Source organism: Nocardia crassostreae, assembly GCF_001613405.1.
GTDB classification, from domain to species: Bacteria; Actinomycetota; Actinomycetes; order Mycobacteriales; family Mycobacteriaceae; genus Nocardia; species Nocardia crassostreae.
Map to the genome: position 1 here is coordinate 115,344 of NZ_BDCH01000025.1, position 57,671 is coordinate 173,014.

General features: G+C 66.5%; 49 protein-coding genes, 4 tRNA genes and 7 pseudogenes (2 of these 60 cut by a window edge). 21 read left to right on the top strand and 39 right to left on the bottom strand.

Annotated features, from left to right (window positions below; all coding sequences use genetic code 11):
- From NC4_RS25285 to NC4_RS25295, 3 genes are all read left to right on the top strand, one after another.
- A protein-coding gene (locus NC4_RS25285; RefSeq protein WP_084529792.1) for an MFS transporter crosses the window boundary here: on the top strand, positions 1-1,116 show its 3' portion. The gene continues 105 nt to the left of window position 1, outside the view; the window shows 1,116 of its 1,221 coding nt (coding positions 106-1,221); the start codon falls outside the window, past its left edge; its stop codon occupies positions 1,114-1,116.
- 80 nt (positions 1,117-1,196) lie between these two features.
- A complete protein-coding gene (locus NC4_RS25290; RefSeq protein WP_084529763.1) occupies positions 1,197-1,646 on the top strand; it encodes a MerR family transcriptional regulator in 450 nt (149 codons plus the stop codon).
- Entirely contained in the window at positions 1,643-2,659 is a 1,017-nt protein-coding gene (locus tag NC4_RS25295) for an aldo/keto reductase (protein WP_067542951.1), read from the top strand. The genes NC4_RS25290 and NC4_RS25295 overlap by 4 nt, the downstream gene beginning before the upstream one ends.
- Before the next feature lie 18 nt (positions 2,660-2,677).
- Here the strand turns inward: NC4_RS25295 and NC4_RS25300 are convergent, their stop codons facing one another.
- A complete protein-coding gene (locus NC4_RS25300) occupies positions 2,678-3,295 on the bottom strand; it encodes a GTP cyclohydrolase II (RefSeq protein WP_067542954.1) in 618 nt (205 codons plus the stop codon).
- Between the two features lie 75 nt (positions 3,296-3,370).
- Entirely contained in the window at positions 3,371-4,342 is a 972-nt protein-coding gene (locus NC4_RS25305; RefSeq protein WP_067542957.1) for a GlxA family transcriptional regulator, read from the bottom strand.
- A 115-nt stretch (positions 4,343-4,457) separates the two neighbouring features.
- On the opposite strand from NC4_RS25305, the gene NC4_RS25310 reads away from it, so the two are divergent.
- The 4 genes from NC4_RS25310 to NC4_RS25325 all read left to right on the top strand — a co-directional run bounded on the left by NC4_RS25310 (position 4,458) and on the right by NC4_RS25325 (position 7,371).
- The gene (locus NC4_RS25310; RefSeq protein WP_245721906.1) at positions 4,458-5,411 is read left to right on the top strand and encodes an NADP-dependent oxidoreductase; all 954 of its coding nucleotides are present in this window, start codon (positions 4,458-4,460) and stop codon (positions 5,409-5,411) included.
- 95 nt (positions 5,412-5,506) lie between these two features.
- A complete protein-coding gene (locus tag NC4_RS25315; RefSeq protein ID WP_218021288.1) occupies positions 5,507-5,974 on the top strand; it encodes a carboxymuconolactone decarboxylase family protein in 468 nt (155 codons plus the stop codon).
- A gap of 3 nt (positions 5,975-5,977) precedes the next feature.
- Entirely contained in the window at positions 5,978-6,292 is a 315-nt protein-coding gene (locus NC4_RS25320; protein ID WP_067542966.1) for a GNAT family N-acetyltransferase, read from the top strand.
- The gene (locus NC4_RS25325) at positions 6,289-7,371 is read left to right on the top strand and encodes a pirin family protein (protein ID WP_169814872.1); all 1,083 of its coding nucleotides are present in this window, start codon (positions 6,289-6,291) and stop codon (positions 7,369-7,371) included. Before NC4_RS25320 ends, NC4_RS25325 begins: the two co-directional genes overlap by 4 nt.
- Here NC4_RS25325 and NC4_RS25330 read toward each other — a convergent pair.
- A complete protein-coding gene (locus NC4_RS25330) occupies positions 7,279-8,115 on the bottom strand; it encodes a helix-turn-helix transcriptional regulator (protein WP_067542969.1) in 837 nt (278 codons plus the stop codon). The genes NC4_RS25325 and NC4_RS25330 overlap by 93 nt on opposite strands.
- Positions 8,116-8,216: 101 nt before the next feature.
- Between NC4_RS25330 and NC4_RS25335 the strand changes: the two genes are divergently transcribed.
- Positions 8,217-9,224: an aldo/keto reductase gene (locus tag NC4_RS25335; RefSeq protein WP_067542972.1), complete on the top strand. Its 1,008-nt coding sequence runs from the start codon at positions 8,217-8,219 to the stop codon at positions 9,222-9,224.
- 62 nt (positions 9,225-9,286) lie between these two features.
- Here the strand turns inward: NC4_RS25335 and NC4_RS25340 are convergent, their stop codons facing one another.
- The 4 genes and pseudogenes from NC4_RS25340 to NC4_RS25355 form a co-directional block, all read right to left on the bottom strand.
- Positions 9,287-9,757, bottom strand: a complete 471-nt coding sequence (locus NC4_RS25340) for a PaaI family thioesterase (protein WP_067542975.1) — start codon at positions 9,755-9,757, stop codon at positions 9,287-9,289.
- 74 nt (positions 9,758-9,831) lie between these two features.
- Positions 9,832-11,346: pseudogene (gene mqo / locus NC4_RS25345) on the bottom strand (malate dehydrogenase (quinone)).
- A gap of 132 nt (positions 11,347-11,478) precedes the next feature.
- Positions 11,479-12,021 carry a hypothetical protein gene (locus NC4_RS25350; RefSeq protein WP_067542978.1) on the bottom strand — a complete coding sequence of 181 codons (543 nt, stop codon included), beginning with the start codon at positions 12,019-12,021 and terminating at the stop codon, positions 11,479-11,481.
- A 41-nt stretch (positions 12,022-12,062) separates the two neighbouring features.
- Positions 12,063-12,581, bottom strand: a complete 519-nt coding sequence (locus tag NC4_RS25355) for a hypothetical protein (protein ID WP_067542981.1) — start codon at positions 12,579-12,581, stop codon at positions 12,063-12,065.
- Positions 12,582-12,694: 113 nt separating this feature from the next.
- Here NC4_RS25355 and NC4_RS25360 point away from each other — a divergent pair, with 113 nt between their 5' ends.
- Positions 12,695-13,381 (top strand): TetR/AcrR family transcriptional regulator, encoded by a 687-nt coding sequence (locus NC4_RS25360; RefSeq protein WP_067543460.1) that lies wholly within the window; start codon positions 12,695-12,697, stop codon positions 13,379-13,381.
- On the opposite strand, the gene NC4_RS25365 is transcribed toward NC4_RS25360, so the two are convergent.
- Positions 13,368-13,925 (bottom strand): CGNR zinc finger domain-containing protein, encoded by a 558-nt coding sequence (locus NC4_RS25365; RefSeq protein ID WP_067542984.1) that lies wholly within the window; start codon positions 13,923-13,925, stop codon positions 13,368-13,370. The two genes, NC4_RS25360 and NC4_RS25365, sit on opposite strands and share 14 nt — an antisense overlap.
- Before the next feature lie 38 nt (positions 13,926-13,963).
- Here NC4_RS25365 and NC4_RS25370 point away from each other — a divergent pair, with 38 nt between their 5' ends.
- Both NC4_RS25370 and NC4_RS25375 read left to right on the top strand, forming a co-directional pair.
- Positions 13,964-14,929, top strand: coding sequence for an EamA family transporter (locus NC4_RS25370; protein WP_067542986.1), 966 nt, complete (start codon positions 13,964-13,966; stop codon positions 14,927-14,929).
- Positions 14,930-15,022: 93 nt separating this feature from the next.
- Positions 15,023-15,709, top strand: a complete 687-nt coding sequence (locus NC4_RS25375) for a DUF8020 domain-containing protein (RefSeq protein WP_067542990.1) — start codon at positions 15,023-15,025, stop codon at positions 15,707-15,709.
- Between the two features lies 1 nt (position 15,710).
- On the opposite strand, the gene NC4_RS25380 is transcribed toward NC4_RS25375, so the two are convergent.
- Positions 15,711-16,178 (bottom strand): hypothetical protein, encoded by a 468-nt coding sequence (locus NC4_RS25380; RefSeq protein ID WP_157555205.1) that lies wholly within the window; start codon positions 16,176-16,178, stop codon positions 15,711-15,713.
- Positions 16,179-16,288: 110 nt separating this feature from the next.
- On the opposite strand from NC4_RS25380, the gene NC4_RS25385 reads away from it, so the two are divergent.
- Positions 16,289-17,227: an aldo/keto reductase gene (locus NC4_RS25385; protein WP_218021296.1), complete on the top strand. Its 939-nt coding sequence runs from the start codon at positions 16,289-16,291 to the stop codon at positions 17,225-17,227.
- Between the two features lie 179 nt (positions 17,228-17,406).
- Here the strand turns inward: NC4_RS25385 and NC4_RS25390 are convergent, their stop codons facing one another.
- The 25 genes and pseudogenes from NC4_RS25390 to NC4_RS25510 form a co-directional block, all read right to left on the bottom strand.
- Positions 17,407-21,360 (bottom strand): DNA-directed RNA polymerase subunit beta', encoded by a 3,954-nt coding sequence (locus tag NC4_RS25390; protein WP_067543001.1) that lies wholly within the window; start codon positions 21,358-21,360, stop codon positions 17,407-17,409.
- Between the two features lie 95 nt (positions 21,361-21,455).
- Positions 21,456-24,938, bottom strand: a complete 3,483-nt coding sequence (gene rpoB / locus NC4_RS25395) for a DNA-directed RNA polymerase subunit beta (RefSeq protein ID WP_067543003.1) — start codon at positions 24,936-24,938, stop codon at positions 21,456-21,458.
- Between the two features lie 523 nt (positions 24,939-25,461).
- A complete protein-coding gene (locus NC4_RS25400) occupies positions 25,462-26,163 on the bottom strand; it encodes a hypothetical protein (RefSeq protein WP_067543006.1) in 702 nt (233 codons plus the stop codon).
- Between the two features lie 13 nt (positions 26,164-26,176).
- Entirely contained in the window at positions 26,177-26,803 is a 627-nt protein-coding gene (locus NC4_RS25405) for an Rv1363c family protein (protein ID WP_084529764.1), read from the bottom strand.
- Between the two features lie 49 nt (positions 26,804-26,852).
- A pseudogene (locus NC4_RS25410) lies at positions 26,853-28,094 on the bottom strand (MCE family protein).
- Positions 28,091-29,316: pseudogene (locus NC4_RS25415) on the bottom strand (MCE family protein). Before NC4_RS25415 ends, NC4_RS25410 begins: the two co-directional pseudogenes overlap by 4 nt.
- A complete protein-coding gene (locus tag NC4_RS25420) occupies positions 29,313-30,569 on the bottom strand; it encodes an MCE family protein (RefSeq protein WP_067543009.1) in 1,257 nt (418 codons plus the stop codon). Before NC4_RS25420 ends, NC4_RS25415 begins: the two are co-directional and overlap by 4 nt.
- A gap of 2 nt (positions 30,570-30,571) precedes the next feature.
- Complete coding sequence (locus tag NC4_RS25425) at positions 30,572-31,579, bottom strand: MCE family protein (RefSeq protein ID WP_067543012.1); 1,008 nt, start codon at positions 31,577-31,579, stop codon at positions 30,572-30,574.
- Positions 31,579-32,667: an MCE family protein gene (locus NC4_RS25430; protein ID WP_174566890.1), complete on the bottom strand. Its 1,089-nt coding sequence runs from the start codon at positions 32,665-32,667 to the stop codon at positions 31,579-31,581. Before NC4_RS25430 ends, NC4_RS25425 begins: the two co-directional genes overlap by 1 nt.
- A pseudogene (locus NC4_RS25435) lies at positions 32,664-34,020 on the bottom strand (MCE family protein). The gene NC4_RS25430 and the pseudogene NC4_RS25435 overlap by 4 nt, the downstream one beginning before the upstream one ends.
- On the bottom strand, positions 34,017-34,835 hold the full coding sequence (locus NC4_RS25440; protein ID WP_067543015.1) for an MlaE family ABC transporter permease: 819 nt from the start codon (positions 34,833-34,835) through the stop codon (positions 34,017-34,019). The pseudogene NC4_RS25435 and the gene NC4_RS25440 overlap by 4 nt, the downstream one beginning before the upstream one ends.
- A gap of 51 nt (positions 34,836-34,886) precedes the next feature.
- Positions 34,887-35,594 carry an MlaE family ABC transporter permease gene (locus NC4_RS25445; protein ID WP_245721933.1) on the bottom strand — a complete coding sequence of 236 codons (708 nt, stop codon included), beginning with the start codon at positions 35,592-35,594 and terminating at the stop codon, positions 34,887-34,889.
- A 97-nt stretch (positions 35,595-35,691) separates the two neighbouring features.
- A pseudogene (locus NC4_RS25450) lies at positions 35,692-36,751 on the bottom strand (ABC transporter ATP-binding protein).
- A 241-nt stretch (positions 36,752-36,992) separates the two neighbouring features.
- Entirely contained in the window at positions 36,993-37,373 is a 381-nt protein-coding gene (gene rplL / locus NC4_RS25455) for a 50S ribosomal protein L7/L12 (protein ID WP_067543021.1), read from the bottom strand.
- A 102-nt stretch (positions 37,374-37,475) separates the two neighbouring features.
- The gene (gene rplJ, locus NC4_RS25460; protein ID WP_067543023.1) at positions 37,476-38,009 is read right to left on the bottom strand and encodes a 50S ribosomal protein L10; all 534 of its coding nucleotides are present in this window, start codon (positions 38,007-38,009) and stop codon (positions 37,476-37,478) included.
- A 388-nt stretch (positions 38,010-38,397) separates the two neighbouring features.
- The gene (rplA, locus tag NC4_RS25465; protein ID WP_067543026.1) at positions 38,398-39,108 is read right to left on the bottom strand and encodes a 50S ribosomal protein L1; all 711 of its coding nucleotides are present in this window, start codon (positions 39,106-39,108) and stop codon (positions 38,398-38,400) included.
- 70 nt (positions 39,109-39,178) lie between these two features.
- A complete protein-coding gene (rplK, locus tag NC4_RS25470; RefSeq protein WP_067543029.1) occupies positions 39,179-39,610 on the bottom strand; it encodes a 50S ribosomal protein L11 in 432 nt (143 codons plus the stop codon).
- Positions 39,611-39,763: 153 nt separating this feature from the next.
- Positions 39,764-40,546, bottom strand: coding sequence for a transcription termination/antitermination protein NusG (gene nusG, locus NC4_RS25475; RefSeq protein WP_067543032.1), 783 nt, complete (start codon positions 40,544-40,546; stop codon positions 39,764-39,766).
- Positions 40,547-40,673: 127 nt separating this feature from the next.
- The gene (gene secE / locus NC4_RS25480; protein WP_067543035.1) at positions 40,674-41,051 is read right to left on the bottom strand and encodes a preprotein translocase subunit SecE; all 378 of its coding nucleotides are present in this window, start codon (positions 41,049-41,051) and stop codon (positions 40,674-40,676) included.
- Positions 41,052-41,082: 31 nt separating this feature from the next.
- Positions 41,083-41,155: transfer RNA gene (locus NC4_RS25485), tRNA-Trp, on the bottom strand.
- A 175-nt stretch (positions 41,156-41,330) separates the two neighbouring features.
- Positions 41,331-42,413 (bottom strand): fused (3R)-hydroxyacyl-ACP dehydratase subunits HadA/HadB, encoded by a 1,083-nt coding sequence (locus tag NC4_RS25490; protein ID WP_067543038.1) that lies wholly within the window; start codon positions 42,411-42,413, stop codon positions 41,331-41,333.
- Between the two features lie 163 nt (positions 42,414-42,576).
- A complete protein-coding gene (gene rpmG / locus NC4_RS25495; RefSeq protein WP_029925945.1) occupies positions 42,577-42,747 on the bottom strand; it encodes a 50S ribosomal protein L33 in 171 nt (56 codons plus the stop codon).
- 45 nt (positions 42,748-42,792) lie between these two features.
- Positions 42,793-42,865 (bottom strand) — tRNA-Met (locus NC4_RS25500).
- Between the two features lie 80 nt (positions 42,866-42,945).
- Positions 42,946-43,018, bottom strand: a tRNA-Thr gene (locus NC4_RS25505).
- Between the two features lie 223 nt (positions 43,019-43,241).
- Positions 43,242-43,324, bottom strand: a tRNA-Tyr gene (locus NC4_RS25510).
- A 138-nt stretch (positions 43,325-43,462) separates the two neighbouring features.
- On the opposite strand from NC4_RS25510, the gene NC4_RS25515 reads away from it, so the two are divergent.
- Positions 43,463-43,954 (top strand): YajQ family cyclic di-GMP-binding protein, encoded by a 492-nt coding sequence (locus NC4_RS25515; protein ID WP_067543041.1) that lies wholly within the window; start codon positions 43,463-43,465, stop codon positions 43,952-43,954.
- Between the two features lie 84 nt (positions 43,955-44,038).
- Here NC4_RS25515 and htpX read toward each other — a convergent pair whose 3' ends face one another.
- Together htpX and NC4_RS25525 are read right to left on the bottom strand one after the other, a co-directional pair.
- Positions 44,039-44,920: a zinc metalloprotease HtpX gene (htpX, locus tag NC4_RS25520; RefSeq protein WP_084529766.1), complete on the bottom strand. Its 882-nt coding sequence runs from the start codon at positions 44,918-44,920 to the stop codon at positions 44,039-44,041.
- A 218-nt stretch (positions 44,921-45,138) separates the two neighbouring features.
- Positions 45,139-46,161 carry a polyprenyl synthetase family protein gene (locus tag NC4_RS25525; RefSeq protein ID WP_067543047.1) on the bottom strand — a complete coding sequence of 341 codons (1,023 nt, stop codon included), beginning with the start codon at positions 46,159-46,161 and terminating at the stop codon, positions 45,139-45,141.
- A gap of 173 nt (positions 46,162-46,334) precedes the next feature.
- On the opposite strand from NC4_RS25525, the gene NC4_RS25530 reads away from it, so the two are divergent.
- The 4 genes and pseudogenes from NC4_RS25530 to NC4_RS25540 all read left to right on the top strand — a co-directional run bounded on the left by NC4_RS25530 (position 46,335) and on the right by NC4_RS25540 (position 48,510).
- A complete protein-coding gene (locus tag NC4_RS25530) occupies positions 46,335-47,609 on the top strand; it encodes a geranylgeranyl reductase family protein (protein WP_067543050.1) in 1,275 nt (424 codons plus the stop codon).
- Positions 47,606-48,025 (top strand): helix-turn-helix transcriptional regulator, encoded by a 420-nt coding sequence (locus tag NC4_RS25535; protein ID WP_067543053.1) that lies wholly within the window; start codon positions 47,606-47,608, stop codon positions 48,023-48,025. Before NC4_RS25530 ends, NC4_RS25535 begins: the two co-directional genes overlap by 4 nt.
- Before the next feature lie 48 nt (positions 48,026-48,073).
- Positions 48,074-48,157, top strand: a pseudogene (locus tag NC4_RS44825) (VOC family protein); the annotation flags it as partial.
- Complete coding sequence (locus tag NC4_RS25540; RefSeq protein WP_369690794.1) at positions 48,139-48,510, top strand: VOC family protein; 372 nt, start codon at positions 48,139-48,141, stop codon at positions 48,508-48,510. The pseudogene NC4_RS44825 and the gene NC4_RS25540, both read left to right, overlap by 19 nt.
- Positions 48,511-48,564: 54 nt before the next feature.
- On the opposite strand, the gene NC4_RS25545 is transcribed toward NC4_RS25540, so the two are convergent.
- Positions 48,565-49,068, bottom strand: a complete 504-nt coding sequence (locus NC4_RS25545) for a DUF2505 domain-containing protein (RefSeq protein WP_067543056.1) — start codon at positions 49,066-49,068, stop codon at positions 48,565-48,567.
- 39 nt (positions 49,069-49,107) lie between these two features.
- On the opposite strand from NC4_RS25545, the gene NC4_RS25550 reads away from it, so the two are divergent.
- The 3 genes from NC4_RS25550 to NC4_RS25560 all read left to right on the top strand — a co-directional run bounded on the left by NC4_RS25550 (position 49,108) and on the right by NC4_RS25560 (position 55,118).
- On the top strand, positions 49,108-49,617 hold the full coding sequence (locus NC4_RS25550; RefSeq protein WP_067543059.1) for a DUF3592 domain-containing protein: 510 nt from the start codon (positions 49,108-49,110) through the stop codon (positions 49,615-49,617).
- Positions 49,618-49,623: 6 nt separating this feature from the next.
- Positions 49,624-50,340: a demethylmenaquinone methyltransferase gene (locus tag NC4_RS25555; protein ID WP_067543062.1), complete on the top strand. Its 717-nt coding sequence runs from the start codon at positions 49,624-49,626 to the stop codon at positions 50,338-50,340.
- Positions 50,341-50,462: 122 nt separating this feature from the next.
- On the top strand, positions 50,463-55,118 hold the full coding sequence (locus NC4_RS25560) for a bifunctional nitrate reductase/sulfite reductase flavoprotein subunit alpha (RefSeq protein WP_439957555.1): 4,656 nt from the start codon (positions 50,463-50,465) through the stop codon (positions 55,116-55,118).
- An 18-nt stretch (positions 55,119-55,136) separates the two neighbouring features.
- Here the strand turns inward: NC4_RS25560 and NC4_RS25565 are convergent, their stop codons facing one another.
- On the bottom strand, positions 55,137-55,799 hold the full coding sequence (locus tag NC4_RS25565) for a TetR/AcrR family transcriptional regulator C-terminal domain-containing protein (RefSeq protein ID WP_084529768.1): 663 nt from the start codon (positions 55,797-55,799) through the stop codon (positions 55,137-55,139).
- A 91-nt stretch (positions 55,800-55,890) separates the two neighbouring features.
- On the opposite strand from NC4_RS25565, the gene NC4_RS25570 reads away from it, so the two are divergent.
- Positions 55,891-56,898 carry an NAD(P)-dependent alcohol dehydrogenase gene (locus NC4_RS25570; RefSeq protein WP_218021289.1) on the top strand — a complete coding sequence of 336 codons (1,008 nt, stop codon included), beginning with the start codon at positions 55,891-55,893 and terminating at the stop codon, positions 56,896-56,898.
- Positions 56,899-56,909: 11 nt separating this feature from the next.
- Here NC4_RS25570 and NC4_RS25575 read toward each other — a convergent pair.
- Positions 56,910-57,671 (bottom strand): annotated as a pseudogene (locus NC4_RS25575) (aldo/keto reductase) (it continues 273 nt past the right edge of the window).

The following is a 57,671-nucleotide window of genomic DNA, read 5'->3' on the forward strand; positions in this document are numbered from 1 at the left end:
TTCGCCATGGGGAGCGCGGAGTTCCTGCTGGCGGGTGTGCTGCCCGCGGTCGCGACGGACCTGGACGTCACGCTCTCGTCGGCCGGATTGCTGATCACCGCATTCGCCTTGGGCGTCGTGCTGGGCGGGCCGCCGTTCGCGGTGCTGAGCCTGCGCTGGCCGCGCCGGACCGCACTGCTGGCGACACAGGGCGTCTTCGCGGCGAGCATTGCCGCCGGACTGTTCGGCGGCTACGAGGTGCTGCTCATCAGCCGTGCCATTGTCGGTGTCGCCTATGCGGGCTTCTTCGCGGTCGCGGCGGTGACGGCCATCGGGCTGGTGACGCCGGACCGCAATGCCCGGGCGTCCGGGGTGGTGGTCAGCGGGCTCAGCGTGGCCATGGTCGCGGGCGGTCCCGCGGGGACGCTGCTCAGCCATTTCACCGATTGGCGCGGCGGGTTCTGGGCCGTGGTGGCGCTCACCGCCGCCGGGATGATCGGTTGCCGCCTGGGGCTGCCCGCCGCCGAGCCGCCTGCCGGGCACGGGGCCGGGCCGAGTGTGCGGCGCGAGCTCGCCACCATGCGCAAACCGCTGCTCTGGGGCGTGTACGCGATCATCATCCTGACCACGGCGGGGTACATGATCACGTTCAACTATCTGGCGGCCATGCTCGCCGAGATCACCGCCGTGCCGGAGGTCTGGATTCCGGCGATCCTCGCGCTGTTCGGGATCGGGGCTTTCGCCGGGCTGTCCATCGGCGGGCGGATTTCCGATCGGCGCCCGCACCTAGCACTGCTCACCGGCGCGGGGGCGATCGTCGCCCTCTCCCTCGTACTGATTTTTGCCATCGAGCGGGCCTGGGCGGTGGTTCCGGTCGTATTCCTGCTGGGCATTGCCGCCTTCGTGCTGAATCCGGCCGTCTACGGCAGAGTTTTCGCCATTGCGGGCGATGCGCCGACGCTGGCGGGCGCGACCACGGTGTCGGCCTTCCAGCTGGGGATCAGCATTACGCCGGTGCTCGCGGCCGTCACGCTCACCCGGGGCGCGGCCCTCACCTCGGTGTGCGTCATCGGCGCGGTCCTGGCCGCGGCGGCCATCCCGCTCGTCCTGGTGGACCGGGCACGGCGGGGCCGCTGACGGGACCGGCAGAATTGTCTTGCTTGGAGTGCACTCCAGGTGGCTAGCGTCGTCGTTGTTCCACAGAAAGGGCGAGATCGATGAGCGCACCAGTGCGGCGGGGAGCGGAGTACGAGCGGCAGCGGTATTCGATCGGAGAGGTCTCCGATCGGTGCGGGCTCACCCGGGACACGCTGCGCTGGTACGAGCGGATCGGATTGATGGACTACGTCGGCCGGGATCATTCCGGGCAGCGGCGGTTCAGCGACCGGGATCTGGATTGGCTGGAGCTGATCGGGAAACTGCGCCGGACCGGCATGTCGGTGGCCGATATGGTGGCCTACGCCGAGCTGGTCCGGGCCGGGGAACACACCTTCCCGCAGCGGCTGGCCATGTTCCGCAAGACCCGCGCCGAGGTGCTCGCCCAGATCGAGGAACTCCAGGAGACCGTGGCCGTCCTCGACTGCAAGATCGCCAACTACGAAGGCAATCCGGCGGTAGATTGGCGGGCCGTGGTGAAAAGACGTGTGGGCGAAGGGATTCAGCCATGACGACCACACAGGTTCTGCCCACCACCGCGCTCGGCGCGGACGGCGCCCGGGTCGGGGTGCAGGGGTTCGGGGCAATGGGTATCAGCGAGTTCTACGGGGCCAGCGACCTCGTGGAATCCCGGGCCACGCTGGAGAAGGCGCTCGAACTGGGCGTCACGCTCTTCGACACCGCGGACATGTACGGCAGCGGCCACAATGAGGAATTCGTCGGCGAATTCGTCCGGGCGAATCGCGAGAACGTGGTGCTGGCAACGAAATTCGGGCTGGTGCGCAAGGCCGAGGATCCGCGCTACCGGGGCATCGACAACTCGCCGGAGTACATCCGGCGGGCGGTGGACGCCAGCCTGCGGCGGCTCGGCATCGATGTCATCGACCTGTACTACATGCACCGCAAGCAGCCCGGCGTACCGGTCGAGGAGACCGTGGGCGTCATGGCGGAACTGGTGGCGCAGGGCAAGATTCGCCAGGTCGGGCTGTCCGAGGTGACGGGCGCGGAACTGCGGGCGGCGCACGCGGTGTATCCGATCGCGGCGGTGCAGTCGGAATGGTCGCTGTTCTCCCGCGATGTGGAGCGCACGGTCGTCCCGGCGGCCGTCGAGCTCGGCATCACCTTCGTCCCGTACTCCCCGCTCGGCCGCGGCTTCCTGACCGGCACCATCGTCCCCGGCAGCATTCCGCTGGAAGGTGATGTGCGGCACGGCTTCCCGCGCCTGAGCGGGGACAACGCCGCGCGCAATATCGAGCTGCTGGCGCCATTGCGCGCCATTGCCGAGGCACGCGGAATCACCCTGGCGCAGGTCGCGCTGGCCTGGGTGCACGCCCGCGCCGGTGTGCACGAGCTGTCGGTGGCGCCGATTCCGGGCACCCGCAGTCGCACTCGCCTCGCGGAGAATGTCGCCGCGGCGACCATCGTCCTCACCGCGGACGAACTCGCCGCCCTGGAACCGATCGCCACCCAGGTGAGCGGCGACCGGTATGTGGATATGAACTTCACCCAGGCCGGGCGCGAATAGCGCCGCGCCGCAACGGAGCTAACCGGCCAGACTGATGGTGTGGCCGGTGTGCTCGGCCTTGGCGCGCAGGTACCGTAGATTGTCCGGCGTGGAATGCACTCCGGTGGGCACGATCTCGCGCACGGACACACCGAGCGCGGACAGCTGGCGCGGCTTGTCCGGATTGTTGGTCAGCAAATCAACCTCGGAAATGCCCAGGGCCGAAAGCATTTGGGCGGCCGCGGTGTAGTCGCGCGCGTCCTCCGGCAGACCGAGGGCGGTATTGGCCTCGTAGGTGTCGAGCCCGGAATCCTGCAGCGCGTAGGCATCCAGCTTGTTGTAGAGCCCGATATCGCGGCCCTCCTGGCGCAGGTAGAGCAGGACGCCTCCGGCTTCGGTGATGCGCTCCACGGCCTCGCGCAACTGCGGGCCGCAGTCGCAGCGGGCGGACCCGAAGACATCGCCGGTGAGGCATTCGGAGTGCAGCCGGACCAGCGGCGTCGCACCGGGCTCGCCGAGGATCAGCGCGAGATGCTCACGGCCGTCGGCCAGGCCGTCGAAGGTGACCGCCAGGGCGGTGGTCGCATAACCGTCGGCGAAGGTCAGCGGGATCTGCACGCGGGTGCGCACACTCGCGGCGGCAGAAGAGAGGCTCATGGCTGCTCCGAATCGCAGGGAACCGTACTGATCAACACCGAACCAGCCCGTGTGAGCGGTTATTCCCCCGGTGATTCAGGCCACCCGGAAGGTGCGGCGATAGGAGTTCGGGGAGGTGCCCAGCACCGCGCGCATGTGCTGGCGCAGGGAATTGCCGGTGCCGAAACCGGCCCGGTGCGCGACCAGGTCGATGCTCAGATCGGAGTTCTCCAGCAGATCGCGGGCCCGGTCCAGGCGCTGCGCGGTGAGCCAGCGGCCCGGCGTGGTGCCGACCTCGTCACGGAAGCGGCGGGTGAAGGTGCGCACGCTGGTGCGGGCGTGGGAAGCCATGTCCTCCAAGGTGATCGGCTCCTCGAGGCGATCGAGCGCCCAGGCGCGGGTGGCGGCCGTGGACGCGACGGACGGAGCCGGGACGGGCCGTTCGATGAACTGCGCCTGACCACCGTCGCGCCAGGGCGGGACCACCATGCGACGGGCCGCGCGATTGGCCACCGCGGTGCCGTGATCGCGGCGCACCAGATACAGGCACAGGTCCACGCCCGCGGCGACACCGGCGGCGGTGAGCACATTCCCGTTGTCCACGAACAACACGTCCTCGTCGACGCGCACCCGGGGATAGCCGCGACGGAACTCCTCCGACCGCATCCAGTGCGTGGTGGCCTGCTGATCGTCGAGCAACCCGGCGGCCGCGAGCACATAGCTGCCGGTGCAGAAGGAGACCAGGCGCGCGTCCGGGCGAATCCGGGCCAGCGCCGCGGCCAGGGGCGCGGTCAGCGGACCGCCGGTGGGCAGCTCCCCGAGCTCCTCCATGGGCGGCAGGACCACGGTGTCGGCGGTCGCCAGGATCTCGGAGCCGTGCTCGACGGCCAGCGTCACCCCTTCGTAGGTGCGCACCGGCCGCCCGTCGAGGCTGCACATCAGGACCTCGTACAGCGGATCGCCGTCGTAGTCGTTGGCGAATCCGAAAACCCGATTGGGAATGCCGGTTTCGAAGAGCGGGACGGACTCGAGGGCGAGCACGACCACGCGATGAGGCGGGACGGACATGGCCAGATCCTGTCATATGTTGTCCAAATGGTCAGTACCGGCGACCTCCCCGGCCGGGCAATCTGGTCTCCGCTCGCCCCGACCGGGGCGGTTCACCGGAGAAAGGGAATCAACTGTGACCAGCGGAGAGACAATGCGCGCCATGGTCGTTCGGGAGTGGGGCGGTCCGGAAGCCATGACCCTCGAGGACATCGCACGACCCGAACCCGGATTCGGCGAGATCCTGGTGCGGGTGCACGCGGCCGGTGTGAATCCGGTGGATTGGAAGACGCGGGCCAGCGGGGAGCTCATTCCCTGGGGCGAGATTCCCATCCTGGGCTGGGACGTCTCCGGCACCGTCGTGGCGGTCAGCCCGGGCGTCACGCTGTTCCGGCCCGGCGACGAGGTCTTCGGCATGCCGCACTTCCCGAAGCAGGCGGGCGGTTACGCGGAGTATGTGGTCGCGCCCGCACGGCATTTCGTGGCCAAGCCCGCCCGGATCGATCACGTGCAGGCCGCCGCGCTGCCGCTGGCCGCGCTCACCGCGTGGCAGGGACTGGTCGACACCGCCGATCTGCGGCCCGGGCAGCGGGTGCTCATCCACGCCGCGGCGGGCGGGGTGGGACATCTCGCGGTGCAGATCGCCAAGGCGCGCGGGGCGTATGTGATCGCCACGGCGCGCGCCGAGAAGCACGAATTCCTGCGCGGTCTCGGCGCGGACGAGGTCATCGATTACAGCGCAGTCGATTTCGCGGAGGTCGCGGGCGAGGTCGACGTGGTGCTGGATGCCTTCGGCGGTGACTACGGAACGCGGTCGCTGCCGCTGGTGCGCCGCGGTGGATATCTGGTGTCGCTGCCGGGTCCCGATACCGTGCCCGATGCCGAGGAAGCCGCGGCCCGGGACGTGCACATCGGCTGGACCGTGGTCGAGGTCGATGTGGCCAGCCTGCGCGCCATTGCGGACCTGGTGGACAAGGGCGAACTGCGCGCCGAGATCGATACCGTGCTGCCGCTGGCCGACGCCGCGAAGGCGCACGTCCACGGCGAGACCGGCCGGGTGCGCGGCAAGATCGTGCTACAGGTTCTCTGAGGGCGGAAATACCCGCTTTCACCCCGCTGTTCGCAAACCGGAGGGCACGGTTCGTTTTCTCGGCTTACGATGCGTCCACTATGCAGTCGCCCGTAATGCACGACCGGATCTGGTTGGACAAACAGAATCCAGAGGTCTTCCACGCGCTCAACAGCGTCGCGCTGGCAGTGCGCAATGCCGCCGCCACAGTCGATCTGGGGCGGGCGGTGATGGAATTGGTGAATGTGCGCGTCTCCCAGTTCAATGGCTGCGCCTTCTGCTTGGACGTGCACTACCAGGCGGCTCGCGATGCCGGAGTCACAGCGCAGCAACTGGCGGTGCTGGCGGCCTGGCGGCGCAGTCCGACCCTGTTCACCGAACAGGAACGGGCTGCCCTGAGTCTGGCCGAAGCGGTCACCGCGCTTCCTGATGAGGGAATCCTCGAGCATGAGTATGCTGCTGCGCGGCAACAGTTGTCGGATGACCAGATATCTGTCCTGATCTGGGCTGCGACCACGATCGGCGCTTTCAATCGAGTATCGATCATGAGCAAACATCCGGTGCGGGTGTGGAAGGAGAACTGAACAATGAGCGAACAGGCCGTGGCGGCCGCCGTCGTTCGTAACGACGAGCAACACCGATACGAGGTGTGGTACGGAAACTCGCTCGCCGGGTTCGCCGAATACCGGGAGCGCGAGGACGGGGACACCGTCTTCATCCACACCGAGGTGGACAGCGCCTTCGGCGGTAAGGGGCTCGGCAATCTACTCGCCCACGACGCCGTCACCGATGCGATCGCCCGCGGTCGCGCCATCGTGCCGCGCTGCCCGTTCATCAAGAGCTGGTTGGACAAGCATCCCGAATACGACGAGCACGTGGTCGGCAAGGGCATCAAGCGATGAGTGACCTGGAGTCGAAGCCGGAGGAGTCGCTCTGCGAATCCTCCGGTCGGCCGGGACCGCGCGCCGCGTTCTTCCCCGCACGGGAGGTACCGCTCGGCGGCGTGCGAGGGGTGACCGTGCATCGGTCGCTGCCGCAACGCGATCTGCCCACCGTGGGCGCGTGGTGCTTCCTGGACAACTTCGGCTCCGGTTCCGCCGCCAAGCCCGAAGGGCACGATATCGACCCGCATCCGCATATCGGATTGCAAACGGTCACCTGGCCCCTGGACGGCCGCATCCGGCACCGCGACAGTGTCGGCTCGGATGTGGAGATCCGGCCGAGGCAGCTGAACATCATGACCTCCGGACGCGGTATCGCGCATTCGGAGCACCGGGTGCCGGGCCATCAGTCTGGCCGCGGACTCCAGTTGTGGATCGCGCTACCCGATGAAAGCCGGTATGTGGCACCGCATTTCGAGCAGCACCGGGATCTGCCGGAATTCGCAGCGCCCGGCCTGCGCGGCACCGTGCTCATCGGTGAACTGGCCGGAGCCAAATCTCCCGCCACCGCCTACACCCCCATCGTCGGCGCGGACCTGCGTCTGGAACCCGGTGCGGCGGTATCGATTCCGCTGAATCCGGATTTCGAGCACGCCCTGCTGGTCGTCGACGGCGCGATCACCTCCGACGGCACCCCCGCCGCACCCGAGAGCCTGCTCTACCTCGGTAGCGATCGCCCCGAAATCCATCTCACCAGCGCCGTCGGCGCGCACGTCCTGTTCCTCGGCGGCGAACCGTTCGGCGAGGACCTGGTGATGTGGTGGAACTTCGTGGCCCGCACCCACGAGGAGATCGAGTCCGCCCGAACCGATTGGGAGAACCACGATCTCGCCCGCTTCCCCGATATCGCGGGCCACACCCCCGACCAGCGCATCCCCGCCCCGCCGCTCCCCGCCGCTCCCCGGCCTCCACCTGAAGCCGCGCAAGCGCCGCTGCTGACCTCCACTTCAGTGGGGGGTGAGGGACTGGGTACCGATTACGCGCAGGAGGTCGAGCTTCTCCTGGGTGTCGGTGCCGGGTTTGGGGTAGTAGACCAGTAGGTAGCGGGTGGCGCTGGCGGTGAGCAGGGGTTCGCAGATCAGTTCCAGCAGGCCCACTTCCGGGTGGATCACGCGTTTGTGGTGGCCGGTGCGGTCGCCCACCTCGTGCTGTTGCCAGAGGTTGTCGAATTCCATACTGGCGGTGCGTAATCGGGCCACCAGTTCGGCGATGTCGGCGTCACCGGCGCGGCGGGCGGCGGTGGCGCGCAGGCCGGCGACGTGTTTGTGGCTGAGCGGGTCGCGGTCGGCTTCCGGGAAGTGCGCGCGCTCTCCGGGTCTGGTGAACCAGATCCAGGGGATGCAGCGATCCAGGCCGCGGGCGTGGGTGAAATCCCCGGACAACAGGATGTGCATGCGGTTCTGGACCAGGACCTCGCCCATATCGGAGACGACGCAGGCCGGGGTGTCGTCGAGTTTGGCCAGTACATGCAGGATGCCGGGACCGACATGGGTGTCGCCGTGCGCGGGCGGCTGCTGACCGCTCAGGTGATAGAGGTGATCGCGTTCGGTGTCGGTCAGGCGCAGGGTGCGCGCCAGAGCGGACAGCACCTGGGTCGACGGGCGCGGGCCGCGAGCCTGCTCCAGGCGGGTGTAGTAGTCGGTCGACATGCCCGCGAGCATGGCCACCTCGTCGCGGCGCAGACCGGGGGTGCGGCGGCGCAGGCCCGGGGGCAGGCCGACCGCGGCCGGTTGCAGGGCCTCGCGGCGGCGGCGCAGGAAGTCGGCTAGTTCGTCGCGGTTCACCGTTCCACTGTCCCGCACCGGTGCCGCGCGATCCAGGGATTGCCGATCCCCCGATGGGTTGTACCTGCTATTTCCCGGTCCGGCGGCGCACTGTGGGAGCCATGACGAAGAACATCGACACCGTTGCGCTCGGCAAGACCGGGCCCGCTGTTTCCCGCATCGGCCTCGGCGCGATGGGCATGTCCGGCATGTACGGCGCCAGCGACGACGCCACCTCCATCGCCACCGTGCACGCCGCCCTCGACTCCGGCGCGACCCTCATCGATACCGGCGACTTCTACGGCATGGGCCATAACGAGTGGTTGCTGCGCGCGGCGCTGGCCGACCGCAAGCGGGAGGACTACCAGCTCAGCGTGAAGTTCGGGGCGCTGCGCGGACCCGACCACAGCTTCGGCGGCGTCGATACCCGGCCCGCGGCCATTCGCAACTTCCTCGCCTATTCGCTGCAGCGGCTGGGCGTCGATCACATCGATGTCTACCGGCCCGCACGGCTGGATCCGAATGTGCCGATCGAGGAGACCGTCGGCGCCATCGCCGATATGGTGCAGGCCGGGTATGTGCGGCATATCGGGCTCTCCGAGGTGGGCGCGGAGACGCTGCGGCGCGCCGCCGCCGTGCATCCGATCGCCGATCTGCAGATCGAGTACTCGCTCATCTCGCGCGGTATCGAGGCCGAGATCCTGCCTGTCGCATGCGAACTCGGCATCGGGATCACCGCCTACGGCGTGCTGTCGCGGGGGCTGCTCAGTGACACGCTGCGCGGCGGAACAGCCTTGGCCGCCAATGACTTCCGCTCGCACAGCCCGCGGCTCCAGGGCGAGAACCTCACCGCCAACCTGCGATTGGTGGACGCGCTCGCGGAGATCGCGGCCCGGCACGACGTGAGCGTGGCGCAGCTCGCCATCGCCTGGGCGCTGTCCCGGGGCGAGGACATCGTGCCCGTCATCGGCGCGCGGCGACCCGAACGCTGGAACGAAGCCGTTGGCGCACTGGATATCCGGCTCTCCGATTCCGATCTCGCCGCCATCGAGGCCGCCGCGCCCGCCGACCGGGTCGCGGGCGACCGCTACGACGCCACGCAGATGGCCGTGCTCGACAGCGAGCGCTGAGCCGTCGCTGCGGCAGCGGCCCGATGCACATCCCCATGCATCGGGCCGCTCGACTGTCCGGACTACTTCCTGCGGGGCCGGATGACGGCGGTGAACGCGGCTGTCGCGACGGCCTTTCCGGTGTTGTCGGTAATGCTCACCGGCACCACGAGCTCGAACTCGGTGCGGGACTCGATATCCGCGCGGGTCTTGGCGATGGTCTCCGCCGACAGTTCCGAGGTGGCCAGGAACGGGCCGTTCTCACCCTTGGCCCGGGCCAGGTATTCGATCTTGCCGTCGCGGGCGACGATGAAGGTCTCCCCCATCAGATCCACGATGCCCGAGATGGACGCGCCCATGGCGGCGGTCTCGGCCAGCCCGAAGAGCACGGCCGCGTGCAGATCGCCATTGTGATTGAGGTGCTCGGGCTTCGGGGCGATGTGCACCAGATTGCGGCCGCTGGCGAATTCCACCGCCTCGATGCCGGTGTACTGGATGAAGCCCAGCTTCTTGAACCCGGCCATCACCAGATCACCCATGGTGGCGCTGTCCATCGCATCTCCTGTAGCCCGAGAAATTGAAACGTGTTCTAAATTTCATACCGGCTACGGGAGGGCTTTGTCCACGGTTACCCGGAGACCGGCGCGGCCAGGCCGAGCGTTTCCGCCGTGCGGGTCATGGTGTAGCGCGCGAACTTGGGGGCGGCGGCCAGCGGGCGGCCGAAGATGGGGATGAGTTCGCGCAGGATGGTGGTCCAGTAGTGCCAGCGGTGCGGGAAACTGCGTTCCAGCAATTCGAGCAGAATGGCCGGGGCGGTGGAGGCGCCGGGTGAGGCGCCCAGCACCGCGGCTATCGAACCGTCCTGTGCGGCCACCACTTCCGTGCCGAATTGCAGTACGCCCTTACCGGTGACCGGATCGCGTTTGACGATCTGGGCGCGCTGACCGGCGGTGATCATGGTCCAATCCTCGAGGTTCACGCTCGGCGCGAAGTCGCGCAACATGGCCAGCCGCTTCTTGCGGGTCGCGGTGACCTGCGAGACCAGCAGCCGGATCAGGTCGAGATTGTCGGTCATCATTCCGGCCAGCGGGCCGATATTGTGCGAGCGCAGCGAGGCGGGGGCGTCGAATACCGATCCGTTCTTCAAGAACCGCGGATCGATTCCCGCGTAGGGACCGAACACCACCGATCGTCTGCCGCCGATCACGCGGGTATCCAAGTGCGGCATGGACATCGGCGGCGCACCGACGGGAGCCTTACCGTAGACCTTGACATCGTGCCGGTCGACCACCGAGGGCAGGTCGCACCGTAGGAAGCGACCGCTGACCGGTAGCAGTCCGTAGCCGCGGGTCTCCGGAATCCCGGCCTTCTGCAAGAGCTTCAGCGCCCAGCCGCCACTGCCCGCGAAGACGAACCGGGCATCGACCTTGTAGGTTAAGCGGTCCCGATCGGTCCAGTGGTGCACCTTCAAAAGCCAGGATCCGTCATTGTTCTTGCGCATCCCTCAGACCTCGTTGCGGCGATGCACCGCCACGCCGGATCGTTCGAGGTAGTGGATCATCTGGCCGGTCAGCGTGCCGAAATCGATATCGCTGCCGGTGATGTCGTGGGTGGCGGCCAGGGTTTCACCACCGTCGCGCTCCGCGGTCAGCAGCGGCGCCCACTCACCGATCTGCTCGGCCTTGTCGCTGAACCGCATGGAGGCGAACAAGGGGTGCGCGGACAGGGTTTCGTGCCGGTGGCGCAGAAAGTTCACATCCGCCGCGCCGCGCACGAAGGTCATATGCGGCATCGGATTGATGAATGTCTCCGGCTTGCGCAGGATTCCGGCCTCGACCAGCGTCGCCCACAGCTGCCTGCTCAGCTGGAACTGCTCATTGACGGCAATGGCCTTACTGATATCGATGGAGCCGTCCGGCTTTTCGCCGGTGTAGTTGAGCTCACACAATCCGGCATGCCCGGTACCGGCATTGTTCCACGCCGCCGACGCCTCCTGCGCCACCTCGGGCAGTCGTTCGAATATGGCGATCGACCAGGTCGGCTCGAGATGCCTGAGCAGCATCCCGAGCGTCGCACTCATGATTCCGCCGCCGATCAGCGCCACATCATAGGGACGCGCAACCGGCTGCGTCTTGGCCATCATGGTTCTTCAGACCCCCGTAGGACTCGTACAGCGTAGGGGCACGCTAACACCGGACAGTTACACGCCGACCCGCCGATACACCGCGAGAGCCCCGCCCGGAGTCGGGCGGGGCTCTCGCGGGGGTGGTGGGGTTCAGGCGAAGTAGGCGGTGGCGGCGGGGGTCAGCAGGACGATGAGGACGGTCAGGGAGCCGAGGGTGGCTAGGAGGAAGCGGGCCGGGATCAGGAGGCGCAGCCAGGAGGGGAAGCCTTGCTTCGCGGCGGCCAGGACGGGCGGGACATCGATGGTTCGCGCGGCCGGGTCTGAGGATCGGGCGAAGGCGGCTCGGGTGTATTGGACGGCGAATACCTGGCTGGTGGTGATGAATCCGACGACCAGCAGTATCAGGGCGGTGCCGATCAGTGAGATGAGGCGGGCAGTGCCGGTCAGGTTCAGGGCTACCAGGGCGATCAGGGTGGAACCGACCGCGATGGCGAAGGCGAACTCCCAGGGCTCCTCCTTGAATCGAATGCCGTGGCGCGCCAGCACGTCCGGGGTGTGGCCCTGCCGGATGACCTCCGATTCGGCGGCCAGTTGGGCCTTGGCTCCGGTGAACCAGACGGTGATCGGGATGACGAACATGAGGGTGGCGAGCAGGCCTTGCAGGATGGCGGCGAGGACGAGGGTGGCGGGCATGGCGGGTCTCCAAGGGTTCGGTGCGGGAAAAGCGTTGCGGGTCAGGCGAAGGCGAGGACGGCCAGGCCGAGCAGGGAGCCGCCGAAGACGAGGGTGTTGCGGAGGGTCTGCAGGGTCCAGGTCCAGTTCGGGAAGCCGGATTCGGCGACCTTGATGAGGGTGCGGACGTCGATGCGGGCCAGTTCCGGATCGTTCTTGCGGGCGAAGGCGGCGGTCACCGACTGCACGGCGGTCAGGTTGCTGTAGACGATGACGCAGTTGGCCAGGAACAGGCCGCCCAGCACCACCCAGTTGACCGGGCGCATCCACTCCACGCCCGCCAGATTCAGTCCGGCCATGATGACCAGCAGGGTGGCGATACCGCCGGGAGCCCACCACTCGTGGCCGCTGGCATCGAAGCGCATGCCGTTCTCGCGCAGCGCGGTGGTGCGCACGCCCTGGCGGGCCAGTTCGCCTGCGGCCTTGGCCATGGCCGCGGTGCCGTAGCGGTTGCGGACGATCGGCATGCTCACGAAAGCGGCGGCGGCGACGAGCTGGACAGTGGCGACGATGGTGTTCATGATTCCCTCTTCTTCTTGAACTTTGTGCAAGAACCATAACCTGGCACTTGAACTAAGTGCAAGAGATTTCTTGAACTTTGTGAAAGTGCCTGGTGAGCGCCTATGGTGTGGGCATGGCACGCGATACGCTCACCCGGGAGCAGATCGTCCGAACCGCCATCGAGCTCCTCGATGAGGAGGGCCTGGACGGACTCAATATGCGCAGCCTGGGCAAGCGCCTGGATGCGGCCGCCACCGCCATGTACTGGCATGTGAAGAACAAGGACAATCTGGTCCGGCTGGCCACCGACGAGGTGTGGGGCGAGATCGAACTACCGGATATCGACTTCCTGGAATGGCGCACCGCCACCGAGGCCGTGGCCTTCGGCATGTACGAGATGATCATGCGGCACCCGTGGATCGTGCAGGCGCTCTCGGGGTATCTCCTCTACGGCCCCAACAAGTCCCGCCACGACGACCTGGTCCTGGACCTGTTCGAACGCGCCGGGTTCAGCGAGATCGAAGCCGATCAGGCCGCGGCGAGCATCTTCATGTTCGTGCTCGGCAATGCGGTGGGCGCGGCGGCCAATGTGTCGCTCAATCGCAAACTGAGCCGCGACGGCGGCAATGCCGAGGCCCGCATGAACGAGGCCATGACCGAGGCAATGGATGTGGCGAAACAGTTCCCGCGCTTGCGGACTCGCATCGAGCGCGCCGCCGCGACCGACTACAACGCCACCCCCGACAGCAGCTTCGAATTCGGCCTGACGCTGCTGCTCGACGGCCTCGGCGAACGACTCGAGGAGATCAGCTCGCGGTAGCGGATCTGCCGCCCCGGCTCTTGCGGGCGCGGTAGGCGGCCACGGCATTGCGGTTGGTGCAGGCGGTGCTGCAATAGCGCCGAGAACGGTTGCGGGACAAGTCCAGAACTATGCCGTCACAGGTTTCGTCGGCACAGATGGACAGGCGAGTGAGATCGTCGGCGCGAATCAGGTCGATCATCGCCATGGCCGTCTCCACGGCAATGCGCACATCGAACGGAGCGTCCGGCGGTACGGCGTGGATGTGGTAGTCGAGGTCGTCGTGGCGGACCAGGCGCGGGACCGCTCGGTGGGTGGCCAGAATGTCGTTGACCAGGTCGACGGCGGCATCACGGTCGGCGGTCAGGAGGCGGCGCATGGGAGCGCGCGTGGCGCGGACCGCGGCGAGCTCGGCGGCATCGCCGGTGCGCGCGCCCGTGTAGCCGTGCCGGACGAAAAAGTCTTTCAGCTGAACGGCTTCGGTCATCGTGTCCGGATCCTCGGCCGAGTTCACCAGTTCCACCGCAACGGCCAGGGCTGCGCCGGTGTCATTGGCAAAATCCATGTTGACAGATTACACCCCCGGGCTTAGCGTCATTAGTCATGACGACGATGACTCATGACACGCCAGTTCGGAACCATCTTCGAACCGGGCTGCTCTTCGCCCTCCTGTCGGCATCGTCGTTCGGTCTGTCCGGGCCGCTGGCGCGCGGGCTGATGAATGCGGGGTGGAGTCCGGCGGCGGTGGTCACCGTGCGCGTGCTGCTGGGCGGCGTCGTGCTGCTGCCGATCGCGCTGTATCAGCTGCGCGGAAACTGGGATCTACTGCGCCGCAATGTTTCTCTGCTGTTCGGTTACGGCTTGCTCGCGGTCGCGGGCGCGCAGCTGGCCTACTTCAATGCCGTCGCGCACATGGATGTGGGCGTCGCCCTGCTCGTCGAGTACACCGCGCCGGTCGCGGTCATCGTCTGGTTGTGGCTGCGCCACGGGCAGCGGCCCGGCCGCGTCACCGTCCTCGGCGCGCTGATCGCCGTCGTCGGCCTGATCCTGGTGCTGGACCTGATCTCCGGCGTGGACACCAGCTGGATCGGTATCGCCTGGTCGCTCGGCGCCATGGTGGGCGCCTCCGCGTACTTCATCCTGTCGGCCCAGGGCGGCAATGACGTGCCCGGTTCGGTGCTGGCCACCAGCGGCCTGCTCATCGGCGGCCTGGCCATTCTGATCGCCGGGCTGGCCGGGGTCGTCCCCATGCGCGTCGCCGCGGCCGAGGTGAGCTTTCAAGGCTTCACCACCCAATGGTGGGTTCCCGTCATCGCATTGGGCGTGGTGACGGCCTCGCTATCCTACATGACCGGCATTGCGGGCGCGCGGCGGCTCGGCTCTCGCCTGGCCTCCTTCGTCGCCCTCACCGAGGTCCTGGCGGCCATCGTCTTCGCCTGGGCGCTGCTCGGCCAGACCCCGCGCCCCATCCAATTGCTCGGCGGCGCACTGATTCTCCTCGGCGTCATTGTCGTCAAGCTCGGCGAACCGGCGGAAGACGACGCGCAGGAGGAACTCACCGCGGCCTAGGCGCATTTGCGCCGCACGACTTTCGATCTCTCCCCGATGCGGGTACGTTCTTCGGCAAACTCGGGTCCGCAGACCCGCAACGGGAGAGACATCATGATGGGATTCACCAAAGCGGTTGCGCCCGCGCTGGTTTGCGTAGCGGCCGCGATCGGTGCCGGACCGGCCACCGCCGCCCCGGCACCGGAACAGCCAACCCTGAAAGTCACGGGCACCGACCACAATATCGGCTATCAGGTGGCGCTGACCGAGGACAAGCGCGCCGCCGTCAGCACCCTGCAGGCGGGTCGCTTCCTCGCCACCTGGGACGGGGAGGCCGTGCTCGTCACCGATGACGCGGGACTCGAAGTCGCCACGCTGCCTTTGAAATACAACGTGGCGGGGCAGACCCTCGAGCTGGCCCCGGCCATCGAGGACGGCGGCCGCCGCCTCACCCTGACCCCGGCCAACCAGTCCGAGACCCCGCTGCGCGATATCAACGCTCAGCAGCAGTTCTTCGACGTGGTGCAGGCCAATCTGCCCGGTGTGCTGACCGGTGCCGCCATCGGCGGCGCGATCGGCTTCGTGCTCGGTTTCCCCGCGGGGCTGTTCGTGCTGGACTTCATCACCATCCCGATCACCACCACCGTGGGCGCGATCATCGGCGCGGCCATCGGCCTCCAGCAGTCCGGCGGCCAGCCCGCCGTGGACGCCGCCCTCACCTACGCCGAATCGCTGGTCCCCGGCGCCGCGAATGTCGTCCGCCCGGGCTTCGAAGCCCTGCCGGAACCCCAGCCCCGCTGAGCTATTCGACGAAGCGCAGCGAATTGATCGCCATGGCGTTGTCGGTGTAGTACCAGTCACCGTTCATCGCCATGGCGAGCTGGAATTGCAGCACATGCCCGCTGCCGGGTCCGGAGTCCACGACCCACAATGTATTCGGCAGTCCGGTCACCAGACTCACACTGCCATCGGACCATTCGAACCGCCCCGAGGTGTGCGCACCGAAACCGCGCCACGGCAATTCGGCCCGGAACCGGCCGGAAGCAATGCCGGGCAGCAGCGAACTGACACAGTCCCAGACCTCCCCCGTGCGCCGCACGCTCTGCCCCGCACTCCCGGTCCCCGGAATCCGCTCCCCGGTCAGCACTCCGCCACGATGGCAGCCGCCGAGTTCGCCCTCGGGCGGTGTCGCGCCGACCGCGCCGGTCGCCGCGATCCATACCAGCGCGCTACCCAGCGCCATCCCGGAGATAGTGCGAATTCTGGCCACGTCAACCCCTCCTTACAGCAGCGGTCAAGCTGTTGACCAGCATAGACCCGGCGTGTAGCCGACGATCCGGAATGACCGAGGCCCGCCCGCCGTTCACCTCGTGCATGACTCTGCGCAAGCTCGGTTCCTCCGATCTGCTCGTCCACCCCCTGAACCTCGGCGGCAATGTGTTCGGCTGGACCGCCGACGAGGCCGCCAGTTTCGCGGTCCTCGACGCCTATGCCGCCGCGGGCGGCAACTTCCTCGATACCGCCGACTCGTACTCGCATTTCGCCCCGGGCAATCACGGCGGCGAATCGGAGACGATGATCGGCCGCTGGCTGGCCGCTCGCGGCAATCGTGACGACATCGTGCTGGCCACCAAGGTCGGCGCGCACCCGCAGTTCAAGGGCCTGGCCCCGGCCACGATCAAGGCCGCCGACGACGCGTCCCTGAAGCGCCTGGGCACCGACCGAATCGACTTGTACTACACGCATTTCGACGATGGGACGGTCCCGGTCGAGGACATCATCACCACGCTCGATCAGCTGGTGCGGGACGGAAAGGTGCGCCAGATAGGCGTTTCCAACATCACCCCCGCCCGCCTGCGCGCTTCCTTGGAGTTCTCCGACCGCGAAGGCCTGGCCAAATACGTCGCCATCCAGCCGCACTACAACCTGATGTCCCGCGACACCTACGAGGGCGAGAAGGCCGAACTCGCCGCCGCGCACAACCTCTCGGCCATGCCCTATTTCGCCCTCGCCTCCGGCTTCCTCACCGGCAAGTACCGGCCGGGCGGCCCCGCCGTCGACAGCAGCCGAGCCCAGGGCGCGGCCTCCTACCTCGAAACCGAGCGCGGCCGAAAGGTTCTCACCGCCCTCGACACCGTCGCCGCCGCCCACGACGCGGAACTCGCGACCGTCGCCCTGGCGTGGCTGGCCGCCCACCCGACCGTAGCCGCTCCGATCGCCAGCGCCCGAGCACCCGAGCAACTCCCGGCCCTGCTGGCGGTGACCGACCTGACCCTCACCGATGCCGAGATCGCCGAGCTGACCACAGCCTCCGCCTGATCACTCCGCACCCGCGATCGCTCGACCGCCCACTCCCCAACGGCATTCGCCCCGCTCCACCCGGCACACCGCCCCAACGCATTCAACCTCCGCTCCGCCGAGCACACCACTCCCCCAACGCATTCGGCCCCCCGCTCCGTTCAGGAGCGGGGGGCCGAATATTTTTGCCTTGCTAAGGCTTAGCGGTAGTCGCTGAAGCCGTAGTCGTCCAGCGGCACGGCGGCACCGGTGGTGGTGCCGAAGCCGTCCGGCGTGTAGTAGGTGTCGTCGTAGGACGGCACCGCGTACGCGGCCTGGCGGGCTTCCTCGGTGGGCTGCACCTGGATGTTGCGGTAGCGGTTGATACCGGTACCGGCCGGGATCAGCTTACCGATGATCACGTTCTCCTTCAGGCCGATCAGCTTGTCGGAGCGGCAGTTGATCGCGGCGTCCGTGAGCACGCGGGTGGTCTCCTGGAAGGAGGCCGCCGACAGCCACGAATCGGTCGCGAGCGACGCCTTGGTAATACCCATGAGCACCGGACGACCCGAGGCGGGCTCGCCGCCCTCGGACACGACGCGACGGTTCGAGCCCTCGAACTCGGCGCGCTCCACCAGCGAACCCGGGAGGAACTCGGTCGCACCCGAATCGATGATGGTGACCCGGCGCAGCATCTGGCGGACGATCACCTCGATGTGCTTGTCGTGGATGGACACACCCTGCGAGCGGTACACCTCCTGGACCTCGTGGACCAGGTGGATCTGCACCTGACGCGGACCCATGACGCGCAGCACCTCGTGCGGATCGGCGGAGCCCTCCAGCAGCTGCTGGCCGACATCCACATGATCGCCGTCGGCGAGCAGACGCTCGGAACCGTCCTCGTGCTTGAACACCCGCAGACGCTGACGCTTCGACAGCTTGTCGTACACGACCTCGTCCGAACCGTCGTCCGGAATGATCGTGATCTTGTAGAAGCGATCGTCGTCTTCCAGACGCACGCGACCCGACACCTCGGCGATGGGGGCCTTGCCCTTGGGCACACGAGCCTCGAAGAGCTCCTGCACGCGGGGCAGACCACCCGTGATGTCGTCACCGGCGACACCACCCTGGTGGAAGGTACGCATGGTCAGCTGGGTACCGGGCTCACCGATGGACTGCGCGGCGACGATACCGACGGCCTCACCGATGTCGACCAGCTTGCCGGTCGCCATGGAGCGGCCGTAGCAGGTGGCGCAGACGCCTGTGCCGGTGGTGCAGGTCAGCACGGAGCGGACCTTCACCTCGGTGATGCCGGCGTCGAGCAGCGCCTCCAGGACGGGATCGCCCAGGTCGTGGCCCTTCTCGACCACCACATTGCCCTTGGCGTCGACCGCGTCGGCGGCCAGAGTCCGGGCGTAGGTGGAGGTTTCGACGTGCGCATCACGAATGATGGTGCCGTCGGCCAGCTTCTCCGCGATCGGGACGACAATGCCACGCTCGGTGCCACAGTCAGTCTCGCGCACGATAACGTCCTGCGACACGTCCACCAGACGACGGGTCAGGTAACCCGAGTCGGCGGTGCGAAGCGCGGTGTCGGCCAGACCCTTTCGCGCACCGTGGGTGTTGATGAAGTACTCGAGAACGGTCAGGCCCTCACGGAAGGAGGACTTGATCGGCCGCGGGATGAACTCACCCTTCGGGTTGGTAACCAGACCCTTCATACCGGCGAGGGTACGAGTCTGGGTGAAGTTACCGGTCGCGCCCGAGTCGACGATCGTAATGATCGGGTTGTCGGCCGGGTAGTGCGCGCGCAGCGCCTTACCGACCTCTTCGGTCGCTTCCTGCCAGATCTTGACCAGGGCGTTGTTGCGCTCCTGGTGATCGAGCGCACCACGCTGGTACTTCTTCTCGATCTGATCCGACTGCGCCTCGTAGCGCTCCATGATCTCCGCCTTCTCCGGCGGAACGAGCACGTCCGACATGGAGACGGTGACACCGGAACGGGTGGCCCAGTAGAAGCCCGCGTCCTTCAGCTTGTCGACGGTCTGCGCCACGACGATCATCGGGTAGCGCTCGGCGAGATCGTTGATGATCGCGGCCTGGCGCTTCTTCGGCATCGGCTCGTCGATGAACGCGTAGTCCGCCGGGAGCAGATCGTTGAAGATGACCCGGCCCAGCGTGGTCTTGATGGTCCACGCATCGCCGCGCTGCCAGCCGTTCGGGAACAGCTCGGCCTCGGTCTCCTTCGGCGGGCGCTGATCGGTCAGGCGAACCTTGATCAGCGAGCGCACGGTGAGCTCGGCTCGGTCCGCGGCCATCTGCGCCTCGGCGGGCGAGGAGTAGACGCCGAACTCGGCCTCGTCCTTGGTGGCGGCCCGGTACTCGCCCTTGGCGCCCTCTTCCAGGCGGGTCAGGTAGTACAGACCGGTCACCATGTCCAGACGCGGCATGGCGAGCGGGCGACCCGACGCCGGCGACAGGATGTTGTTCGAGGACAGCATGAGGATGCGGGCCTCGGCCTGCGCCTCCGCCGACAGCGGCAGGTGCACGGCCATCTGGTCACCGTCGAAGTCGGCGTTGAACGCCTCACACACGAGCGGGTGCAGCTGGATGGCCTTGCCTTCGACCAGCAGCGGCTCGAAGGCCTGGATACCCAGGCGGTGCAGGGTGGGCGCGCGGTTCAGCAGCACCGGGTGCTCGGCGATGACCTCTTCGAGGACATCCCACACCTGGGGACGCTGACGCTCGACCATCCGCTTGGCGGACTTGATGTTCTGCGCGTGGTTGAGATCCACCAGACGCTTCATGACGAACGGCTTGAACAGCTCGAGCGCCATCAGCTTGGGCAGACCGCACTGGTGCAGCTTGAGCTGCGGACCGACCACGATGACCGAACGGCCGGAGTAGTCGACGCGCTTGCCCAGCAGGTTCTGACGGAAACGACCCTGCTTTCCCTTGAGCAGATCGCTCAGCGACTTCAGCGGGCGGTTACCCGGACCGGTGACCGGACGGCCGCGACGGCCGTTGTCGAACAGCGCGTCGACGGACTCCTGAAGCATGCGCTTCTCGTTGTTGACGATGATCTCGGGCGCACCCAGATCGATCAGTCGCTTCAACCGGTTGTTGCGGTTGATGACGCGGCGGTACAGGTCGTTCAGGTCGGAGGTCGCGAAGCGGCCACCGTCCAGCTGCACCATCGGGCGCAGCTCCGGCGGGATCACCGGCACGGCGTCGAGGACCATGCCCATGGGCGAATTGCCGTTGGTCTGGAACGCGGCCACGACCTTCAGGCGCTTCAGAGCACGCAGCTTCTTCTGGCCCTTGCCCGTGCGAATGGTCTCGCGCAGGTTCTCGGCCTCGGCCTCGATGTCGAAGTTCTCCATGAGCTTCTGGATCGCTTCGGCACCCATGGCGCCGGTGAAGTACTCGCCGTAGCGGTCCTGCAGCTCGCGGTAGAGCACCTCGTCAACGATGAGCTGCTTGACCGACAGCTTGGTGAAGGTGGTCCAGATCTCGTCGAGACGATCCAGCTCGCGCTGGGCGCGGTCGCGCAGCTGACGCATTTCGCGCTCGCCGCCGTCCTTGACCTTGCGGCGGACGTCGGACTTGGCGCCTTCGGCCTCCAGCTCGGCCAGATCGGCTTCCAGCTTCTGCGCGCGGGCCTCGAGATCGGCATCGCGCTGATCGGCGACCTGCTTCTTCTCGACCTCCATCTCGGCCTCGAGAGTGGAGAGCTCGTTGTGGCGCAGCTCGTCGTCGACGCCCACGATCACGTAGGCGGCGAAGTAGATGATCTTTTCCAGATCCTTCGGAGCGAGGTCGAGCAGGTAGCCCAGCCGCGACGGCACGCCCTTGAAGTACCAGATGTGGGTGACCGGAGCGGCCAGCTCGATGTGGCCCATCCGCTCACGACGCACCTTGGCGCGAGTCACCTCGACGCCACAGCGCTCACAGATGATGCCCTTGAAGCGGACGCGCTTGTACTTACCGCAGTAGCACTCCCAGTCCCGGGTGGGACCGAAGATCTTCTCGCAGAAGAGGCCGTCCTTCTCCGGCTTCAGCGTGCGGTAGTTGATGGTCTCCGGCTTCTTGACCTCGCCGAACGACCAATTGCGAATGTCTTCGGCGGTCGCCAGGCCGATCCGGAGTTCATCGAAGAAGTTGACGTCTAGCACGTAACTTCCTTTCCCCTGTTCGGGTTGAGTATGAGCAAAAGTTCGCTAAATCCGTTGCCCGGGAAGGTCTCTCGACCTTCCCGGACCGATCGCTCTTACTGCGCCAGGTCGTCGACCGTCGCAGCCTCGTTGCGGGACAGGTTGATACCCAGGTTCGCCGCAGCGCGCTCGAGGTCTTCGTCATCGCCGTCTCGCATCTCGATGGCCGCGCCGTCCGAGGACAGCATCTCCACGTTGAGGCACAGCGACTGAAGCTCCTTCAAGAGCACCTTGAACGACTCCGGAATACCCGGCTCCGGAATGTTCTCGCCCTTCACGATCGCCTCGTAGACCTTCACGCGGCCCACGACGTCGTCGGACTTGATGGTGAGCAGTTCCTGCAGGGTGTAGGCAGCGCCGTACGCCTGCATGGCCCAACATTCCATTTCACCGAAGCGCTGACCACCGAACTGCGCCTTACCACCCAGCGGCTGCTGCGTGATCATGGAGTACGGGCCGGTCGAACGCGCGTGGATCTTGTCGTCGACCAGGTGGTGCAGCTTCAGGATGTACATGTAGCCCACGGCCACCGGATACGGGAACGGCTCGCCGGAGCGGCCGTCGAGCAGCACCGCCTTACCGTCGTCGTTGATCATCCGCTCGCCGTCGCGGTTCGGCAGGGTGGAACCCAGCAGACCGGTCAGCTCGTCCTCACGCGCACCGTCGAACACCGGGGTGGCGATATTGGTGTCGGCTTCCTGGCCGAGCATCTCCTCCGGCAGGTTCTTGGCCCAGTCCGGAGCGCCCTCGACCTGCCAGCCGGTCTTGGCGATGTAACCCAGATGGGTTTCCAGCACCTGACCGATGTTCATACGACGCGGCACACCGTGGGTGTTCAGGATGATGTCGACCGGGGTGCCGTCCGGCAGGAACGGCATGTCCTCGACGGGGAGGATCTTGCCGATGACGCCCTTGTTGCCGTGCCGCCCGGCGAGCTTGTCGCCGTCCTGGATCTTGCGCTTCTGGGCCACGTACACGCGGACCAACTCGTTGACGCCCGGGGGCAGATCGTCGTCGTCGCGCGAGAACACGCGCACGCCGATGACCTTGCCGGACTCACCGTGGGGCACCTTCAGGGAGGTGTCGCGGACCTCGCGGGCCTTCTCACCGAAGATGGCGCGCAGCAGGCGCTCCTCGGGGGTCAGCTCGGTCTCACCCTTCGGGGTGACCTTGCCGACCAGGATGTCGCCGTCGCGAACCTCGGCGCCGATGCGCACGATGCCGCGCTCGTCGAGGTCGGCCAGGACCTCGTCGGAGACGTTCGGGATATCCCGGGTGATCTCCTCGGCGCCCAGCTTGGTGTCACGCGCGTCGATCTCGTGCTCCTCGATGTGGATCGAGGTGAGCACGTCCTCTTCCACGAGGCGCTGCGACAAGATGATCGCGTCCTCGTAGTTGTGGCCCTCCCACGGCATGATCGCCACGAGCAGGTTCTTGCCGAGCGCCATCTCACCGTTCTCGGTGCAGGGGCCGTCGGCGAGCACATGCCCGGCCTCCACGCGCATGCCCTCGTCCACGATCGGACGCTGGTTGGCGCAGGTGCCCTGGTTGGAGCGCTCGAACTTGCGCAGGCGGTACGAGCGGCGGGTGCCGTCGTCGTGCATGACGGTGATGAAGTCGGCCGAAACCTCTTCCACTACACCGGCCTTCTGGTTCACGACCACGTCACCGGCGTCGACGGCGGCGCGCAGCTCCATACCGGTGCCGACCAGCGGCGACTCGGAACGGATCAGCGGCACGGCCTGACGCTGCATGTTCGCGCCCATGAGGGCACGGTTGGCGTCGTCGTGCTCGAGGAACGGAATCATGGCGGTCGCGACCGACACCATCTGGCGCGGCGAGACGTCCATGAAGGTCACCTCGGCCGGGGCGACGTACTCCATCTCCTCATTGCCGCGGCGGGCCAGGACCTTGTCCTCGAGGAAGTTGCCGTCGCGGTCGACCGGCGAGTTGGCCTGGGCGCGGACCTCGCGGTCCTCCTCGTCGGCGGTGAGGTACTTGACCTCATCGGTGACGCGGCCGTTCTCGACCTTGCGGTACGGGGTCTCGATGAAACCGAACGGGTTGACCCGCGCGTACACCGAGAGCGAGCCGATCAGGCCGATGTTCGGGCCTTCCGGGGTCTCGATCGGGCACATGCGGCCGTAGTGCGAGGGGTGGACGTCGCGGACTTCCAGACCGGCGCGCTCACGGGACAGACCACCCGGGCCCAGCGCCGACAGACGGCGCTTGTGGGTCAGACCCGAGAGCGGGTTGTTCTGGTCCATGAACTGCGACAGCTGCGAGGTTCCGAAGAACTCCTTGATCGCGGCCACCACCGGGCGGATGTTGATCAGGGTCTGCGGCGTGATGGCCTCGACGTCCTGGGTGGTCATGCGCTCGCGGACGACGCGCTCCATACGGGAGAGGCCGACCCGGATCTGGTTCTGGATCAGCTCGCCCACGGTGCGCAGACGACGGTTGCCGAAGTGGTCGATGTCGTCGACCTCGACGGGAACCTCGGCGCCGCCCGGAGCGGTCATGAGGCGATCGCCCTGGTGCAGGCGGACCAGGTACTCGATCGTGGAGACGATGTCTTCCTTGGTCAGCACCGAACCCGTGACCGGCTTGTCGAGGTTCAGGCCCAGCTTCTTGTTGACCTTGTAGCGGCCGACGCGGGCCAGGTCGTAGCGCTTCTCCTTGAAGAACAGGTTCTCCAGCAGGGTCTGCGCGGACTCCTTGGTCGGCGGCTCGCCCGGACGCAGCTTGCGGTAGATGTCCAGCAGCGCCTCGTCCTGACCGGGGGTGCTGTCCTTCTCCAGGGTGGACATCATGATCTCGGAGAAACCGAAGCGCTCGGTGATCTCCTCGGCGGTCATGCCCAGCGCCTTCAGCAGCACGGTGACCGGCTGGCGACGCTTGCGGTCGATACGCACACCGACGGTGTCGCGCTTGTCGACGTCGAACTCCAGCCATGCACCGCGGGACGGGATGACGCGCACGGAGTGCAGCGTCTTCTCCGTGGACTTGTCGATCGACTCGTCGAAATACACACCCGGCGAACGGACCAGCTGCGAGACGACCACGCGCTCGGTGCCGTTGATGATGAAGGTGCCCTTGTCGGTCATCATCGGGAAATCGCCCATGAAGACCGTCTGAGACTTGATCTCACCGGTGTTGTTGTTGATGAACTCCGCGGTGACGAACAACGGCGCCGCGTAGGTCATGTCCTTGTCCTTGCACTCCTCGATGGAGGCCTTGACCTCTTCGAAGCGCGGGTCGGAGAAGGACAGGGACATGGAACCGGAGAAGTCCTCGATCGGCGAGAGCTCCTCGAGCACCTCCTCGAGACCGCCGTACGGATTGACGTCGCCGCGCGCCGTTGCGCGCTCCCGCCAATCCGATGCGCCGACGAGCCATGCGAATGATTCGGTTTGTAGATCGAGAAGGCCCGGAACCTCGAGAGGCTCACGAATCTTCGCGAAAGACACCCGCTTCGGGGCTCCGGGAATACCGGCCTTGGTCTGGGTGGAGACTGCCAAGATGCGTCCTTCCAGCACCTCACGCGCGTCGCGTGGTGGTCCGCGACCGTCGCTTGTCTGCTACGAATTCGGCTGGGTACGACCCGAACGAAACCCGAACAGCAAACAGCGGAAGTAACACCGGAAGGTGGAACTTTCGTCGATGCGATCAAGGTATGGACAGGAGGCAGCCAGCGCAACGTCCAAAACTACACCCAAACCTACGGGGGTGTCAAAGTACCACCCGCGGTGATCCCCGGAGGGCTAACGCGCCGAAGCGTGTCCGTGACGATGTCCACACCGTTCACAACGGTGATCCGAACCGTCTCGCGACAGTGCCGGAGCCGTCTCGCGACGATGTCCGTACCGTGTGCCGACCGGTCCCCGGCGTCCGCTGGCTGCGATGTGCCGGGCCTCGTCGGCGTCTGTTTCCCCTGTGACAGCCGCCGCTGTTGTGAATAGCGTGACGGCTCGGGCGAGACTCGTCAAGTGGCGGTATCGCTTGACAAATCGCGGAATCCCCTGCCCCGCTACAAGATCACCGCGCGACGTCGCGCAATGCCTACTTGTCGGCGATCTCCGAGGCCAGCCAGGTGCCGTCTTTCTTCTCCATACGCAGCACGATCGGGCCCGAGGCCAGGGGCTGGGGGTTGCCGTCCTTGACCGCTTCGATATTCAGGTTCACCAGCAATTCGGCGCGGTCGCCGGTCAGCAGCGTCACACCGATGGGGTCGGCGGTGGCCTTGGTGTCGGTCTGGGTCTGCTTGATGGCGTCGATGCCGGTGTCGAGGGTTTTGTCGGCATTGAACTCGTCGAGCATCTTGCCGGTCATGACCTTGCGGGCATTGTCGCGGAACTGGTCGATACCCTTGGCGTCGTAGCCGTAGATGGTGGTGAGCGCATGCTGGGCGGCGGCCTTCACCTCATCGGTGGCACCATTGTCGACATAGGCCAGATTGCTGTCGTCGGCGCCCGGGCGCAGGAAACCGACCACGGCGACGAGCGCGAGCACGACGGCCGCGCCACCGCAGATGGCCGCGGTGCGCCAGCTCTTGCCGGAGGCCGACGCCTCGGGCGCGGGCTTCGGGCGAGCCGCCTTCTTCATCCGGACGAGCGAGGCGCCCGATTTCGCGGGCTTGTCCGCGGCCGCGGACGGACGCTTGGTGGTCTGGAGGTCGTCGGCGGTGACACGGTTGCCCGCATTGCGCTGGGCGGCCGGGCGGCGCTTCGAGGTGACCCGGTTGACGGGGCGTTTGTTGGCCATGGTCGCTCCCCTTCTAATTGCCCGGAGCCGGGGCCGGTTCGGTGGTCGGCGCGGGCGCTCGGGTGGCGGGCTGCTGTTGCAGGGCCGCGCCGCCGGAGTCGAGCTGGATGGGCTCGCCCAGATTCTGCGCCTTCTCGGCCTTCCAGGTGTCGCCGACCTTGACCATGTCCAGGGACCAGGACTGTAGGAAGGTGGCGGGCTGGCCGCCGGGCCAGCTGCGGGTGATCTTCAGGACGACGAAGGCCCCGGCGTGATCGAGTTCGCTGTTCAGCGAGGTCAGCGAGGAGCCCTCGACGGTCGCGGACATGCGCGTCTTGGCCTCGGTGACCTGCTGCTTGAGCGAATCGAGATCCTTGGTCTGATCGTCGTGCAGCTGGCCCGTGGTGGACGAGATCATGGTCTTCAGCGAACCGTCCACATCGTCGGGGTCGAACGACATGAGGTTCACCGCGGCCTGCTGGGCATCGCTGAGCGCGGCCTCGCGGGCCTGGGCGCGGGGGCGGTCGTGCAGGAGTCCGTCCACGATCCAGGTGCCGCCGAACCAGGCCGCGGCAATGGCCGCGATCGCCAGCAGGCCGATCGCGGCCAGGGTCACGGGATTGCGGTTCGCACCCTGTTCGCTGTCCTTTTGCTGGCTCACGCCGCCACCATACTTTCCATCCGGCGGGGCAGGACTTCCGCTCGGTGCGTCACCGCTTCGGGGTGACACCCATGAGCGTGGCCAGCTGGGTCGCCACCGGGTTCAGGTTGAGTTTGTCGGGGTCGTACTTCGGCTTGTCGTCCCACGGCTGCGGCACGCTGGGATCGGCCAGCTCGGCTCGCTCACCGCCGCACACCGCGGTTTCACTGCCCTGCGGGACAAGGCATTTCGCGTTCGTATTGAACGGGAAGTCGTCGCGGGTGTCGTCGAAGTTCGGGTTCTGGGCCTTCTGTTCGGCCAGGATCTGCTGGGTGCCTTCGTAACCCACGGTGCAGGCCGGTGGGTTGTTGGTCTCCAGGACCAGCCCGAAGTGGGTGGTGCCGTCGCCGGGGGCGGTGGCCGAGGCGCCGATGGACAGCAGCGGCAGCATCTGCAGCACCGGGCCCAGGGCGTAGAACTTGGGCGAGACGGCAATGAGCAGCGTGCGCAGATTGGTGAGGTTCGTGGTGAGCGCGGGACCGCTCTCGGCCAGCAGCCGCCGGATCTGATCGCCGGAATCGGTGCCGGTGCCGATCAGGCGGCGGATATCGGGATCATTGGAACGCAGTTGCGCCGCAAGCTGATCCAGGCCGTCGGAGAACTGCCGGATGGCCGGGGACTGCTCCTCCTGGGTCTGCAGTACGGTCCGGGCCTGGCGGATCAGATCCAGGGTCTGCGGCAGGTTCTCGATACCGGTCTGGGTGAACTTGTTGAGCGAGTCCACCAGGATCTGCAGATCGTCGCCCTTGCCGTCGAAGGCCTTGCCGAGCTCGGTGATGGTGGTCGAGAGCGCCACCAGATCGGTGGTGCTGGCGAAGTGGTCGACGCTGCCGAGCAGGGTCTCCACCCGGATGGGCAGCTACGCGCCGACAATGACCGAGCCGTCCTTCAGATACGGCGCACCGGAGCTGGTCGGCTGCAGATCCACGTACTGCTCGCCGATGGCGGAGCGATTGGCCACCACGGCCTGCGCGCTCAGCGGCACCTTGGGCTTGCCGGAATCCATTTCGAGGGTGACGACCACGCCGTCCTCGGTGATGTCCAGATCGCCGACCCGGCCGACCGGGACGCCGCGATAGGTCACCTCGGCGCCCTTGGACAGATTGCCGGTCTCCGGCATCTGCAGGGTCACCTCGTACAGGCCGAAGCCGAGCATATTGTCCAGCCGCACGTATTTGGCGCCCACGAAGGCGACGCCGAGCACGGCGATGAGGCCGAAGGCGATCAGCTGATAGCGCACCAGTTTCGTCATCGCGGACCACCCACTCCCAGCTGCTCGAGAATCGATCCCAGCGGGTCGGTGGGCCAGGGCTGCCCGGCCGGGCGCACCACGGTGGGCGGCAGCGGCAGCAGCGAGATGGTGGGCCAGCCGCCGCGCGGGCCATTGCCGTTGTAGTACGGGTTGGACGGATCCACGTTCACCTGTCGCCCATTGGGCGGCAGGTACACCGGATCCGGTTTGCCCACACCGAGATTCGACAGCAGGGTGCCGATCTCCAGATCCACCGACAGCCAGGTGTTGACCTGACCGCCGAAGGCGGACTTGATGGCCTCGTCCGGGAACGGGTACGTGGGGATGAGCGGGAAGGCGGTCACCAGATCACCGGCGGATTTGCCCAGTTCCTGCAGCGTGGGCCGCAGCGAGGACAGGTCGGTGATGAGATCGTCCTTGGAGTGGTCCAGGATGTCGAAACCGGCCTGGCCCACCCGGTCCAGCTGAGCCAGCAGCTGAATCAGTTGCGGCCGTTGCTCATTGAGGATCTGGATGCCCTGTGGCAGTTCGTCGAGGATCTTGGAGATCTGCTCGGTCTGCTGCCCGACGCGGGTGCTGAGCGTGGCCAGCCCATCCAGGGCGCGGGTGATGTCGTCGACCTGCTGGTTGAGGCCGTCGATGAGGGTATTGGCCTGCTCCAGCAGGGAGCGCACCTTGCCCTCGCGGCCCTCCAGGGTCTTGTTCAGCTCCACCACGATGGGCTGCAACTGGGCCACGCCGCCGCCGTTGAGCAGCAGCGAGAGCGCGCCGAGCACCTGCTCCACCTCAGTGGCGGTGCGGGTGTTCTGGACCGGGATGACCGCGCCGTCCTTCAGCTTGGCCGTATCGGGATCATTGGCGGGCGCGGACAGTTCGACGAATTTCTCACCGAGCAGATTGGACTGGCGCACCTCGGCCCGGGCATTGGCGGGCAGGTTGACATCGTTCTTCACCACCGTCTTCACGCTGGCGGTCCAGCCGTCGGGTGCGAGCTCGATCTTGTCGACCCGGCCCACGGCGACGCCGTCGACCTTCACCGTGGACTGCGGCACCAGATCCAGCACATCGGAGAACTGGATGTCGATGTGCACGGATTCGAGCCCACATCCGCGCCGCCGGGCAATGGAATGCTGGCCACGCCGCCGCAGCCGGAGGCCAGCAGCGTCACCGCGCCGAGCGAGACGGCGGTCAGGGCAAGTCTTTTCGGGGCGAGGCGTTTCATCGCTGGCCACCTCCCTCGGACGGCGGCAGCGCATCGGACTCGGTGCCCGGCACGGTGCCCGGAACGACATTGCGCTGTTCGTTGTCGCCGCTGAGGATGCCGAAGGGCAGGATCAGCGTCGGCGTCTTCACACCGGCCGTGAGCTGGTCGGTAATGATCTTGCAGTGGTCCAGGATGGGCTGCATCTGCCGGGTGATGGCATCGAATTTGGGATCGCCCGGCCGCAACTTGCCCAGGTCCAGCATCTTGCACAGCACACCGAAGGGGTCCTGCAGATCGGTGAAGTTGGGCCGCATATCGAGGGTGCCGGTCTCACCGTTGTGCACATTGATGAGATTGCTCAGCGCCGTCGGGATGAGCGGCAGCGCGGTGGCCAGATCGTCGCGCTGATCGGCAAGGGTCTGGGTGAGCTTGGTGAGCGCGTCGGCATTGGACTGCACCAGTTCCCGATTGTCGTCGATGAACCGGGCCACATCGCCGAGGGCGATGGACAGCAGGTTCAGCGCGTCACCGAGGTTCTGGCGTTCGCTCGCCAGGAAGCCGGTCAGCGAGGCCAGCTGGGTGTTGAAGGTCCGCACCTGCGCGTCGTTCTCGCCCAGCATCTGCACGAACTCTTGGAGATTCTTCACGGTGTCGAAGATGTCGGTGCGCGAATCCGACAGTGCGGCAGCGGCCTTGGACAGCTGGGTGAAGCTGTTGGCCAGCGCCTCGCCATTGCCGGAGAGGTTCTGCGCGGTGGTGCGCACCAGCTCGTTGACCGCGCCTTCCTTGTTGGCGCCATTGGGCCCCAGCGCATCCGAGAGTTCGGTGATGCTCTTGTAGAGCCGGTCCACCTCGACCGGGGTCGCGGTGCGGTCCTTGGGGATGGTGGCATTGCGCCCCATCTTGGGCCCGCCCTGGTAGGCGGGTGCCAGCTGGATGTACCGGTCCGAGACCACCGACGGCGTGATCTGCGCGGCCTTGGCATCGGCGGGGACGTCGTATTTCCGGTCCACCGACATGACGACCTTGACCTGCTCGCCCTCGGGCGTCACCGAGTCGACGGTGCCGACCGGCACGCCGAGGATGCGCACGTCCGAACCCTCGTAAATGCCCACGGAGCGATCGAAATACGCGGTGATGGTGGTCGTATTGAGCTTGTCCCAGCCCCACCAGCCGATACCGGCCAGCAGCACCGCCACGGCCGCCACTCCCGCGATGAGCTTGGTCTTGGGATCGGCCGCCCGCAGTGCGGTCAAAGGATTCTTCGCCATGGCTAGCCTCCCATCTTCCGGATCGGCTCGCGGTCGCCGGGAATCTCGGGCAGCGCGGGCGGAATCAGGTTGGTGATCACCGCGTCGAACCAGCGGCCGGTGCCCAGCACATTCGCATACAGCCCGTAGAAGGGCGCGGCCAGGGTCAGCGTCTTGGAGATATTGGCCTGATTGGCATTGAGCAGGTCGATGGAGGCATTGAGGTTGGTCAGCGCCGGGCCGATCTGCTCCTCGTTGTCGTGCACCAGCGCGGTCAGTTCCGCCGCAACGGTTTTCGCGCCCGAGAGCAGCTGACCGATGGCCTGCTGCCGCACATTCAGCTCGGCCAGCAACTGGCCGCCATTGGCGAGCAGACGCTCGAATTCGGCATTGCGGTCGGCCAGCACCTGAGTGGTCTGCTTGGTGGCGGCGAACAGCGTCTTGAGCTGATCGTCGCGCTTGGCGAGGGACTCCGAGAGCCGGGCGACGCCGTCGATGGAGCCGCGGATCTCCGGCGGGGTGGCCGAGAACGCCTCGGAGAGCACCCGCATGCTCTGCGCCAGCTGCGCGGTATCGGTCTGCTCGATATCGGCGGCGGCATCGCTGAAGGCGTCCACCACGTCATAGGGAGAGACGGTGCGCGAGAGCGGAATCGGATCGCTGGGATCGGCCGGGCCGGAGCCCTTGGGATCCAGCGCCAGGTATTTCTGCCCGAGCAGCGTCTTGATCTGAATGGACGCCGAGGTCTCGTTGCCGATCCAGGCGTCCTGGGTGCGGAAGTCCACCAGCACCTTGTCGCCGTCGAGGCGCACATCCTGCACCGCACCGACCTTGACGCCCGCGATGCGGACCTCATTGCCCTTCTTCAGCCCGGCGGCCTCGGAGAATTCAGCGGTGTACTTGGTGCCCGCGCCGATGATGGGCAGCTTGTCCAGGCTGAAGGCGGACATGGTCACCAGCAGCACCAGGGCCAGGCCCAGTCCGCCCATGAAGGCCGGACTGCGCTTGCCCAGCACGATCCGGTCGTCCATCAGCGGCCTCCCTTCCCGTGGCAGCGCGGCGCCGGATTCGTATAGATCGGCTGGTTGATGGTCGGCATATGTTCCAGTGCGGCAGGCATGTTCAGCTGCTGGGCGTCCTGGAGACCGGGCCCGGCGACAATGTCGATACCGCACAGATAGAACTGGAACCAGGAGCCGTAACTCGCGGCGCGGCCCAGCTTCTCCATCTTGATGGGCAGGTTGGCCAGGCCCTGGTTGACCTCGTCGGAACGCTCGTTGAGGGTGCCGGTGAGCTGGTTCAGGCCCGCGATGGCGCCTTGCAGGTTCGGCCGCACCGGGACCAGCAGATCCGCCGTGGCATCGGCCAGATTGCCCAGCGAGGAGATGGCCGAGCGGATGGTGCCGCGTTCGGCATTGAGCCCGGTGATCAGCGCCTCGGTATTGACGATGAGCTGATCCAGTTGCCCGTCATGGGCATTCACCGCCGCCAGTACCTTGTTCAGGTTCTCCACCACCGCGCCGATCACCGCATCCTTGTCGGCGATCTTGTTGGTGAGGGCGGCGGTATTGGCCACCAGATCCCGAATGGTCCCGGCCTCGCCCTGGAAGACCTGGATGATCTCGTAGGACAGCTTGTTCACGTCATCGGGCGTGAGGGTCTGGAACAGCGGCCGGAAGCCATTGAACAGCTCGGTCAGATTGAGCGCGGGCTTGGTCCGATCCAGCCCGATGGTGCCGTTCTCGTTGAGCTTGCGGCCCTGCTCCCCCGCGCCCTGTTCCAGCGCGATATAGCGCTGTCCCAACAGGTTCCGGTACTTGATGGTGGCGGTCGTCGAGGCGGGCAGCCAATCCCGGTCGGTGACTTCGAATTCCACATTGGCCAGGCGCTTGTCCACGATGGACACCTTGGTCACCTTGCCCACGCGCACGCCCGCGATGCGGATCTCGTCACCCGGGTTGAGGGAGGTCACATCGGTGAAGCGGGCATTGAACTTGGTGCCGCCACCGCCGTAGTTGGCAATGGTGAGCGCCAGCATGCCGGTGGCGAACACGGTCACCGCAATGAAGATCACCAGTTTGGTGATGGTCGGCCCGAGGCCGCGCAACAGGTCCTTCATCGGATGGTCACCTCGCTCCCGCGGAAGGCCGGGGCCGAGATGCGGCTGATCCAGCTCGGCACCTGATCCGGTGAAACCCCGTGGGCCGCACCGCTGATGGCGTTCAGGGTCTGCTGCTCCGCCGGGGAACCGGCGGTGGTCGGCGTGAACGGCCCGAACACCTTGTACTGCGGATCCGGCCGCAGCCCGATGGCCTGATCGCCCGGGGTACGGCTGGGCGGCTGGTAGGAGCCGTCATTGGCCGAGCCATTGGTGTACTGGCCCGGGTCCACGGTCAGCGGATATTCCGGAATGCACATGGCGCCACGGGGATCGAACCAGCGCGGCTCGTCCTGATTGGGCACGTAGCGGCCGCGCGGATTCACGATCTCGACGGTCACGCGCGAGCCCGGCAGATCGGTGCCGATGCCGAAGATCTCGTCGATGCGCGGCTTCATCTGCGCGAAGTTGGCCAGCGCGCAGCTGTAGCCCGGCGAGTACATTGGCCAGGGCCTCGAGCGCGGGCCGCGAATCGGCGGCCACGTCGATGATGTTGTCGCGGTTGGCCACCAGGAAGTCGGCCAGATCCGAGGAGCTCGGGGTGAGCACCGCCAGGAGGGTGTCGATATCCCAGCGCTTCTGCACGATGGTGGTGTTCAGCGTGCGCAGATTGTCCAGCGCGTCCACCAGTTGCGGCGCGGCGTCGGCGTAGGTGTTCGCCACCTCGGCGAAGCTGCGCAGATCCTCTTGCAGCGTGGGCAGTTCGGTATTCACCTGGGTGAAGATGGTGTCGAGCCGGTCGATGGTCTTGCCCAGCTCCTCGCCCTGTCCCTGCAGCGCCTGCGAGACCGCGCCCAGCGTGGAGGCCAGATACTGCGGCGGCACCGCCTGCAGCAGCGGCAGCAGGCGATCGAGCAGCTGGCTCACCTCGACGGCGTCGCCGCTGGCGTCCTGATGCAGGGTCATGCCCGCGGTAATGTGCTGCGCGCTCGGATCCGCGGGCCACACCAGTTCGATATAGCGTTCGCCGAACAGCGTCTTGGGCAGCAGCCGCGCGGTCACATTGGCCGGAATCTTGTCGGCCATATCGGGATTCAGCGCCAACTGCAGCGTGACGTCCTTGCCGTCGAATTCACTGCCGCGCACCTCGCCGACCGTGACGCCGCGGACCTTCACATCCGCATTGCGGGTCAGGGCGTTTCCGGCCGTATCGGTGACCAGGTCCACCTTCACCGTCTGCACGAACTGCTTGTTGTAGATGGCCACGGTGGTCCACAGGAACAGCGCCACCACCACGAAGAACAGCACGCCGAGGGTGCGCGAGCGCAGCTTCTCGGTGGAGCGCCAGAACTGCACGCGCTGCGGGTTGCTCATCCGGCCACCCGCACCGTCGTGGTTGTGCCCCAAATGGCCAGGGACAGGAAGAAATCGAGGATATTGATGAGCACGATCGCCGCCCGCACCGCGCGGCCCACGGCCACACCCACACCCGCCGGACCGCCGGTGGCATTGAAGCCGTAGTAGCAGTGCACCAGGATGATGACGAAGGCGAAGACGAGCACTTTTATGAACGAATAGATGACGTCTTCGGGTGGCAGGAAAAGACTGAAATAGTGGTCGTACGAACCACTGGATTGCCCATTGAAATAGATACTGATCAGCCGCGACGCGATATAGGTGCCGAGCAGGCCGACGATGTAGAGCGGGATGACCGCGAGGAATCCGGCGATCACGCGCGTGGTCACCAGGAACGGCACGCCCGGCACCGCCATGACCTCGAGCGCGTCGATCTCCTCCGAGATCCGCATGGCGCCCAGCTGGGCGGTGAAACCACAGCCCACCGTCGCCGAAAGCGCCAGCGCCGCAACGAGGGGCGCGAGTTCACGGGTATTGATGTAGCCGGTCAGGAAGCCGGTGAGCACGCCGGAACCCAGCGCGTCCAGGGCCTTGAAACCCTGCAGGCCGACGACCACGCCGACCGAGGCCGACATGAACACGATGACGCAGATGGTGCCGCCGATGACCGCCAGCGCGCCCGAGCCGAAGGTCACCTCGGCCAGCAGCCGCATGACCTCCTTGCGGTAGTGCACGGCGGTTTTCGGAATCCACGCGATGGCCCGCGTGTAGAACGACATCTGGTCCCCGGCCTTGTCGACCAGGGTCACCGGGGCCTTGAGCGCGCCGGTCATCCGGCGCGCCCCCCGGCTGAAAACGGTGGTGCGTTGTGAAACAACCATGGATCACGCGCCCTTGGCGGGGACGACCTGAAGGTAGATCAGGGTGAGGATCAGATTCAGGAAGAACAGCACCAGGAAGGTGATCACCACGGATTGGTTCACGGCGTCGCCCACTCCTTTCGGTCCCCCTTTTGGATGCAGCCCCTTGTAGGCGGCGATGACGCCCGCCACGAGACCGAAGATGAGCGCCTTGATCTCACCGATCCAGAGGTCCGGGAGCTGCGCCAGCGCGGAGAACGAGGCCAGGTACGCGCCCGGCGTCCCGCCCTGCAGCCCCACATTGAAGCCGTAGCCGCCGACAATGCCGACCACCGAGACCAGGCCGTTGAGCAGCAGGGCGACCAGCATCATGCCCAGTACGCGCGGCACCACCAGGCGGTGGATGGGATCGATGCCCAGCACCTCCATGGCATCGATCTCCTCGCGGATGGTGCGCGAGCCGAGATCGGCGGCGACGGCCGAGCCCGCGGCACCGGCGATGATCAACGCGGTCACCACCGGCGCGGCTTGCTGCACGGTTGCCAGCACACTGGTGGCGCCGGTGAAGGCCTCCGCGCCCAGCTGCTTGATGAGCGAGCCGGTCTGCAACGCCACCACCGCGCCGAACGGGATTGCCACCAGTGCGGCGGGCAGGATCGAGACGCTCGCGATGAACCACGACTGCTCGAGGAACTCCCGCCACTGGAAGGGCCGGCGGAAGGTCTTGCGCATGACATCCAAGAGCAGCGCGAAGATATTGCCGGCCTGGGCAAGACCCGACTCGACCGGGGTGCGCAGTCGCGTCAGGGTTTGGTTCACGCGGCGTATGTTACCCGTTAGTCAGGTTCTGTCGAACCGTAGTGTCGAACGTGCCCTGATAGGCGGGAAGGACCTGCGTGTCGGCATCGCCATTGGACTCCAGCGATTCCCGGATGGCCTCCTGCGCGGCCGGGGGGCAGGGTGTGCAGGATCTGGCGCACGCGCTCGCGGCGGCGGTGTACGGCCTGGCGCACCGGCATACCCGGCTGGGCCTTCATCTGCGGAATGATGCCCTCGACCTCTTCGGCGCCGCCCGCGTGGTGACCGGCGTCGAACATGGCCTGCTCGCGGGCCATCTGCGATTCGTCCTTCTCCTCGGACATGCCGATGGGGCCGATCATGCGGCCGTTGAGGAACTGCTTGACCACCGGCTCGTCCGAGGTGAGCAGCACCTCGCGGGGGCCGAACATGACCAGATTGCGGCGGAACAGCATGCCGATATTGTCCGGCACGGTGCGGGCCAGGTTGATGTTGTGCGTGACGATCAGGATCGTGGCGTCGATCTGCGCGTTGATATCGATCAGCAGCTGCGAAAGATAGGTGGTGCGAACGGGATCCAGACCGGAGTCGGGCTCGTCGACGAGGATGATCTGCGGATCCAGCACCAAGGCGCGGGCCAGCCCGGCGCGCTTGCGCATACCGCCGGAGATCTCACCCGGGAGCTTCCCCTCGGCTCCCAGCAGACCGGTCAGCTCGAGCTTCTCCATGACGATCTTCTTGATCTCGGATTCGCTCTTCTTGGTGTGCTCGCGCAACGGGAACGCCACATTGTCGAACAGGTTCATGGAGCCGAAGAGCGCGCCGTCCTGGAAGAGGACGCCGAACAGCTTGCGGATCTCGTAGAGCTCCTTGTTGGAGCAGGTGGTGATATCGGTGCCATCGGTGTAGATGGAGCCGCGCTCGGGACGCAGCAGACCGATGAGGGACTTCAAGAAGACGGATTTACCGGTACCGGAGGGGCCGAGCAACGCACTGGCTTCCCCCGGCGGCAGAGTCAGAGTGACATCCTGCCAAATTCGTTGCGAACCGAACGACTTGGTGATGCCCTCGGTCCTGACCTCGACGCCCACGCCCACCTCCACAATTTCTCCGACGAGCGCACTACCGTGACAACCCGTGCGCGGTGGGGCGCATCACAGTAGGTTCGGCCACTGTATCGCATGCCGTCCGTCTCGGACACCGGGACCTGACTGATGAGTAAACAAATCACGGCGCAATCACGGATCCGGACATGCGAAAAGGCGGCCCCCCAAACGGGGACCGCCCTTTCATGCAAGAGCTGCGGAGTTACCGCAACCAAGGCACCGGCAATTACTTGACGGTGATCTTGGCGCCGGCCTCTTCCAGCTTGGCCTTGGCGGCCTCGGCGGCATCCTTGGCGACCTTCTCCAGGATCGGCTTCGGGGCGCCCTCGACCAGGTCCTTGGCTTCCTTCAAGCCCAGGCCGGAGACGATCTCACGGACGACCTTGATGACCTGGATCTTCTTGTCGCCGGCCGACTCCAGGATGACGTCGAACTCGTCCTGCTCCTCGGCGGCCTCAGCGGCGGCAACGGGGGCGGCGGCAACGGCGACGGCGGCCGGGGCGGCAGCCTTGACGTCGAACTTCTCTTCGAACGCCTTCAGGAACTCGGAGAGCTCCAGCAGGGTCATTCCGCCGATTTCCTCGAGCAGCTGCTCAACGTTAGCCATTGTGTTTCCTTTCGGGTGGGACATCTCCGCGCGAGCGGCGATGAAATGCTTTGTGTGGGTGACTTATTCGTCACGAGGACGAGGAAGCGCCAGCGGTGCCGATTAAGCGGCTTCGCCGCTGTCGGCGCGCTTCTTCTCCTCGAGGGCCACGATGAGGCGGGCGGCCTTGGTCGCCGGGGCGGCGAACAGGGCGGCAGCCTTGGACAGGTTGCCCTTCATGGCGCCGGCCAGCTTGGCCAGCAGGACCTCGCGGGACTCCAGGTCGGCGATCCGCTCAACTTCGGACACGGACAGCGCGACGCCGTCCATGTAGCCGCCCTTGATGATCAGCGCCTTGTTGTCCTTGGCGAAGGCCTTGAGCGCCTTCGCGGCGTCGACCGGCTCACCCTTGATGAAGGTGATGGCGGTCGGACCGACGAACAAGTCATCCAGGCCTTCCACGCCGGCCTCTGCGGCAGCGCGCTTGACCAGGGTGTTCTTGGCGACGGAGTAGGTGGCGTTCGCGCCAAGGGCACGACGCAGTTCGGTGATCTTGCCGACCGACAGGCCACGGTATTCCGTGACAACGGTGGCCGTCGAGCTCGCGAACTGCTCCTTGATCTCCGCAACCGCGGTGACCTTCTCAGGCTTTGCCATACTTCGCCTCCTCTCTGGATGGTCGGTGTGTAGATGAACTACCGACTTCCCGGTGGAGGCCCGGAGACAAAGCAAACGCCCCGGACGCAGAGTGGTCCCGGGGCGTAGAAGAAACAAACGGCGAGCGGGCTCGCAATATTGTTTCCCAACCTGGGCTCTCCCTGCGTGGGCCGCCGACAATGTTGCCGGACCTTCAGCTGCCCTGAGGCAGCGACCAACGGTCTTCGGTAGAACGATTGGGGTGATCACCGAACGAGCTGGTGACCGTCGTCCAGCATAGCGGATAGCTCTCTATCCGCCAAAACGGGGTGACGCAAAAGGTCTGGTACGGGGATTCCGTACCAGCCCTTCAGGCTATTGCGTTGCTACGCAAGCCTTCCCCGAGGAATCAGTCTTCCTCGGCGAAGTTGCGGGTGCGGTTCGGATCCACCGGGATGCCCGGTCCGGTGTTCGTGGAGAACGTCACCTTCTTGACGTAGCGGCCCTTCGCGGTGGAGGGCTTGACGCGCAGGATCTCGTCGAGGGCGGCGCCGTAGTTCTCGGCCAGCTTCTTCTCGTCGAAGGAAGCCTTGCCGATCACGAAGTGCAGGTTGGCCTGCTTGTCGACGCGGAAGCTGATCTTGCCGCCCTTGATGTCGTTGATGGCCTTGGTCACATCGGGGGTGACGGTGCCGGTCTTCGGGTTCGGCATCAGGCCGCGCGGGCCCAGCACGCGAGCGATACGACCGACCTTGGCCATCTGGTCCGGGGTGGCGATGGCGGCGTCGAAGTCCAGCCAGCCGCCCTGGATGCGCTCGATCAGGTCCTCGGCGCCCACGGCGTCCGCACCGGCGGCCTCGGCCTCGGCGGCCTTGTCGCCGACGGCGAACACGATGACGCGGGCGGTCTTACCGGTGCCGTGCGGCAGGTTGACGGTGCCGCGGACCATCTGATCGGCCTTGCGGGGATCGACGCCCAGACGGACGGCGACCTCGACGGTCGCGTCGGTCTTGGCGGTCGAGGTCTCCTTCGCCAGCCGCGCGGCGGCCAGCGGAGCGTAGAGCGCGGAGCGGTCGACCTTGGCGGCCGCCTCGAGATAAGCCTTGCTTCGTTTTGCCATGTTTCTCTGTCCTTGTCTAAGTCAGAAGTGGTGCGGGACTGGCCGTCCCTCCCACGTGAGCTCGAAAGCTCTACTCCGCGATGGTGATACCCATCGAGCGGGCGGTACCGGCGATGATCTTCGCCGCGGCGTCGATATTGTTGGCGTTGAGGTCTTCCTGCTTGGTCTTGGCGATCTCACGGACCTGGTCCATGGTGATCTGCGCGACCTTGTTGCGGTGCGGCTCGGCCGAACCCTTCTGGATTCCCGCGGCCTTCAGCAGCAGACGCGCGGCGGGCGGCGTCTTCAGCTTGAAGTCGAACGAGCGGTCTTCGTAGACCGTGATCTCGACCGGAATGACGTTGCCACGCTGCGACTCGGTCGCGGCGTTGTACGCCTTGCAGAACTCCATGATGTTCACGCCGTGCTGACCCAGCGCCGGACCGACGGGCGGTGCGGGGTTGGCCTGGCCGGCCTGGATCTGGAGCTTGATAAGCCCAGAGACCTTCTTCTTCGGGGGCATCTTTCTTCCTTGGTTAGGTTTCTTACGGAATATCCGTAAGCCTTATCCGGGACATGCGCCCGCCTGTTCGGCGACAGCCGAACGGAAGCGCAGGCGCAACCCGGCAAGTGTAGTCGCAGGTCGATCGGAGGCCCACAGCGCCCCCGAATCCAACTAGATCTTGGCGACCTGGGTGAAGTTCAGCTCGACCGGAGTCTCGCGGCCGAAGATGGAGACCAGCACCTTGAGCTTCTGCTGCTCGGCATTGACCTCGGAGATGCTGGCGGGCAGCGTGGCGAACGGGCCGTCCATGACGGTGACCGACTCGCCGACCTCGAAGTCGACCTCGATGGCGGGCTTCACGACCGGGGTCTCGCCCGCGCTCTCGGCGCCGGTGGCGGCAGCGGCGGCGGCCGGGGCGGCCTTCTTCTGCTGCGCGGCCGGAACCAGGAACTTCACCGCATCGTCGATGGACAGCGGCGAGGGACGCGAGGTCGCGCCGACGAAACCGGTGACACCGGGGGTATTGCGCACCGCGCCCCAGGACTCGTCGTTGAGGTCCATACGGACCAGGATGTAGCCCGGCAGCACCTTGCGGTTGACGTTCTTGCGCTGGCCGTTCTTGATCTCGGTGACCTCTTCGGTCGGAACCTCGACCTGGAAGATGTAGTCCTCGAGACCGAGGTTCTGCACGCGGGTCTCGAGATTGGTCTTCACCTTGTTCTCGTAACCGGCGTAGGAGTGGATGACGTACCAGTCACCGGGGGCGCGCCGCAGCGCGGCCTTCATCTCGGCGACCGGATCGGCCGGTTCCGCGTCGACGGGCGCGGCGGGCGCAACGGCGGCTTCCTCGTCGCTCGGCGCGGGGTCCACGGCTTCCTCGACGTCGCTGATGGTCTCTTCCACCAGGTCATCGACCGGGAATTCCTCGGTTGTGCCGTTCTCCGGGGTGCTCACTGGGGCACTCGCTTCCTTGTCGTAACGTAATCCTCTGCGCGCCGGGGTTCGCCCGGCGGATGGTCCCGCCCCCGCCTCTGCTCGGGGACCGGTTACCGGCGCCGACGGTCGGACGCGCTCCTCGTGGCTAGCCGAAGAGCCAGTCGACACCCTTGACAAGCCCAATATCCAACAGGCTTATGAATGCGACCATGAAGACCACGAACACCAGCACAACGCTCGTATAGGTGATCATCTGCTTGCGGTTGGGCCAGATCACCTTGCGAAGTTCGGAAATGACTTCCTTCAGGAACTTCACCAGGCACTTGAACGGATTGCCCGTTCCGCTGCGACCGGCCTTGCCGGACTGCTTCGCCTTGGCCGACGCCGAGGGACGATCGATCGTCGCGACACCGTTCGCAGACGACGACGCGGTGCGCGATCGCCGGGCGGACTTGCCGCTCGGACGAGCCGCCGCGGCGGTGTCTTCGCCATCTTCGTGGCGAGAATCCCGCTCGTCGCTCACGTCGATCCTCTCTCGTCGCTGGCATTCAGGGCAGGGGCGACAGGACTTGAACCTGCAACCTGCGGTTTTGGAGACCGCTGCTCTGCCAATTGAGCTACGCCCCTTCGGCTGAACAGTTTGGGTCGCCCAGCCACCGCGTCCTTATAGGACACAGTCTATTCATTTGTACATGCTGGGTATTCACAAAGCACGCGCGCCGCTCCTCGGAGCAGCGCGCAGCGGCTGGTGACCCCAGATTCCCGAGTGTACGGTACCCCGCTCGGCAATCGCCAATCGAGGTCAGGCCAGTTGAACGGTCGCCGTGGCGCGGCCGAAGATCTTGCGGCCCTCCGATTTCGCCACGATGGCGACCACGGCGGTGCGGGTTTCCGGATCCACCGACTTGACCTTGCCGGTGTACTCGATCTCGGCGGGACGCTCGGCGGGCACGTACACCGGGCTGGTGAATCGGACGTTGTATTCCTTGACCGCGCCCGGATCGCCGAGCCACGAGGTGACGAAACCGCCGCCCAGGCCCATGGTGAGCATGCCGTGCGCGACCACGTTCTCGAGTCCGGCGAGCTTCACCACATCGTCGCTCCAGTGGATCGGGTTGGCATCGCCGGAGACCCCGGCGTAGTTCACCAGATCACCGCGGGTGAGTCGCACCACGCGCGTGGGCAGTTCGTCGCCGACGGTGACGTCCTCGAAGCGAATGGCGTGCTTGCCCGGCTGCACCGCACCGCGCGCGGTCACCTCGATCGGCTGCGGCGGTTCGGGAATGGTCAGCGGCAGAGTGGGCGCGTGATGCTCGACCCGCTCGTCCGGGCCGATGCCGTGCATGAGCACATTGCGCACGGTCGCATCGATATTGGGATCGATATCACCGCCGCTGCGGCCGATGAGGGTGGTGTAGGTGGTGAGCACCAGCTCGTCGTTCTGCGCGACGACATCGTTCTTGGTGACGATGATGTCGCTGCCGAAGGCCTGCCGGAAGGAGTGCAGGTAGACGATGCAGGACAGCTGATCCCCGGCCTTGATGGGCCGGTGGAATTCCAGGATCTGATCGGTCTGCATGATCTGGCTCAGGTCGTAACCCGTGACGATCTGCTCGAAGAGCTTGCGCTGGGCCAGAATTCCGACCAGGGAGATTAAGGTGAGCGGCGCCACCAGACCATCGTGCCCGTACTCGCGGGCGACGTCCTCGTCCCAGTGCACCGGGTGGTAGTCCTGCACCGCGCGGGCGTACTCGCGCACCTTCTCGCGGCCGACCTCGTAGTAGTCGTCGACGCGGTAGTGGTGGCCGACCATGGCGGCGGCGTGCGCGGCCGGATCGAAAGCCTCGATTGCTTCGGCCTTCTCGGCCTCGGTGTTGATCGTCACGGTAGGAAGTTTCCTATCTGACCCGCTGCCGGGCCGGGCGGAGCGCTGACCAAACCGCTATATACACCAAGTGCCGGACCGGGGCCACTGTCCCTTTGTCTGGGGGACGAAGCAGCTTGCCGATCCGGCACTTCTTCCACGCGGTAGATCGCGCGGGGTTAAGTTAGCGAGATTCGCGGTGTGCCCGGTGGGTACCGCAGTTCGGGCAGAACTTCTTGAGCTCCAGCCGATCCGGGTCGTTACGCCGGTTCTTCTTGGTGATGTAGTTGCGGTGCTTGCACTGCTCGCAGGCCAAGGTGATCTTTGGCCGGATATCAGTGGACTTCGCGGCCACGATTTGCCTTCTTTCCGGTCAACCTGATGGTTAATCAGTATGGGGTAGCGATGGCCGGACTTGAACCGGCGACACAACGATTATGAGTCGTTTGCTCTACCGACTGAGCTACACCGCCATATGTGCGCTGTATTGACGGTGGCGGCTTCCCGGTCATCTCCTGGAGTTGCCAAGTCGGTCACCACCGGCAATCCGGCGAGCCCCCTAACGGAATCGAACCGTTGACCTTTTCCTTACCATGGAAACGCTCTGCCGACTGAGCTAAGGGGGCGTGTCTGCGTTGCTCCGGGCTTTGCACCGGGGGGGCTGAAGACTTGAACGAGGTTACACAACATCGAACCCAAGCTCCAAACCGGCTGTTCAGAGACACTTTTTGGGGTAGATCAACTAGATTCCGGGGGATCCGCGGCGGGAGGGTTCGCGTGGTTCGCCCGAACCGGGCCCCGGAAACAGAAGAACCCCGCGGACGTTCGTCCACGGGGTTCTTCAGGGAGTGGCAGATGTAGGATTCGAACCTACGTAGGCTCTCGCCGACAGATTTACAGTCTGCTCCCATTGGCCGCTCGGGCAATCTGCCGTGCGCCGTATTCGGTGCGCTGAGCAGAATACCCCGAACCCCTGCCCGGAATGCAAACCGGCTGGATACCGCCATGGCAGACCGGCTAGCGTCGACGGTGAAAACCCGATCTTTCCCTCTCGCGGACAGGAGCAGAGTGTGGCCGATTCATCGTTCGATGTCGTCAGCAAGGTCGACCGGCAGGAGGTCGACAATGCGCTGAATCAGGCCGGCAAGGAGCTCAGCCAGCGCTACGACTTCCGCGGCACCGGGGCCAGCATCGAATGGTCCGGCGAGGAGAAGATCATCATCAGCGCCGAGTCCGAGGATCGGGTGAAGGCGGCGCTGGAGGTGTTCAAGGAGAAGCTGATTCGCCGCGACATCTCGCTCAAGGCGTTCGAGGCCGGGGATCCGCAGGCCTCCGGAAAGGTGTACAAGATCACAGGCGAGCTGGTGCAGGGCATCTCCTCCGAGAATGCCAAGAAGATCGCCAAGAAGATCCGCGACGAGGGTCCCAAGAGCGTGAAGGCGCAGATTCAGGGCGAGGAGTTGCGCGTCAGCTCCAAGAGCCGCGACGACCTCCAGGCGGTCATCTCACTGCTCAAGGGCAGCGACTTCGACATCGCGCTGCAGTTCGTGAATTACCGCTAGCAGCGGGGGGTTTCGTGGGGGCTACGCCCCCACACCCCCGGCAAGGGTTCGGGCTTGGCCCGGACCCTTTTCTGTTGCCAGGGATCAGTATTCGCGGGAGCCGCCCGCCATGGCTTCCAGGCGGGCGATGCGGTCGTCCATGGGCGGGTGGGTGGAGAACCAGCGCGCCATCTTGTCGCCCGCCCGGAAGGGGTTGGCGATCATCAGGTGGGACTGGGCCGTCAGTTGCGGCTCGGGGGGCAGCGGGGCGGCCTGGACGCCGCGTTCGAGCTTGCGCAGGGCCGAGGCCAGGGCGAGGGGGTCGCCGGTGAGGGCCGCGCCGTCCTCGTCGGCCTGGTACTCGCGGGAGCGCGAGACGGCGAGCTTGATCAGCACGGCGGCGATCGGGCCGAGCAGCGAAACCAGCAGGATGCCAATGACATTCGGGCCTTCGCCATTGCCGCGGCCACCGAAGGCGCTGGCGAAGAAGGCCAGGTTGGCCAGGCCGGAGATGACGGCGGCCAGGGCCCCGGCGACCGAGGAGATCAGGATGTCGCGGTTGTAGACGTGGGAGAGCTCGTGACCGAGGACCGCGCGTAGCTCACGCTCGTCGAGGATCTGCAGGATGCCGGTGGTGCAGCACACCGCGGCGTGGCGCGGATTGCGGCCGGTGGCGAAGGCATTGGGCGCATTGGTGGGGCTGATGTAGAGCCGCGGCATGGGCTGCCGCGCCGAGGTAGCCAGCTCGCGCACGATGCGATACATGACCGGCGCCTCCAGCTCGGACACCGGCTGCGCGTGCATGGCCTTCAGTGCCAGCTTGTCGCTGTTGAAATACGCGTAGGCGTTCATGCCCACGGCGATCACGATCGACAGGATCAGGATCGTCGGACTTCGGAACATGGCTCCGATGGCGACGATCAACGCCGACATTCCGACCAATAGTCCGAACGTCTTCAATCCATTGGCATACCCGTGCCCGTGCACTCCTCCGCCTCTCCGCGACTTCAGCGCCCGGCTGAGAGCCGTTAACCGTTTGGCACGCGTGCCGGCGGTCGCAAGCCAACCCGATTCTGGACGTACCCGGTGAGTTACCCGGACCTTACGAGATCAGTCGTCCAGTTCGCATGGCCGAACAGCCGCGGCACGCGCTATCGATTTCGTTGCACCAGGTCAACGATAGAGGCAGTGGTGGAAGTTCCCCGTTATCCGACCCGCTCGATGGTGTAGCGGACCAGACGCTCCAGGGCCTCGTTGGCCGGGCCGGGCGGGAGGGCGGAGAGTTCGGCGTGGGCGATGTCGGCGTAGCCGTGCAGTTTCTCCTTGGCCAGGACCATGCCGCGGGAGCGGGACAGCAGGTCCAGGGCCTCGGCGACCTCGTCGTCGGATTCCAGGGGCTGGGCCAGGAGTTTGCGGAGGCGGTCGCCCTCGGCGCCCTCGTCGCGCAGGGCGTAGAGGACGGGCAGGGTGTGCACGCCCTCGCGCAGGTCGGTGCCGGGGGTTTTGCCGGACTGCTCGGAGACCGAGGAGATGTCGATGATGTCGTCGGAGATCTGGAAGGCGGTGCCCACGGCATCGCCGAGGCGGGCCAGCCGCTCCACATGATCCCGGTCGGCGCCGGAGAAGGTGCCGCCGAAGCGGCCCGCGGCGGCAATGAGCGAACCGGTCTTCTCCCACACCACGCGCAGATAGTGCTCGACCGGATCCTGGGACTGCCGGGCGCCGATGGTCTCCCGCATCTGACCGGTGACCAGCTCGGCGAAGGTCTCGGCAATGATGCGCACCGCATCCGGGCCGAGGGTGGAGACCAGGCGGGAGGCGTGCGCGAACAGGTAGTCACCGGCCAGGATGGCGACGGAATTGCCCCAGCGCGAGTTCACGCTGGGCGCGCCCCGGCGCATGGAGGCCTCGTCCATGACGTCGTCGTGGTACAGGGTGGCCAGGTGCACCAGTTCGACCACGGTGCCCGCGGTGACCAGATCCGGATTGGTGGGATCGGGACCGAGCTGACCGGTGAGAATGGTGAACAGCGGCCGGAAACGCTTACCTCCGGCCTTGGCCAGATGCAGCGCCGCCTCCTGCAGGAACTCCTCGCCGTCGGACAGCTCGGTGATCAGCAGGTCCTCGACTTCGACCAGACCTTTACACACGGTTGCCGCGAGCTCGGGATCGCCCAGATCCACCCCCGCCACCACGGTGCTCTCATCGCCCACAGCCGATGCGCTCATTTCATCTCCCAGTGCCGCGTCCGACCCCACGCCAAAGAACCTATCGTGTGGACACTTATCCCCCTATGGACACCACCGTAGTGCGACGGAATAGACAATGCAGAGTGTCGCCGACCACTGTGGTGGCCCATCCGATACTGCGTCGATCGTGATGTGCTGCAAGTATTGACGCCATGGGTTCACCGGATGCCGCGCCCGAACAGGGGCAAACGTCGGAAGTGCTGCCCGCGCACGCGGATGTGCTGGTGGTCGGGGCGGGACCGGCCGGGTCGGCCGCGGCGGCCTGGGCCGCGCGCGCCGGGCGTGACGTATTGCTCACGGATTCGGCGGTATTTCCGCGCGACAAGACCTGTGGTGACGGACTCACCCCGCGCGCCACGGCCGAGCTCGAACAGCTGGGACTCGGGGACTGGCTGCGCGCCCACACCGTGAACCGGGGCCTGCGCATGGCGGGCTTCGGACGCGAGGCGCTGCTGCCCTGGCCGGGCGGATCCTTCCCGGCATACGGAAGCGCCGTTCCGCGAACCGAACTCGACGACAAACTGCGCGAGACCGCGGTGAAGTCGGGTGCGCGGATGGTGGACGGGGCCAAGGTCGTCGAGGTGGCGCGCGACGGCGATCGCGTCACCGGGGTGAGCATCAAGACCGACGCGGGCCTGCGGGCCGTGTCCTGCAAGACGCTGATCGTCGCCGACGGCGTGCGCTCGCCGGTCGGAAAGCTGTTGGGGCGCACCTGGCATCGGCAGTACGCGTACGGGACGGCGGCGCGAGCCTACATCAAATCCGCGCGCAGTGACGATCCATGGATCACCTCGCACCTGGAATTGCGGGATGCCAGCGGTGCATTGATTCCGGGCTACGGCTGGGTGTTCCCGCTGGGCAATGGCGAGGTCAATATTGGCGTCGGCTCGCTGGCCACCGAGCGGCGGCCCTCGCACATCGCGTTGAAACCGCTCATCCAACACTACATTTCGCTGCGCCGCGAGGAGTGGGGATTCGAGGGCGAGGCGCGGGCGGTGGCCTCGGCGCTGCTGCCCATGGGCGGCGCGGTATCGAATGTGGCCGGGCGCAACTGGGCGCTGGTGGGCGATGCCGCCGGGTGCGTGAATCCGCTCAATGGCGAGGGCATCGACTACGGCCTGGAGGGCGGGCACATGCTCGCCGGAATCCTGGACGAACCCGATCTGAGCCGGATCTGGCCGGATATGCTGCGGGCCCGCTACGGGCGCACCTATTCGGTGGCGCGGCGCCTGGCCGCGCTGGCCACGCATCCGCGCACGGTGCCGCTTGGCGGTCCGCCGGTCATGCGGTCGAAGCTGTTGCAGCGCACCGCGGTCCGGGTCATGGGCAATCTGGTGACGGACGAGGACGTGGACCTCACCGCCAAGCTGTGGCGCGGCGCGGGCCGCGCCTCCCTGCGCTTCGACAAGCTCGAACCCTTCACATGAGCGCCCGGCCGGTGCCCGCGGACCTGCTGCCCCATTTGCGGCGGGCCCGGGACCTGGCCGACCGGAACTACGCCGAACCCCTCGACCTGGACAGCCTGGCCGCGGCCGCGGGCGTATCGAAATATCACTTCCTGCGGTGTTTCGCCGCGACCTACGGGAAAACCCCGGCGGTCTACCTGGCGGAGCGCCGCATCGAACGCGCGCAGGATCTGTTGCGCGCCACCAACGTCACCGTCACCGAGGCGTGCATGCTGGTCGGCTACAGCAGTCTCGGCTCGTTCAACCGCAAGTTCACCGAACTGGTGGGCATGTCGCCCTCGGAGTATCAGGCCAAGTTCGCCGCGGAGGGCGTACCGCACATTCCCGGGTGCTTCGTCTTCATGCACGGACTGTCCGACCGGAAACTTCCCGACTGAGCAATTTCGGAGAAGCTCCGCGCGGTTCCGGACCCATAGCCTCGAGGCATGACAACCATCAGCAATGTTTCCCTCGTGACCGTCTACGTCCAGGACCAGACGGCCGCCAAACAGTGGTACATCGACAAGCTCGGTTTCGTGGAGACCACCGATGTGACCATGGGCGACAGCGGTTTCCGCTGGGTGACCGTGGCGCATCCGGACCATCTGGAACTGGAGGTCACCCTCATGGTGCCCAGTCCGCCGCTCGACGAGCCCATGGCCGAGGCCATTCGCCGCGCGCTGGCCAATGGCACCAATGGCGGCTGGGCCTGCGCACCCCCGACTGTCAGAAAGCCTTCGAGGAGCTCTCCGACAAGGGCGTGGAGTTCGTGCAGCCGCCGTCGGAGCGGCCCTACGGCGTGGAGGCCGTGTGCCGGGACAACTCCGGCAACTGGCTGGTGCTGGTCGAGCCGCGGGCCTTCGATCCGAGCCAGCTGAAGTGAGCGCCTGACGGCCCGTGGATGCGCGGGGAACGCATCCACGGGTGCGGGCTGTTGTCAGGCCTTCTGCGCGGCGAACCAAGCCTCGACGGATTTGCGCTCGCTGTTCATCACGCGCTCCAGCAGACTCTCCACCAGCGGCTCGATGGCGCCGCCGACCAACGGCACCTTGACGGTCACGGTGCCTGCCGCCTCGATCTCGGAACCCTCGGCGGTGGGCCGCAATTCGAAGGTGCCTTCCATTTCGGTGGTGATGCCCTTGGATGCCCCGTTGAAGCCGCCCTTGGCGATCTCACCGTCGAGCGGCCCCCAGGTATAGGTGCGCTCGAGGACGAGATCGCTCTTGGGCACCTTCTTCACCAGGCCGGGAATCTTGTCCTCGGGGGCTTTTTCGGTCATATGGATGCGAATGGTGCCGGGCCCGTCCGGATGGGAGAGGTCCAGGGTCGCGGTGGACGCGTCGGCGAAACGCGCCTGCCACATCTCGTCGTTGGTCAGTGCCCGGTGAAGCTCTTCTACCGGGACGCTGTACTGCACGGTGAAGCTGAATTTACGGGACATGGCGGCAACCGTAGCCGAGTCATGGAATAGCCTGGTGAAGTGCCGGAAACTAGCCAGTCTGTCAAGCGCGAAACGCGTTTGCGGCGCGCCAGGATCGCCGTCCTGATCACCGCGTCGGCGGTCAGCGTGCTGGCGATCCTGCTGGTGGCGACGGCCTGGCGCAACGATCATCTGATCAGCTCGAATATGGGGACGACCAGCGCGGAAGTGCTGTCGGCGGGGCGGCTGCGGTCGGCCATCATCTACGTCACACCCGATGGCGAGACGCACAATCCGCGGGTGGGTGTGCTGTACCCGACCGAACTCACCGTTGGCGAGCGCATCAATGTCGAATACGACCGCGGCGATCCGGATCTGGTGCGGGTGGCGGGGCGCGATGCCCGGGTCGCCATCATCCCGGCGCTGTCGGTGATCGTGGTCGCCTGGGCCCTCGCGGTTCCGCTGTTGTGGCTGCTCGGCCTCCCTCCGGCGCAGTGGCTCGACGCGGCGCGACGGCGTGTGGCCGAATCGGCCCAGACACGCTCGTTGCGGAGCCGAGTCGGCCGCTAGGGTGCGATGGTGGCGAAAACAGAGCGGCGGGACCAGGTTCGAGCCTCGCTGGAGAAGCAACCGCACGAGGTTGCGTCCATGTTCGACGGTGTGGCCAAGCGGTACGACATCACCAATACGGTGATCTCCGGCGGGCAGGACATCTACTGGCGGAAGGCGACCCGGAAAGCCTTGGGGCTGCGGCCCGGTGAGCGGGTGCTGGACCTGGCCGCCGGAACCGGCGTCTCGACGGTCGAATTCGGCAAGTCCGGCGCCTGGGTGGTGGCCACCGACTTCTCCAAGGACATGCTCGCCGCCGGTCAGTGGCGCCAGGTGCCCATGGTGGCCGGGGACGCCATGGCGCTGCCGTTCGCCGACGAGTCCTTCGACGCGGTGACCATCAATTACGGGCTGCGCAATGTGGCCGATCCGGATCTGGCGCTGCGCGAGATGCTGCGCGTCACCAAACCGGGCGGGCGGCTGGTGGTGGCCGAGTTCTCCACGCCGACCTTCGGGCCGTTCCGGACGGTCTACATGGAGTACCTCATGAAGGCCCTGCCCAAGGTGGCGCGGGCGGTCTCCTCGAATCCCGACGCCTACGTGTACCTGGCCGAATCCATTCGCGCCTGGCCGACACAGCCGCAGCTGGCCCTGCGGATCGCCGACGCGGGCTGGTCGTCGGTGAAATGGCGCAATCTGTCCGGCGGTGCGGTCGCGCTGCATCGCGGGTACAAGCTCGGCTGAACCTGTTCGGCCTGGTCGTGACGGGTCTCACAGCGGATGATCCCTCCTCACCGGCGGAAATTCCAACTGTGAGGTGGAATGTCACCTGGAGATAACTTTCGGTAAATCGCGCGCAACCGGGGATGGCGAAGATCGGTGTCATACCGGATTCGACCACTCCCCCGACGAGCACCCGGACGCAGTGCTCGTACTGCGGGGTGGGCTGCGGCATGACGGTGCAGACCGCGGCCGACGAGACCGGCGCGACGGTCATCGCCAAGGTCAAGGGCGACAAGCTGCATCCGGTGAACGCCGGACGGCTGTGCACCAAGGGCGCGACCCACGCCGAGATGATGCGGGCGCCCGGGCGGATGGAATCCGCCTACCGGCGGCCCGAGCGGGGACAGCCCCCGGTGCCCATGCCGGTCGATCAGGCCGTCGCCGAGGCGGCCGAGCGGCTGCGCGGGATTCTGGACACGCACGGGCCGGATGCCGTCGCGCTCTACGTGTCCGGGCAGATGTCGATCGAAGCCCAGTATCTGGCAACCAAATTGGCCAAGGGCTATCTGCGGACCGTGCACATCGAGGCCAATTCGCGGCTGTGCATGGCCAGCGCCGCCACCGGATACAAGCAGTCGCTGGGGGCCGACGGGCCGCCCGGCTCCTATGACGATATCGATCACGCCGACCTGTTCTTCGTGATCGGCGCGAATATGGCCGACTGCCATCCGATCCTGTTCCTGCGCATGGCCGATCGGCTCAAGGCGGGCGCCAAGCTCATTGTGGTGGATCCGCGGCGCACCGATACCGCGGCGCGCGCCGACCTGTTCTTGCAGCTGAAGCCCGGTACCGATCTGGCGCTGCTGAACGGGCTGCTGCATCTGCTGGTCGAGGACGGGGCCATCGACAAGGAGTTCATCGCCGAGCACACCGACGGCTGGGATGCCATGCCGGAGTTCCTGGTGGACTACACGCCCGAGCTGGTCGCCCAGCTGACCGGACTGGCCGAGGCCGATATCCGGACCGCCGCGCGGTGGATCGCCGAGGCGGGCGAGTGGATGTCGTTGTGGACCATGGGGGTCAATCAGTCCACGCACGGCACCTGGGCCACCAATGCCATCGTGAACCTGTATCTCGCGACCGGGGCGATCTGCCGCACCGGCAGCGGACCACTCTCGCTCACCGGGCAGCCCAATGCCATGGGCGGGCGCGAAATGGGTTATATGGGACCGGGATTGCCGGGCCAGCGGGCCGTACTGTCCGAGACGGATCGGGCCTTCGTGGAGAACGCGTGGGGGCTGGAGGCCGGGACCATTCGGGGGGAAGCCGGGCCGGGCACCATCGAGATGTTCCGCGGGCTCGCCGAGGGCGATATCAAAGCCTGCTGGATCATCTGCTCCAATCCCGTTGCCTCGGTGGCGAATCGCAAGACCGTGATCGCCGGGCTGGAGGCGGCCGAACTGGTCATCGCCCAGGACGTCTACACCGATACCGCCACCAATGCCTATGCCGATCTGCTGCTGCCCGCCACGCTGTGGGCGGAAGCCGATGCGGTGATGGTGAATTCGGAGCGCACGCTCACGCTGCTGCCGCGGTCCGTGCCGCCGATCGGTGACGCCCGCCCGGACTGGCAGCTCATCGCCCAGGTCGCGACGGCCATGGGCTTCGACGGTTTCGGCTACGCCTCGAGCGAGGAGATCTTCGAGGAGATTCGCGGCTTCGCCAATCCGGCCACCGGTTACGACCTGCGCGGCATCACCTACGACGCCTTGCGCGAAGGCCCCATGCAGTGGCCCTGCCCGGATCCGGCCCAGCGCCGTAATCCGATTCGCTATCTCAACGACGGCATCAGTCAGCACGCGCACACCGACGACACCGGCCACACCCCGCGCCTGGCCTTCGCCACCCCCACCCGCCGCGCCGTGTTCTGGCCGCGCCCGCATTTGCTGCCCGCCGAAATGCCGGACGACGACCACCCGTTCGTGCTCAATACCGGCCGCCTGCAACACCAGTGGCACACCATGACCAAAACCGGGAAGGTGGCGACACTGAACAAGCTCAACGGCCGCCCCTTCCTGGAGATCCACCCCGAGGACGCCGCCACCCTCGACGTCCGCGACGGCGACCACCTCGAAATCGCCTCCCGCCGCGGCCGCGCCGTCCTGCCCGCCGTCCTCAGCGACCGCGTCCTCCCCGGAAACTGCTTCGCCCCCTTCCACTGGAACGACGAACAGGGCGAATACCTCACCATCAATGCCGTCACCAACGACGCCGTCGACCCGGCTTCGCTCCAGCCGGAGTTCAAAGCCTGCGCGGTCCGCCTCCGCAAGGTCGCCGTCGTCTCCCCCGCCGATTCGGAACTCCCCGAAGCTGATTCGACAACCGGCGCGACAGCCGGTGGCGCTTCCTCGGACGGTGTGCCGATCGGCCAGGCCGCGCAGTTCGGCGGCGCCACCGCCCACGGCCCGCATCCGCTCGCAGTGATGCTCGGCCTCGACAGCGCGACGGCGCCGACCCTCAGCGAAACCGAAAGAATCTATCTCGGTGGCTATCTGGCGGCTCTGCAATCGCTGCCGGTGACCGGCGTCCCGGTACTACCGGAAACCGCCCCGATCTCGCGCGGCAGCCGGATGTGGATCGACGGCCTGCTGGCGGGGATGTACTCGCGTGGGCCGCAGGCGGGTTCGACGGGCGACCGGGACACCGCGGCCGTCGCTCCGAGCGGTGTCGCGTTCGGTGCGGCGACGAGCACTCCGCCCGCCGCCATCCGGACCGTGACAATCCTCTGGGCCTCCCAGACCGGCACGGCCGAGGAGTTGGCGGCCGCCGTCGCGACCCGGCTCGCCGACAACGAGTTCGCACCGCGACTGCTCGACATGGACTCCGCCGAACTGACTGACCTGACCGGCGACGTCCTGATCATCAGCAGCACCTTCGGCGACGGCGGTCCCCCGGACAATGGCGCGGACTTCTGGGAACGCCTCAACGACAGCGCAATCCGCTTCCCCGCCCTCCGCTACGCCGTCTTCGCCCTCGGCGACTCCTCCTACGACGACTTCTGCGGCCACGGCCGCAAACTCGACGAACTCCTGTCCAAGCGCGGCGCCACCCGCCTACTCCCCCGCGTCGACAGCGAACCCGACCACGAACCCCTCTCGGAGCAGTGGCTCGACGACATCACCGCAGCTTTGGCTGCCGGATTGGACTCCCCTGGGCTGCACGCCGATCCGGCCGCCCTCGGCACCGCCGAGGGCTCGCCCAGCGGCACTTTCGCACCCGGACACAGCGGCGATCGCGCCCGCTTCGCACCCGACGGTGCCACAGCACCGGGGATCGGCGCTGCACAGGCCGATGCCTCGCTGTCGGACATCAGCGGCGGAACGCCCAGCGCGGTTGGCCGGACGAATGGTGCGGCGCAAGGTCCGAGGGCATTCGACACCGGCGCACTCGCGAACGGGGGCGTGGCTCCGCAGACCGGCGCCTTACAAGGCAGTGGCTCATTCCCCGGCAGCGGCAACGGGCTGCCCGGCGACGGCCTTACGCCTGGACGCGGCCCGGTACCCGGAATCGGCGCGGCACGCGGCAACGGATCGCCAGTGGAGACCGGCGGTGGTGTGTCCGGTGGCGCAGGCTTCCGGCGGCGGGGCGGGGCCGGGACGCTGGCTCCTGCGCAGTTCACGCGGAATTCTCCGGTGGTCGCGAAGCTGGTGACCAATGAGTTGTTGTCGCGGGCGGGGTGTGGGAAAGAGGTGCGGCAGTTCGGGTTCGATCTGCGGGGCTTCGAGGTGAGTTATGAGGTGGGGGATTCGCTGGGGATTCGGCCCGCGAATTGTGAGTCGCTGGTGGCGGAGTGGCTGGCGGTCACGGGGTTGGAGGGGCGGCGGATCATCGATGTGGACGATGCGGAGCTGACGCTGGCGGAGGCATTGCGGACGCGGTACGACATCACCAAGGTGAGTTCGGATCTGCTGTCGTTCGTGGGGGAACGGAATGCGAGTCCGCGGCTGGCGAAGTTGTTGCGGCGGGACAATCGCAATGAGCTGGACGGGTATCTGTGGGATCGGCAGGCCGTGGACGTGTTGCGGGACTATCCGGTGCACGCGGATCTGGTGGAGTGGCTGGGGACGCTGAAGAAGCTGCAACCGCGGCAGTACTCGATTTCGTCCAGCCCGCTGGTGAGCCCGCACGAGGTGCAGTTGACGGTCAGCGTGGTGCGCTACGGGGATCCGGCGGGGATCGGGTCGGCGGCGCGGCGCGGCGGGGTGTGCTCGACCTTCCTGGCCGATCGCGCGACGGCCGATGTGCCGATCTACCTGCAGCGGGCGCCGCATTTCCGGCCGCCGCTGGACCCGAACGCACCGATGATCATGGTGGGCCCGGGCACCGGCATCGCACCGTTCCGCGGCTTCCTCCAGGAGCGGCGGGCCTTGGGCTGCAAGGGCCGCAACTGGCTGTTGTTCGGTGATCAGCACGCCAAGGACAACTTCTACTACCGGGCCGAACTAGAGGACATGTTCCGCTCCGGCTTCCTGACCCGACTGGATCTGGCGTTCTCGCGCGATCAGCGCGAGCGGGTCTACGTGCAGCACCGCATGATCGAGCACGGCGCGGAACTCTGGGCCTGGTTGCAGGAGGGCGGGCACTTCTACGTGTGCGGCGACGCCGCCCGCATGGCCAAGGATGTGGACGACACCCTGCTCACGATCGCCCGGATTCACGGCAAACTGAGCGAGGACGGCGCGCTGGCCTTCAAGAAGCAGTTGGTCGCCGAGAAGCGCTACGTGCGCGACGTGTACTGAGATCCCTACGGCCGGAAATCATACTGCGGCCCTGAGCTTTTCGAGCCCGTCGAGCAGCAGGTCGAGCCCGAATTCGAAATCGGCCACGCCGTTGTGCGCGCCGGTGGCGACCAATTCCGTCAGCGCCCGCATGTGCGGGTAGTGCGCAGCGGGCAGCTGCGGCAGGAATCCCGCCGCGGCGGAGGCATATTCGCCGGTGTCGAACGGAAAATTCAATTCCTGCAAGGTGAATCCGTACACGTGGCTGTCGAGCGCGTTCCACGCGCGATCTGCGAGCACATAGGAGAATCCGGCCTCGTGCAGGCAGCCGAGCATGGCGTCGATATGCCGCAACATATTCGGCCCGATATTCATGCGCGCCACAATGAGCACGCACGCCCACGGATGCCGCAGCAGCGTCTCGTGCGCGGACACGCAGCGCCGCCGCAGCGCGGCCCGCCAGTCCCCGCCCGCCGCGAGCAGCTCGAATTCCCCGATGACCAGATCGGCGACCCCGTCGAGCAGATCGTCTTTATTGGCGACATGGTTGTAGAGCGACATGGCCTCCACTCCCAGCGCCTGCGCGAGCTTGCGCATGGACAGCGCGTCGAGGCCGCTCTCGTCGGCCAGTCCCAGGGCGGCGCTCAGTACCCGCTCCCGGTTCAGCGGGGTGCGTGTCTTGGCCGGTCGCTGCGTGGTCATCACTCTCCCTTGCCGTACTTACGCCGTAAGTGTACGGTGCGAGAGAAGGTACTTACAGCGTAAGTACGAAGTGTCGCGAGGAGCGTGACCCATGTCCGATGTTCGAGCCGCGGCCGCCACCATGACGGCCGTCATCGCACCCAGCTACGGCACCGCCGATGTCCTGCACCTGGAACGGGTCGCGCCGCCCGTCGCGGCGGCGGGCCAGGTCCTGGTGCGGGTCCGGGCCTCCTCGGTCTGCAAGGGCGATATCCACCTGCTGCACGGCACGCCGTATCTGTTGCGGCTGTTGGGCTTCGGGGTACGCAGGCCGCGCCATCGCGTCATCGGGCACTGTTTCGCGGGCGTGGTGACGGCCGTGGGACCCGAGGTGCGGGAGCACGGGGTCGGCGACGAGGTCTACGGCGAGGCCGATTTCGGCGCGTTCGCGGAATTCGTGGCGGTCCCCGTCGAGCGCATCGCACCGAAACCCGCCGGGCTCGGCTTCGAAGAGGCTGCCGCCGTGCCGGATTCGGCCATCACCGCCCTGCAGGGGCTGCGCGACAGCGGCGCACTGCGGGCGGGCCAATCCGTTCTGATCAATGGCGCTTCCGGCGGCGTGGGCACCTTCGCCGTGCAGCTGGCCAAGGCGTTCGGCGCCGGGGTGACCGCCGTGTGCAGCACCCGGCATCTGGACGCCGTGCGCGGCCTGGGCGCGGACCACGTGATCGACTACACCGCCACGGATTTCACGCGCGGTGAGCGCCGCTACGACATCGTGTTCGATCTCGCCGGTAATCGTTCGCTGGCGGAGATCCGCCGCATTCTGCACCCCGACGGCGTGTTCATCTCCTCGGCGGGCGCACCCGGCGGCAATTGGCTGGGCCCGCTGGTCTGGATGGGAAAAGTCCTGGTGGGCAATCTTTTCACGAGACAGTCGCTGAAACTGCTATTGGCACGGCCGAATCGGCAGGATCTACTGGTACTGAACGAGCTGATCTCCGCGGGCGCCGTCGCACCGCTGATCGAGCATCGTTTCCCGTTCCGCGAAACCGCCGCGGCCATACGGCATGTGGAACAGGGGCACGCGCAGGGCAAGACCGTCATCACGTGCCCCTGAACCCCACCGCCCTAGACGACCGGCGGGTTGAGCCGGGTGAAATCCGATAGCCGGTAGTACGGGTAGTACGGGTACGGCGGCGTGACCGCGCTCGCCTTGTCCAGCCGGGCGATCTGCTCCGCGTCGAGATTCTAGCCGATCGCCCCGAGATTCTGGCGCAACTGTTCCTCATTGCGCGCGCCCACGATGACCGTCGCGACCGTGGGCCGCTGGAGCAGCCAGTTCAATGCGATCTGCGGAACCGTGCGCCCGGTCTCGGCGGCGATGTCGTCGAGCACGTCCACCACGTCGTAGAGCACCTCGTCGTCCACGGGCGGTCCGGCCTCGGCCGTCTTGTGCAACCGGCTGCCTTCCGGCAGCGGCTGCCCTCGCCGGATCTTGCCGGTGAGCCGCCCCCAGCCAAGCGGGCTCCACACCACCGCGCCGACGCCCTGATCGAGGCCGAGCGGCATGAGCTCCCATTCGTAGTCGCGGCCGACCAGCGAGTAGTACACCTGGTGCGCGACATAGCGCGGGAAGCTGTGCCGGTCCGCCGCCGCCAGCGATTTCATGAGCTGCCAGCCCGCGTAGTTGGAGGCGCCGATATAGCGGATCTTGCCCGCCCGCACCAGATCGTCCAGCGCCGCAAGGGTTTCCTCGACCGGTGTGCCCGCATCGAAGGCGTGCAGCTGGAACAGGTCGATGTAGTCGGTGCCGAGCCGCCGCAAGGATGCCTCGACGGCGGTGACGAGCCGGGCGCGCCCGGAACCCGCGTCGTTCGGGCCGGACCCGGT

Coding starts and splice junctions, on each gene's coding strand:
- rplL (WP_067543021.1), bottom strand. CDS start 37,373: ATGGCTAACGTTGAGCAGCTGCTCGAGGAAATCGGCGGAATGACCCTG.
- NC4_RS25560 (WP_439957555.1), top strand. CDS start 50,463: ATGGCGAAGATCGGTGTCATACCGGATTCGACCACTCCCCCGACGAGC.
- NC4_RS25305 (WP_067542957.1), bottom strand. CDS start 4,342: ATGTCCGTCCCGCCTCATCGCGTGGTCGTGCTCGCCCTCGAGTCCGTC.
- NC4_RS25360 (WP_067543460.1), top strand. CDS start 12,695: ATGGCACGCGATACGCTCACCCGGGAGCAGATCGTCCGAACCGCCATC.
- NC4_RS25300 (WP_067542954.1), bottom strand. CDS start 3,295: ATGAGCCTCTCTTCTGCCGCCGCGAGTGTGCGCACCCGCGTGCAGATC.
- NC4_RS25320 (WP_067542966.1), top strand. CDS start 5,978: ATGAGCGAACAGGCCGTGGCGGCCGCCGTCGTTCGTAACGACGAGCAA.
- rplA (WP_067543026.1), bottom strand. CDS start 39,108: ATGGCAAAACGAAGCAAGGCTTATCTCGAGGCGGCCGCCAAGGTCGAC.
- NC4_RS25365 (WP_067542984.1), bottom strand. CDS start 13,925: ATGGATTTTGCCAATGACACCGGCGCAGCCCTGGCCGTTGCGGTGGAA.
- NC4_RS25355 (WP_067542981.1), bottom strand. CDS start 12,581: ATGAACACCATCGTCGCCACTGTCCAGCTCGTCGCCGCCGCCGCTTTC.
- NC4_RS25545 (WP_067543056.1), bottom strand. CDS start 49,068: ATGTCCCGTAAATTCAGCTTCACCGTGCAGTACAGCGTCCCGGTAGAA.
- NC4_RS25445 (WP_245721933.1), bottom strand. CDS start 35,594: ATGCGCAAGACCTTCCGCCGGCCCTTCCAGTGGCGGGAGTTCCTCGAG.
- NC4_RS25440 (WP_067543015.1), bottom strand. CDS start 34,835: ATGACCGGCGCGCTCAAGGCCCCGGTGACCCTGGTCGACAAGGCCGGG.
- NC4_RS25375 (WP_067542990.1), top strand. CDS start 15,023: ATGATGGGATTCACCAAAGCGGTTGCGCCCGCGCTGGTTTGCGTAGCG.
- NC4_RS25420 (WP_067543009.1), bottom strand. CDS start 30,569: ATGGCGAAGAATCCTTTGACCGCACTGCGGGCGGCCGATCCCAAGACC.
- NC4_RS25295 (WP_067542951.1), top strand. CDS start 1,643: ATGACGACCACACAGGTTCTGCCCACCACCGCGCTCGGCGCGGACGGC.
- NC4_RS25535 (WP_067543053.1), top strand. CDS start 47,606: ATGAGCGCCCGGCCGGTGCCCGCGGACCTGCTGCCCCATTTGCGGCGG.
- rplK (WP_067543029.1), bottom strand. CDS start 39,610: ATGCCCCCGAAGAAGAAGGTCTCTGGGCTTATCAAGCTCCAGATCCAG.
- NC4_RS25290 (WP_084529763.1), top strand. CDS start 1,197: ATGAGCGCACCAGTGCGGCGGGGAGCGGAGTACGAGCGGCAGCGGTAT.
- NC4_RS25400 (WP_067543006.1), bottom strand. CDS start 26,163: ATGGCCAACAAACGCCCCGTCAACCGGGTCACCTCGAAGCGCCGCCCG.
- NC4_RS25430 (WP_174566890.1), bottom strand. CDS start 32,667: ATGAAGGACCTGTTGCGCGGCCTCGGGCCGACCATCACCAAACTGGTG.
- NC4_RS25555 (WP_067543062.1), top strand. CDS start 49,624: ATGGTGGCGAAAACAGAGCGGCGGGACCAGGTTCGAGCCTCGCTGGAG.
- NC4_RS25570 (WP_218021289.1), top strand. CDS start 55,891: ATGTCCGATGTTCGAGCCGCGGCCGCCACCATGACGGCCGTCATCGCA.
- NC4_RS25340 (WP_067542975.1), bottom strand. CDS start 9,757: ATGGACAGCGCCACCATGGGTGATCTGGTGATGGCCGGGTTCAAGAAG.
- NC4_RS25425 (WP_067543012.1), bottom strand. CDS start 31,579: ATGGACGACCGGATCGTGCTGGGCAAGCGCAGTCCGGCCTTCATGGGC.
- NC4_RS25325 (WP_169814872.1), top strand. CDS start 6,289: ATGAGTGACCTGGAGTCGAAGCCGGAGGAGTCGCTCTGCGAATCCTCC.
- NC4_RS25335 (WP_067542972.1), top strand. CDS start 8,217: ATGACGAAGAACATCGACACCGTTGCGCTCGGCAAGACCGGGCCCGCT.
- NC4_RS25525 (WP_067543047.1), bottom strand. CDS start 46,161: ATGAGCGCATCGGCTGTGGGCGATGAGAGCACCGTGGTGGCGGGGGTG.
- NC4_RS25315 (WP_218021288.1), top strand. CDS start 5,507: ATGCACGACCGGATCTGGTTGGACAAACAGAATCCAGAGGTCTTCCAC.
- NC4_RS25350 (WP_067542978.1), bottom strand. CDS start 12,021: ATGCCCGCCACCCTCGTCCTCGCCGCCATCCTGCAAGGCCTGCTCGCC.
- NC4_RS25370 (WP_067542986.1), top strand. CDS start 13,964: ATGACGACGATGACTCATGACACGCCAGTTCGGAACCATCTTCGAACC.
- NC4_RS25565 (WP_084529768.1), bottom strand. CDS start 55,799: ATGACCACGCAGCGACCGGCCAAGACACGCACCCCGCTGAACCGGGAG.
- NC4_RS25530 (WP_067543050.1), top strand. CDS start 46,335: ATGGGTTCACCGGATGCCGCGCCCGAACAGGGGCAAACGTCGGAAGTG.
- rplJ (WP_067543023.1), bottom strand. CDS start 38,009: ATGGCAAAGCCTGAGAAGGTCACCGCGGTTGCGGAGATCAAGGAGCAG.